At 74.7% G+C, this 46,228-nt stretch carries 23 protein-coding genes; 8 read left to right on the top strand and 15 right to left on the bottom strand.

Features of this window, described 5'->3' with window-relative positions:
- Positions 1 to 121: 121 nt before the first annotated feature.
- The 3 genes from ACZ6TV_RS25820 to ACZ6TV_RS25830 all read right to left on the bottom strand — a co-directional run bounded on the left by ACZ6TV_RS25820 (position 122) and on the right by ACZ6TV_RS25830 (position 6,514).
- Positions 122 to 3,856, bottom strand: a complete 3,735-nt coding sequence (locus ACZ6TV_RS25820; RefSeq protein WP_465299821.1) for a nidogen-like domain-containing protein — start codon at positions 3,854 to 3,856, stop codon at positions 122 to 124.
- Positions 3,857 to 4,028: 172 nt separating this feature from the next.
- Positions 4,029 to 6,008, bottom strand: a complete 1,980-nt coding sequence (locus tag ACZ6TV_RS25825) for a hypothetical protein (protein ID WP_465299822.1) — start codon at positions 6,006 to 6,008, stop codon at positions 4,029 to 4,031.
- Positions 6,005 to 6,514 carry an SUKH-4 family immunity protein gene (locus ACZ6TV_RS25830; protein WP_465299823.1) on the bottom strand — a complete coding sequence of 170 codons (510 nt, stop codon included), beginning with the start codon at positions 6,512 to 6,514 and terminating at the stop codon, positions 6,005 to 6,007. Before ACZ6TV_RS25830 ends, ACZ6TV_RS25825 begins: the two co-directional genes overlap by 4 nt.
- Before the next feature lie 238 nt (positions 6,515 to 6,752).
- On the opposite strand from ACZ6TV_RS25830, the gene ACZ6TV_RS25835 reads away from it, so the two are divergent.
- From ACZ6TV_RS25835 to ACZ6TV_RS25850, 4 genes are all read left to right on the top strand, one after another.
- Positions 6,753 to 11,405, top strand: coding sequence for an amino acid adenylation domain-containing protein (locus ACZ6TV_RS25835; RefSeq protein ID WP_465299824.1), 4,653 nt, complete (start codon positions 6,753 to 6,755; stop codon positions 11,403 to 11,405).
- The gene (locus ACZ6TV_RS25840) at positions 11,398 to 14,724 is read left to right on the top strand and encodes a non-ribosomal peptide synthetase (RefSeq protein WP_465299825.1); all 3,327 of its coding nucleotides are present in this window, start codon (positions 11,398 to 11,400) and stop codon (positions 14,722 to 14,724) included. Before ACZ6TV_RS25835 ends, ACZ6TV_RS25840 begins: the two co-directional genes overlap by 8 nt.
- Complete coding sequence (locus ACZ6TV_RS25845) at positions 14,721 to 19,997, top strand: non-ribosomal peptide synthetase/MFS transporter (RefSeq protein WP_465299826.1); 5,277 nt, start codon at positions 14,721 to 14,723, stop codon at positions 19,995 to 19,997. The genes ACZ6TV_RS25840 and ACZ6TV_RS25845 overlap by 4 nt, the downstream gene beginning before the upstream one ends.
- Positions 19,998 to 20,253: 256 nt before the next feature.
- Positions 20,254 to 20,709: an RICIN domain-containing protein gene (locus ACZ6TV_RS25850; protein ID WP_465299827.1), complete on the top strand. Its 456-nt coding sequence runs from the start codon at positions 20,254 to 20,256 to the stop codon at positions 20,707 to 20,709.
- 288 nt (positions 20,710 to 20,997) lie between these two features.
- On the opposite strand, the gene ACZ6TV_RS25855 is transcribed toward ACZ6TV_RS25850, so the two are convergent.
- Entirely contained in the window at positions 20,998 to 24,720 is a 3,723-nt protein-coding gene (locus ACZ6TV_RS25855; protein WP_465299828.1) for an nSTAND1 domain-containing NTPase, read from the bottom strand.
- A gap of 339 nt (positions 24,721 to 25,059) precedes the next feature.
- Positions 25,060 to 25,782, bottom strand: coding sequence for a hypothetical protein (locus ACZ6TV_RS25860; RefSeq protein ID WP_465299829.1), 723 nt, complete (start codon positions 25,780 to 25,782; stop codon positions 25,060 to 25,062).
- 131 nt (positions 25,783 to 25,913) lie between these two features.
- Here ACZ6TV_RS25860 and ACZ6TV_RS25865 point away from each other — a divergent pair, with 131 nt between their 5' ends.
- Entirely contained in the window at positions 25,914 to 26,717 is an 804-nt protein-coding gene (locus tag ACZ6TV_RS25865; protein WP_465299830.1) for an SDR family NAD(P)-dependent oxidoreductase, read from the top strand.
- Positions 26,718 to 26,735: 18 nt separating this feature from the next.
- Here ACZ6TV_RS25865 and ACZ6TV_RS25870 read toward each other — a convergent pair whose 3' ends face one another.
- Entirely contained in the window at positions 26,736 to 28,466 is a 1,731-nt protein-coding gene (locus ACZ6TV_RS25870; protein ID WP_465299831.1) for a CocE/NonD family hydrolase, read from the bottom strand.
- 155 nt (positions 28,467 to 28,621) lie between these two features.
- Here ACZ6TV_RS25870 and ACZ6TV_RS25875 point away from each other — a divergent pair, with 155 nt between their 5' ends.
- Complete coding sequence (locus ACZ6TV_RS25875; protein WP_465299832.1) at positions 28,622 to 30,592, top strand: AbfB domain-containing protein; 1,971 nt, start codon at positions 28,622 to 28,624, stop codon at positions 30,590 to 30,592.
- A 30-nt stretch (positions 30,593 to 30,622) separates the two neighbouring features.
- Here ACZ6TV_RS25875 and ACZ6TV_RS25880 read toward each other — a convergent pair whose 3' ends face one another.
- Positions 30,623 to 32,119, bottom strand: a complete 1,497-nt coding sequence (locus ACZ6TV_RS25880) for an FG-GAP-like repeat-containing protein (protein ID WP_465299833.1) — start codon at positions 32,117 to 32,119, stop codon at positions 30,623 to 30,625.
- A 159-nt stretch (positions 32,120 to 32,278) separates the two neighbouring features.
- Between ACZ6TV_RS25880 and ACZ6TV_RS25885 the strand changes: the two genes are divergently transcribed.
- The gene (locus tag ACZ6TV_RS25885) at positions 32,279 to 34,003 is read left to right on the top strand and encodes an FG-GAP-like repeat-containing protein (RefSeq protein ID WP_465299834.1); all 1,725 of its coding nucleotides are present in this window, start codon (positions 32,279 to 32,281) and stop codon (positions 34,001 to 34,003) included.
- A gap of 15 nt (positions 34,004 to 34,018) precedes the next feature.
- Here the strand turns inward: ACZ6TV_RS25885 and ACZ6TV_RS25890 are convergent, their stop codons facing one another.
- From ACZ6TV_RS25890 to ACZ6TV_RS25905, 4 genes are all read right to left on the bottom strand, one after another.
- Entirely contained in the window at positions 34,019 to 34,777 is a 759-nt protein-coding gene (locus ACZ6TV_RS25890; protein WP_465299835.1) for a GntR family transcriptional regulator, read from the bottom strand.
- Complete coding sequence (locus tag ACZ6TV_RS25895) at positions 34,774 to 35,559, bottom strand: TetR/AcrR family transcriptional regulator C-terminal domain-containing protein (RefSeq protein WP_465299836.1); 786 nt, start codon at positions 35,557 to 35,559, stop codon at positions 34,774 to 34,776. Before ACZ6TV_RS25895 ends, ACZ6TV_RS25890 begins: the two co-directional genes overlap by 4 nt.
- Positions 35,560 to 35,619: 60 nt before the next feature.
- Complete coding sequence (locus tag ACZ6TV_RS25900) at positions 35,620 to 36,174, bottom strand: NUDIX hydrolase (RefSeq protein ID WP_465299837.1); 555 nt, start codon at positions 36,172 to 36,174, stop codon at positions 35,620 to 35,622.
- A 65-nt stretch (positions 36,175 to 36,239) separates the two neighbouring features.
- A complete protein-coding gene (locus ACZ6TV_RS25905; protein WP_465299838.1) occupies positions 36,240 to 38,462 on the bottom strand; it encodes an esterase-like activity of phytase family protein in 2,223 nt (740 codons plus the stop codon).
- 137 nt (positions 38,463 to 38,599) lie between these two features.
- Between ACZ6TV_RS25905 and ACZ6TV_RS25910 the strand changes: the two genes are divergently transcribed.
- Entirely contained in the window at positions 38,600 to 40,558 is a 1,959-nt protein-coding gene (locus ACZ6TV_RS25910; protein ID WP_465299839.1) for a cell wall-binding repeat-containing protein, read from the top strand.
- A 23-nt stretch (positions 40,559 to 40,581) separates the two neighbouring features.
- Here the strand turns inward: ACZ6TV_RS25910 and ACZ6TV_RS25915 are convergent, their stop codons facing one another.
- The 4 genes from ACZ6TV_RS25915 to ACZ6TV_RS25930 all read right to left on the bottom strand — a co-directional run.
- A complete protein-coding gene (locus ACZ6TV_RS25915) occupies positions 40,582 to 42,477 on the bottom strand; it encodes an APC family permease (protein ID WP_465299851.1) in 1,896 nt (631 codons plus the stop codon).
- 192 nt (positions 42,478 to 42,669) lie between these two features.
- Positions 42,670 to 44,001, bottom strand: coding sequence for a diaminopimelate decarboxylase family protein (locus tag ACZ6TV_RS25920; RefSeq protein ID WP_465299840.1), 1,332 nt, complete (start codon positions 43,999 to 44,001; stop codon positions 42,670 to 42,672).
- 179 nt (positions 44,002 to 44,180) lie between these two features.
- The gene (locus tag ACZ6TV_RS25925; RefSeq protein WP_465299841.1) at positions 44,181 to 44,858 is read right to left on the bottom strand and encodes a response regulator; all 678 of its coding nucleotides are present in this window, start codon (positions 44,856 to 44,858) and stop codon (positions 44,181 to 44,183) included.
- Positions 44,855 to 46,228, bottom strand: a 1,374-nt coding sequence (locus ACZ6TV_RS25930) for a sensor histidine kinase (RefSeq protein ID WP_465299842.1), incomplete at its 5' end; no start/stop codon positions are given. The genes ACZ6TV_RS25925 and ACZ6TV_RS25930, both read right to left, overlap by 4 nt.

Below are 46,228 nucleotides of genomic sequence, written 5' to 3' on the forward strand. Positions count from 1 at the left end.
CCCCCACCCCCCCCCCCCCGCCCCCCCCTCCCCCCCCCCCCCCCCCCCCCCCCCCCCCCCCCCCCCCCTCCACCCCCCCCCCCCCCCCCCCCCCCCCCCCCCCCCCCCCCCGGCGCACCGGTTACGGCCGGATCGGCAGGATGTGCACGCCCGGCTGGGTGCTGTTCGTCGACGTGCGGGTCAGGCCCGTCGGTGCCGCGTCGAGCAGGGCGCCCGGCGTGCGGGACCCCGGCAGCTCGGCGAACGTCCCGGCGGCGCCCGTGCCGTTGGCGTAGCCGACGCCGGCGGTCACCGAGCTGAGGTCGCCCTTGTCCCATTCGAGGCGGGTGTACCGCAGCACGATGTCGAACGCGCCGGGTGCGACGTCGCCACGGTCGACGAGGTACAGCTGGAACGCGTTCAGCTTGTCGTCGTGGCGGTCGTAGTAGCCGACCCGGTCGTAGTCGACGCAGAACGCGCGCCGGCCGTCGACGGTGCCGGCGCCGTAGCGGACCGGCTGCGAACCGGCGGCGCGGGTGTCGACGTCGGCGAACCACGCGGCGACGATCGGGGTGCGCACGGTGTCCATCGGCACCGCCGTGAACGTCGACAGCGGCCCGTCGAAGGTGACGTTGCCGTTGTTGTTGACCCACAGCGACCCGAACGTCCGGCCGTGGAAGTTCAGGTCGAACGGCAGCTCGACCTCCGGTCCGGACTGGTCGTCGTTCGGGGCGACCTCGGTGGCGTTGCAGGTCAGGTCCAGCTGCCTGCCGTCGGCCCGCAGCTCGTACCGCCCCGTGAAGCCGCCGTCGTCGGTGACGCGCAGCTCGTACCGGCCGGTCTCGCGCAGCCGCGTGAAGCCCATCGTGCCGCAGCCCTCGCCCCTGGTCCGCCCGACGGCCCGGCCGCTCGGCGCGACCAGGGTGACGGCGAACGTCCCGTCGCCCGGGCACACGCCGGACGTCGACACCTGGATCGAGTCACCGGCCTGGAGGGTGACGGTGTAGACGTCGACGGCGAACGCCGCGTCCAGGGACCCGGTGACCCGCTGCCCGAGCGTGAGCGCCGTCGTGGTCTCCACGGTGCCGGCGAGGGCGGCGAGGTCCACTGTGGACCGCAGCCGGTTCGCGACGACGGCGGCGTCGGCGGCGAACGTGTCGTCGCCGGTGAGCCCCACGTCCAGGAGGCACTGCTCGAGCCCGGCGCCGGGGCGCAGGTCCCGGCAGACGGTTTCGGCGTGCGCGCGGGCCGCGGCCGGCAGCGCCGCCACCGACGCCTGGTCGACCGGGTCGGCGGGGGTGACCCGGTCCGCCGGCAGGACGCTGCGCAGCAGGGAGTCCTGGCCGGTGACCCGCCAGCTCGCGGCGAACGACCCGTACAGCTGCGCCCGGTCGCGGATGTCGCGCACCGGCGTGCCGTCGCGGGCGGTGAGGTCGTCGCGCGGGTCGCCGTCGGCGTCGCCGAGGACGCCGCGGACCTTGCCGTATCTCGCCTCGGCGAGCGTGACGAACATGTTGTCGCCGGTCCACCGGCCCGCGGCGAGCCTCGTGCCGTCGGGCCAGGCGACGACGGCGCCGCCGGCCGTGGTGAAGGTGAGCACCGCGCCGCCGGGCAGGTCCCGGCGCATGCCCGCGGTGAGCGGGACCGGCTGCCCGTCGAGCGTCGCGACGAGCGGGTCGAAACGCTCGCCGGTCGCGGTGTCGCCGAACGCGATCACCGACGGGCCGACCCGCGCCGCGATCGCCCGGTTGAGGCTGATCGCCGTGGTGCCGGGCCGGCGCACGAAGCGGCCGTGCACGGCGAAGGCGTCCACGGTGGACTCGGCGAGGACGTAGTCGCCGGCGGCGTGGAAGCCGAACGAGCCGCCGTCGAAGCTGACCAGGTGCGGGTCGCCGTAGAAGCCGCCGGTGCCGCGGCCGCCGCCCTCACCGCCGTCGTCCGTGGTGCCGCCGTCCCCGCCGGGCGGGGGACCGGTGCCGCCCGGCGGCAGCCCGCCGTCGTCCGGGTTGTCCGGGTCGTCGGGCTCGTCGCAGGCGTCCCCGGCGCCGTCGCCGTCGCTGTCGGCCTGGCCCGGGTTGGCGATCGCCGGGCAGTTGTCGAGGGCGAACGTGGCGCCGTTCCACGGCTGCGCGTCGGGGACGCCGTCGCCGTCCCTGTCGTTGGTGGGGTACAGCGCGGTGATGTCGCGCCGTTTCGGCTGCAGCACGTCGTCCTTGAGCGGGACGACGGCCTCGAACAGGACCGGCTTGGCGTAGGTGCCGGTGCCGCCGGGCAGTGCGGTGGCCTCCAGCCGGCTCAGCGGGATGGTCGCGTTGGTCTCCAGCCAGGCGCCGGGGTCGCCGTCGCACAGGTCGATCGAGTCGTGCACGGTCATGGTCAGGTCGGCGACGAGCTCGACCTTCGTGCGCACGCCCTTGGCGTCGGCGGCCGGCACGAACTGCAGGGGTCCGGTGAAGGTGCGGTCGTCGGGCACGTACCCGGACGGCAGCCGCACCCCGCCGACCGCGCCGGCGATGTTGCCCGGCACGTCGTAGGGCCAGGAGAAGTTGACGTCGGCGCCGCGGCCGATCGGCGGGTAGTCCGACACCTGCCGGGTGGTCGGGGTGGCGGGCGCGGCCAGCGGCGGCGGGGCGCCGAGCGCGGCGACGAGCTGGTCCACGACCTTGTCGCGGGCCTCGATGGTCGGGGCGTTCCAGCGGAACTGGCGGATCGCGGCGGCGTCCGTGACGCTCTCGCGGGCCGTGCTCGGGACGCCGCCGAGCAGGTACTTCGTCCACAGGTCGCGGGACGTCGCGCCGATGACGCCGCCGAGGAACGGCAGCAGCGTCGCGCGCAGGTAGGCGACGGCCCGGTCGGCGTCGGCGGAGGACGCGAACGGCGTGCAGTACGCCGACGGGCCGCCCCACTGGTTGAGGACGCCGGGCTCGGGCTCGGTGCGGATCTCCTCGCCGTCGAGCGCGGACAGCTGGAAGACCCGCTGCCGGCCCTCGACCCGGGACGGGATCACCGTGGCGGACGGGCCGTCCGGGTCGACGCCGACGATCCGGGCGGTGGCCGGGTCCAGGCCGGCGACGGACGGGTCGACGGTGACGGTGATCGGCCTGGCGAAGCGCAGCCCGTCCGGCGACAGGTCGATGATCGGCGACCCGAGGACGTCCTTGGCGCCGCTGTACAGCAGCGGCGTGATCCTCAGGTCGGTGGGGCGGCTGACCGCGCCGCGCGGGACCTCGACCCGCCAGCCGGGGCCGCTGAACGCGGCGCCGTCGGGCCCGATCCGCACGGGCGCGGCGAGCTGCTGCACGGCGAGGTCTGGGGCGGGCCCGCCGGCGCGGGCCACGCTGAGGGCGCTGAGCCTGCCCGCGGCCCCGCCGACGAGGGCGACGCCGCCCTCGGGCAGGCCGCGCAGGACGTAGCCGCCGTCGCCGCCGGTCGTCGCCGTCCGGGTGCCGTACCGCACGACCGCGCCGCTGACGGGCGCCTTGGTCACGGGGTCGACGACCCGGCCGGTGACCTGTCCGGCGGCGTTCGCGGCGATCCGCTGCCGGACCTGGGCGCGGGCCGTGCCGGTGCGCCCGGTGGCGTCCCAGGCCCGCACGTCGAGGCGGTTGCCGCGCTGCGGGTGCAGCAGCACCTCGACGGCGAACCTCCCGTCCGGTCCGGCGAAGGTGGTCGCGGGCAGGACACCGCCGTCGACGCGGACGGCGCCGCGGGCGAACGTCTCGCCGGTGACGACGACGCTGCCGCGGTCGGTGTCCTGCGGGACGGCGACCTTGACGGCGTCGCGGTGTCCGCCGGGGCCGCCTTCCGGGGTGCAGGCGCCCATGAGCGCCAGGACGGCGCACAGCACGAGCGGGTGGATGCTCCGTTTTCGGTCCATGGCCGCAGCCAAGCAGTACATTGCAAACGGTCGATATGTGCAAAAGCGGCATGTCGCTCCGCGCAACGCTTTTCACGGGGCGATTCATGAATTGGCCGTGAACGCGACGTCAAATCGAGGATCGTCTGTCGCATTGCCGATACGCCACCCGATGCGACGTTCAGGCGGCCGGTCAGTTCACGGGCGGCCAGTTCATCGGCGGCCAGGGCGGGATCGCCGCCTTCGCCCGCCGCCGCCGGGCCCGGCCGTTCAGCACGACCGCCAGGATCACCAGGCCGGCGACGACCGCGATGCCGGTGGCGACGAGCGCCGCCGCCACGATCGTCGACGCCCGCAGGCCCGTGCCGTCGTCGTCGGGCGGCTCGTACGGCCGGGGCTGTGCGGCGGCACCGAACCAGAGCCGGCCGCCGCTGTCCGCCGTCGGCTGCCGAAGCGACCGGCTCACCTGGTCCGGCAGCCCCTGGTACTTCGCGCCGAACGCGGCCGTGTCCAGGCCCGAGTAGGCGACGGTACCGAAGTCGACGCCACCGTAGACGTAGGTGTTGGTGTACTCGTAGCCGCCCTTGCGGGTCTTGTGCGTGACGTTGAACTCGCCCTTGGTGTAGGACTCCACGTACGCGTCGAACACCTGCCGTGGCTGCCACTGCCGGCGGGCCGGCCAGGCGGTCACGTCGCCGCTGCCGATCAGGCTCGCGTAGGCGTTGTCCTGGTTGGCGTTGCGCCGGCGGAACCATTCCGCGGCGACCCGGCTCAGGTAGACCCGGCGCAGCTCGGCGTACTCCGGCGCGGTGTTCACCGCCTGCTGCACCTGCGGCAGGATCGTCGTGCGGTAGACGTCCTCGTTGTGCCTGGTGTCGGCGGCGGACTGGGCGCCGCAGCCGCCGATCCCGCCGACCCCTTTCGCCTTCGTGACGTCCGACTCCATCTTCACCTCGAGCGGCGTGTCGAGGATGTACAGCTGCTGCTGGTCCTCCCGGACCGTCACCGGACCGGGCACGATCCACTGCCGCATGCTGACGCACTTGGTGTCGCCCTGCAGCGAGTCCCAGTAGCGGGCCCCGGCGGGCGTGTCGGGGTGGATGAACTTCGCCACCGACTGCTTCATCCGCAGGTCGGCCTCGAGCATGATCCGGCCGACGTCGGTGGCGCCGAGCTTCGGGTCGATGATCCGGTCCGGCTCGTCGGGGTTGAGGTTGACCCAGAACTGGGAGCGGTTGAGGCCCAGCCACACGAAGAACGCGTCGGACGCCTGGAGCGTGACCTCCTGCCCGACGTCGACCTTCGGCGGCCCGGTCGACGGGTTGCCGCTGAACGAGAATCGGATGCCCTGCTCGCCGCCCGGTGGCGCCTCGGCGAGATACCGCAGCTCGAGCGAGCTGAAGTCGATGCCGCCGTTCTCCTGGGCGCCGGTCAGCGCGCCGATGACCCCGGACTGCGCCGCCGCCGGGCTGCCGGGCGTGGTGAAGGCCTCGTTGACGTACCGCCGCCCGCTCTTCGGCCGGCCGTCCTTCACCCACTGCTTGTAGCGCTCGTTCTTCTCCTCGACCCCGGCCTTGTTGTTGGTGCTCGGCTTCCACTTGCCTTCCGCCGCCTCGTACGAGCCGACGACGTCGTAGTAGTCGTAGGTGTAGTTCATGTCGTCGAGCGCGGCGAACCACTCCTCGCGCAGCCGCGCCCGGCAGTTGTTCGACGGCTGCTGGCACGGTTTGAGCTCCGACTCGCCACGCCGCACCAGCCTGGCGTCGGCGTCGCTGAGGTGGGCGCGGACGACCTGCTCGGAGTGCTTGTTGCCCATCGCCGCGACGGTGGCGCTGCCGGCGAACACCGGTTTGCCGTCCTGCACGACCCACTTGTCGACGACACCGACGGCGAGCTCCTTCTTCACCTGCCCGACGCTGGCCGCCGCGTAGTACTCGACGGTCCCGTCGGCCCTGCGCAGCTCGAACACCGCGACGTTGGTCAGGCCGGTGACCTCCGGGTGCCGGATCCGGTAGTCGAGGATCAGCTCACCGAGGTCGGTGACGCCCCAGTACACCTGGTGCAGGTTGTAACCGTTGACGACCTCGGCGAGCGCCGGGGCGGCCCCGGTCGCCCCGCCCGTCACCAGGACGAGCGCGGCCAGGAGCGTCGTGAGCCTGCGCCACCAGCTCATCCGGACTCCTCCTCGTAGGTCCGCAGCAGCGCGTCCCACCAGCTGAGCCGGCCGTCGGGGTCGAGGGCCGCCGGATCGCGGGCGGCGATCAGGTCACGGACCTCCCCGACGAGCGGCCCGCGCTCCTCGAACGGCAGGTCGAGGATGTCGTCGACGCGCCGCGCGAGCACGCCGTAGCAGTAGACGAAGTCGGCGATGGAGGAGTTGACGAACATGAACGGCCCGTCCGGCTGGACGTTGACCACCGCGTCGTGGCCCGCCTCGGTCGCGAGCAGCACCACCCCGCCGTCCTCGCCGAACGCGAAGAACGTGGTGCCGCCGCGGACGGCTCCGGCGCTGAGCCGGGCGTCGCGGTAGAAGACCAGGTCCAGGGGATGCTCGACCGGCAGCCCCGCCTGGGTGAGAAACGCCCGCGACCGCTGCGACGCGAGCGCCGGCACCGCGTCCCCCGGCACCGGCAGCAACGCCCCGTCCCACAGCTCCCGGACGTCGTTCCACTGATCCATATCGCCCCCCGCGACCCTGACCGACACATTGTCGCCGGTCATTGTCGCAGGCGAATGAGATCAATGCCCGCCCGCCCGCGGCGCGGCTCGGGCCGCGCGGAGCTCCGGACCCATGCGGCGTTTCCGGGGTGAGCCGGCACACGCCGGACAAAAACCGATGATCGTCACTGCGGTTTCGCCCCGGAGATAGATGCGGCATGATTTCCTGAACGAACGTTTACCGGGGGAGGGCCTGCGCGTGTCCGATCGTGTGCATGTCGCGTTCGAGGAGCAGGCACGACGGACCCCGGACCGGGTGGCGGTGATCGCCGGGCGGGTCAGGATGCGGTACGCGGACCTCGACGCCCGCGCGAACCGGGTCGCCCGGTGGCTGCGCGGGCGCGGCGCCGGCCGCGGCGACCTCGTCGGGGTGTGCGTCGGCCGGGACGAGCACCTGCTGCCCACGCTGCTCGGCGTGCTGAAGTCCGGCGCCGCGTACGTGCCGATGGACCCGGCGTACCCGGCGGAGCGCCTCGAGTACATCGCCGCCGACGCCGGGACGAAGCTCGTCGTCAGCCCCCGGGACCTCCCCGCGCACGGCGACACCGGACCCCTCGACGTGGACGGCGACGGCAGCGACCCGGCGTACGTCATCTACACGTCGGGCTCGACCGGCAAGCCGAAGGGTGTCGTCGTCGAGCACCGCAACACGATGAACCTGCTGCGCTGGGAGGCGGCCGCGTACCCGGCCGAGGAGCTCGGCGGGATGCTCGCCACCGCGTCGATCTGCTTCGACCCGTCGATCAGCCAGCTGTTCCTGCCGGTCGTCACCGGCGGCACCGTGATCCTCGCCGAGAACCTCCTCGCCCTGCCGGAACTGCCGGCGCGCGACGAGGTGACGACGGTGTACGGGGTCCCGTCCGCCCTCGCCGCCCTGCTCCGCGACCCGCTGCCGCCGGGCGTGCGGGCGGTGTTCGCCGGTGGTGAGCCGCTGACCCGGGCGCTCGTCGACCGCATCTACGCGAACCCGGGCGTCCGCCGGGTGCTCAACCTGTACGGCCCGACCGAGTGCACCACCACCTGCGCGGCCGCCGAGGTCGGCCGCGACGACGCGGGCGAGCCGCCGATCGGCCGCCCGGTCGCCGGCGCGGTGCTGGAGGTCCGCGACGCCGCCGGCGCCCGGGTGCCCGACGGTGACCTCGGCGAGCTGTGGATCGGCGGCCCGGTCGTCGCCCGCGGCTACCTGAACGGGGAGCGCGGCGGTTTCGAAGCGGGCTGGTACCGCTCCGGCGACCTCGTCCGCGCCGACGCCGGCGTGCTGCGCTTCGCCGGCCGCGCCGACGACCAGGTGAAGATCCGCGGCTACCGGGTCGAGCCCGGCGAGGTCGAGGCGGTCCTGGCCCGCCACCCGTCCGTCCGCCGCGCGTGCGTGCTCGCGGCGCGCGACCCCGACGGCGGGTCGTACCTGGTCGGGCACGTCGAGGCGACCGGCGTGGACGAGCGGTCCCTGCGCGCCTGGCTCCGCGACCGGGTGCCGGAGCACCTGGTCCCGACCCGGTTCGGCATCACCGGCGGCCTGCCGCTCGGCCCGAACGGCAAGGTCGACCGCGCGGCGCTGCCCCCGCTGCCGGCCCGTCGCACGGCGGACTCCGGCTACGCGGCGCCGCGTACCCCGGTGGAGGCCAGGCTCGCCGCGATCGTCGGCGACGTCCTGGACATCGCGGCGGTCGGCGTCGACGACCACTTCGGCGACCTGGGCGGGCACTCCCTCGCCGCCGCCCGCGTCTGCGCCCTCGCCGGCCGCGAGTTCGGCACCACCGTCGCCCTCGCCGGGTTCCTGGCCGAGCCGACCGTCGCCGCGCTCGCCGCCCTCGTCGGAAAGGGGGCGGCACCCGCCGGCCGCGCACCGGTGCGGCACGAGGGGGCGACCGGCTACCCGCTGACCCCGACCCAGCGGGAGCTCTGGACGTTGCGGCAGGTCAGCCCCGTGCCGGCGGTGACGACGGTGGCGTTCCGGGTCCGTCTCACCGGCCCCGTCGGGACCGCCGCGCTGCGGGCCGCGCTGACCGCCATGGTCGAGCGGCACGAGGTGCTGCGGAGCCGGATCGTGGAGCGCGACGGCGTCCCGGTGTCGGTCGTCCGCCCCGGCACCGCGGTGACCGTCGCCGAGCACGCCCCCGCCGGGCGGCACGCGTTCGACCTGACGGGCGGCGGGCCGCTGCTGCGCGCCGGGCTGGTCCGCCGCGCGCCGGACGTGTCGGAGCTGACCGTCGTCACCGACCACCTGGCATTCGACGGCTGGTCCACCGGTGTCTTCCTCACCGAGCTCGCCGCGGAGCTCGCCGCGCCCGGTTCGGTGCCTCCTGCGCCGGTACAGGTCGGCGACCTCGCCCTCATGAGCGGCGCCGACGCCGGCGACGCGTGGGCGGCGGAACTGGCCGGCGCGGCACCGCCGAGCGAGCTGTTCACCGGCACCGCCGGGTTCCGCGGCGGGCGCCTCACCCGCCGGGTGCCGCCGGACCTCGCCGGCGTGCCGTTCGCGGGCTGGCTGACCGCGCTGGGCCTGCTCCTCGCCGGGTACACGGCCCGCGCGGACGTCCTCGTCGGCGCGGTCGTCGCCCGCCGCGGCGCACCCGAGCTCGACCGGGTCATCGGCCCGCTCGTCGACGTCCTGCCGATCCGGCTGCGCCTCGACCCCGGGGCCACCGTCCGCGCCACGGTCGCCGCCGCCGCGGCCGCCACGGCGAGGGCGCAGGACCTGCCCCGCCCGTCCACGGAGGACCTGTTCCGGGCGGTCGGCACGCAGCCGCGCGGCGCGATGCTCACGCCGGTGGTGCTGTCCGCGCAGCCCGCCGGCATGCCGGTGCGGGTCGAGCGCGGCGGGGTGCGCCTGGAGCTGCTCGGCGAGCTCGGCTGCGGCGGCGCCCAGAACCCGCTCACCGTCTTCGTCAACGAGACCGCCGCCGGCGTCGAGCTGCAGGTGGAGCACGACCTGGACCTCGTCGACCCGGCGTGGGCGGCCGGGTTCGCCGACCGGCTCCTGCGGGTCCTCGCCGAGGTGACCGCCGACCCGGACCGGCCCCTGTCGCGGGTGCCCCTGGCCACCGCTGCCGAGACGGCGGACCTGCTGCGGCTCGCCGCCGGCCCGCCCCTGCCGGCGGCCGCCCCCGCCACCGTCGTCGACGCCGTCCTGCGGCAGCGCCCCGACGACGTCGCCGTGCTCGGCGACGGCGGGCGGATGACGTACCGGCAGCTGTGGGACGCCTCGGCCGCCGTCGCCGCGGTGCTGGTCGCGCACGGCACGCGCCGCGGCGACGTGGTCGGCGTGTGCCTGCCCCGCGACCACCGGCTCCCCGCGGCCCTGCTCGGCGTGTGGCGGGCCGGCGCCGCCTACCTGCCCCTGGAGCCGGACCTGCCGGCGGAACGCCGCGCGTGGCTCGCCGCCGACGGCGGGGTCACGACCGTCCTGTGCCGCACCGCGACGGCCGCCGCGGGCGGGCTCAATCTCGACCTCGCCGCCGTGCAGCCGGCCGAGCTGCCGGCGGTCGGCCCTGACGACCTCGCGTACCTGCTGTACACGTCCGGCTCGACGGGCACCCCCAAGGGGGTCGCGGTCGCCCAGGGCGGGCTGGCGGCGCTCACCGAGGCGCTGCGCCTGGAGCCCGGCGTCGGGCCGGGGGACCGGATGCTGGCGGTCGCCACCCTGAGCTTCGACACCTCCTGCGCCGAGATCTGGGCCGCCCTCGCCGCCGGCGCCTGCTGCGTGGTCGTGGACCGGGACGCCGCCGTCGACGGGCACCGCCTCGGTGAGCGGCTCGCCGCACACGACGTCACCGTGATGAACGTGCCGCCGACCATGCTGCGGACCCTCCTCGCGTCCGGCTGGACGGGCAGCCGCGACCTGCGCGTGTGGGCCGGTGGCGAGGCCCTCGACGCGGCCCTCGCCCGTGACCTGCTGCCCCGGGTCGCGCAGCTGTGGAACGTGTACGGCCCGACCGAGGCCACCGTCCTGTCCACCGCCCACCGGGTCCCCGAAGTGTCCGACGTGGACGGTGGTGTGCCGATCGGGCATCCGCTGCCGGGGGAGCGGGCCTACGTGATGGACCCCCTGCACCGCCTCACCCCGCCCGGCGTCACCGGTGAGCTGTGGATCGGCGGCGCCGGACCCGCGCTCGGCTACCACCGCCGGCCGGAGCTGACCGCGGCCGCGTTCGTCGCCGACCCGTTCGTGCCCGGCGGCCGCTGCTACCGCACCGGCGACCTCGTCCACCGGCTGCCCGGCGGGGACCTCGTGTTCCGCGGCAGACGCGACCAGCAGCTGAAGATCCGCGGGTACCGCGTCGAGCTCGGCGAGATCGAGGCCGCGCTGCGCGGTCACCCGGCCGTCGGGCACGCCGTCGTCACCGTGCGCGGCGCCGGCGCGGAGGCGCACCTGGTCGGGTACGTCACCGGGCCGGTCACCGGGGACGACGCCGCCGCGTACCTGCGGGACCGGCTCCCCGGGCACCTGGTGCCGCACCGCTGGGTGGTCCTCGACGCGCTGCCTGCCCTGCCCAGCGGCAAGGTCGACCTGGCCGCGCTCGCCGCCCTGCCCGACCCCGGCGCGGACCGGCCGCACCGGCCGGTCGGGTCGGTGATGGAGGAGCTCGTCGCCGACGTGTGGGCGCAGATCCTCACCACCGGCCGGATCGGCGCCGGCGACAGCTTCTTCGGCCTCGGCGGGCACTCCCTCGCCGCGACCCGGGTCGCCGGCCGGCTCCGCGACACGCTCGGCTGCGCCGTGCCGGTGCGGCTGCTGTTCGACCACCCGGTCCTCGCCGACTTCGCCGAACACCTGGAACGCCTTGTCATGGACGACATCGTGGCCGCACCCGGCCACAACCATCCGGGGAATGACTATGACCTTGTCTGACCGAGACACCACTGCCCGGGACACCACTGCCCGGGACACCACTGCCCGGGACACCACTGCCCGGGACACCAACACCCGGGACGCCCTCCGGGAGCTCATGGAGCGGCGGGTCGCCGCCGCCCGCGCCGCCAACCGGGAAGGGGCCGACGCGGAGATCCCGCGCCGGGCCGACCCGTCCGCACCGCAGCCGCTGTCGCCGGCGCAGCGCCGGCTGTGGTTCAACGCCCAGTTCGAGACCAACACGTCGATCTACCACGTGCCCGCCGTCCTGCGCCTCACCGGCCCGCTCGACGCGGACGCGCTCCTCGCCGCGCTCCGCGACGTCTGCGCCGCCCACGAGGTCCTGCGCAGCGTCATCGTGCCGCCCGGCGCGAACGCGGAACCGGTCGCGGTCGCCGTTCCCGCCGACCGCGTCCAGCTGTCCGTCGTCGACCTCGCCGGGACGGACCCCACCGGGGCGGACCCCATCGGGACGGCCCCGGCGGAGCGGCGCCTGGCCGAGGCGTTACGGGCCGAGGTGCACCGGCCGTTCGACCTGGAGACCGAGCCGCCGGCGCGGGCCGTGCTGTTCCGCGTCGCGCCCGACGTGCACGTGCTCGCGCTGACCGTGCACCACATCGCCACCGACGCGTGGTCGCAGGACCTGATGCTCGACGAGCTCGGCCGCCGGTACGCCGCCCGGCTCGGCCTGGCCGCACCGCCCGCGCCGCCGCGGCTGCAGTACGCCGACGTCACCGAATGGCAGGCCGGCCGGCCCGCCGGCGACCACGTCGGCTGGTGGGTGCGGCGGCTCGCCGGGCTCGCCCCGGCCCTCGCGCTGCCCGTCGACCGGCCCTACCCAGCGGTCGCCGACTGGACCGGCGGCTACGAGCCCGTCACCGTCCCGCCGGCCCTGGCGGCACGGATCCGCGACACCGCCCGCGCCGCGAACGCCACCCCGTTCATGGTGCTGTCGGCGGCCTGGCAGGCGCTGCTCGGGCGGCTGTGCGGCAGCGACGACGTCGCCGTCGGCGTCCCCGAGTCCGGCCGCCACCACCGCGCGACCGAGGGCGTCGTCGGCTGCTGCATCAACACCCTCGTCATGCGCACCGACCTGTCCGGCGACCCCACCGGCCGGCAGCTGCTCGACCGGGTCCGCGACAGCACCCTCGAGGCGTTCGCGCACGCCGCCGCGCCCTTCGAAGCGGTCGTCGAGGCCCTCGCACCGCAACGGTCCACGGCGACGACCCCGGTCTTCCAGTCGATGCTGTTCCTGCTCGAGACACCGCAGCGCGACCCGGTCCTGCCCGGCGTCCACGCCGAACGCCTCGACTCGCCGCTGGACTCGAACAAGTTCGACGTCAGCCTGTCCCTGACCGGCCGCGCCGGCGGGTACGACGGCTGCATCAGCTACCGCAGGGACCTCTTCGACGCCTCGACGGTGCGGCGGTGGGCGCGCTGGCTGCTCGCCCTCCTCGACGGCATCCTCACCGGACCGGACCTGCCCCTGTCCCGGCTCGACCTCCTCGACGCCGGCGAGCGGGCCGAGCTGGTCGCCCTGGGCACCGGCCCGGACCTGCCCGCCGGTGCCCCCGCCACGGTCCTCGACGCGGTCCTCGCCCGGGCCGCCGCCCGCCCCGACGCGGTCGCCGTCGACGCCCGCGACGGCACCCTCACCTACGCCGGGCTGACCTCCGCCGCCGCCCGGATCGCGACCGCGCTGCGCGACCTCGGCGCAGGGCCCGGCGCGCCGGTCGGGATCTGCCTGCCCCGCGACCGGCACCTGCCCGCCGCGCTGCTCGGCGTGTGGCGGGCCGGGTCCGCGTACGTGCCGCTCGAGGCCGACCATCCCGTGCCGCGGCTGCGGGACCAGCTCGGTGACTGCGGCGCCCGCGTCGTCCTCGCCGCCGCCGGCACCCTCGACGTGGCGCGACGCGTCGCCGACGGCACCGGCGCCACCGTCGTCGACCTGGACGACGCGCTGTCCACGACGGCGGGGGAGCTGCCGGCGGTCGGGGCCGGCGACCTCGCGTACGTCATCTACACGTCGGGCTCGACCGGCCGTCCCAAGGGCGTCGAGCTCACCCACGGCAGCCTCGCCGCGTTCACCGCCGCCCACTGCGCGCTGATGCCGGTCACCCCGGCCGACGTGATGCTCGGCCTCACCGCCCTGTCCTTCGACGTCGCCGGCCTGGAGCTGTGGACCGGTCTCGGGCAGGGGCTGCGGCTCGCGCTGCTGGACCGGGACGTCGCCGTCGACGGGCACCTCGTCGCGCAGCGGATCGCCGACGCCGGGGTGACCGTGATGACCGCGACGCCGACCACGTTCCGGATGCTGGTCGCCGCCGGCTGGCGGGCGCCGCACGTGCGGGCCGTCGCGATCGGCGAGGCCGTCGACCCGCCCCTCGCCCGGGAGCTCACGGCCAGGCTGGCCGAGTTCTGGAACGGCTACGGCCCCACCGAGACCGCGGTCACGTCCACCATGCACCACGTGACCCCGCCGGTCGGTGACACCGTCCCGATCGGCACCCCGATGGCCGGCGAATGGGTGTACGTGATGGACGGCGACGGCCGGCTCGCACTGCCCGGCACCGTCGGCGAGCTGTGGATCGGCGGTGCCGGCGTGGCCCGCGGCTACCACGGCCGGCCCGACCTGACGCACGCCGCGTTCGTCCCGGATCCGGTGCGGCCCGGGCGGCGCTGCTACCGCACCGGTGACCTGGTCCGCTGGCGTACCGGCGGAACCCTCGAATTCCTGGGCCGCCGCGACCACCAGGTGAAGGTGCGCGGCCACCGCATCGAGCTCGGCGAGATCGAGTCCCGGCTGCGGACCGTGCCGGGCGTCGCCGAGGCCGTGGTCGCCGTCTTCGGCGGGCACGGCGGCGACGCGCACCTCGTCGGCTACGTGGTGCCACGGCCGGGGACGGTCCTGGAGCCGCCGGACCTGGAGACCCGGCTGCGGGCCGTGCTGCCCGGGCACATGGTGCCGCGCCGGTGGATGACGCTGCCCGCGTTGCCCGTCAACGGATCCGGCAAGGTCGACCGCACCGCGCTGCCCGAGCCCGGCGACGGCGAGCGGGAGCGGGTCGCGCCGCGCAGCGAGGCGGAGCAGCTCGTCGCCGAGGTGTGGGGCGCCGTCCTGCACCGCGACGACCTGTCCGTGCACGACAACTTCTTCGCCCTCGGCGGGCACTCGCTGTCCGCGACCCTCGTCGTCGGCAGGCTCCGCGACGCCCTCGACCTGCCGGTGCCGGTGCGGCTGCAGTTCGAGCAGCCGGTCCTCGCCGGCTTCGCCGTCGCCATCGAGGCGCTGCTGCTGGCCGAGGTGACGCAGGCGTGACGGTCACCGACAGCCAGCGGTCGCTGATCCAGCAGCGCCTCGCCGGGGCCCGCCGCGCCGCCGCGCGCGCCACCGCCGGCATCCCCACCGGCGACCCGGACGCGCCGGCGCCGCTGTCACCGGCGCAGGCGCGCCTGTGGTTCATGCACCACCTCGAACCGGACAGCGTCGCCTACCACGTGACCGCCGCCGTCCGGCTCACCGGCGACCTCGACACCGCCGCGCTCACCGCCGCGGTCCGTGACCTGGCCACCCGCCACCACGTGCTGCGCAGCCGGTTCACCGACCACGACGGCGTCCCGGTGGCCGTGGTCGGCGCCGCCGGGGACGTGCCCGTCGAGACCGCGGGTTCCCTCGACGCGTTCCGGGACCGGCCGTTCCGGCTCGCCGAGGAGCCGCCGATGCGGGCGCTCATCCACCGCACCGGCCTCGGCGAGCACCTGCTGCTGCTCGTCGTGCACCACATCGCGTTCGACGCCTGGTCCGTCGGCCTCGCCCTGCGCGACCTCGCCGACCTGTACGCCGCCCGGGCCGGGGGACGGCCATCGCCCGCGGCGCCCGCGGTGCAGTACGCCGACTACGCCCGCTGGCAGACCGGCCGCAAACCGTCCACAGTGGACGTCGACCGGTGGGTGGAGGGGCTGCGCGGCCTCGCGCCGGTCCTGGACCTGCCGACCGACCGGCCCCGCCCCGCGATCGCCGGCGCGGCGGCCGGGCAGGTCCCGGTGACCGTGCCCGCCGGCCTCACCGCCCGGATCGCGGACCTCGCCGCCGGGTGCGGCGCCACCCCGTTCATGGTGCTGCTCACCGCCTGGCAGGCGCTGCTGGCCAGGATCTGCGGCACCGGCGACGTCCCGGTCGGGGTGCCCGCGGCGGGCCGGCAGCATCCCGACGCCGAACGGATGGTCGGCTGCTTCATCGGAACGCTCGTCCTGCGCACCGACTGCTCCGGCGACCCCACCGGCCGGGAGCTGCTCGGCAGGGCCCGGGAGACGGCGATCGACGCCCTCGCGCACGCCGAGGTGCCGTTCGAGCGGATCGTGGAGCGGCTCCAGCCGGAGCGCAACCTCGCGACCACCCCGGTCTTCCAGGTGCTGCTCAACGTCCTGGAGCAGGAGGACCCGCCGGCGGCGTGGCTGCCGCACCTCACCGCCGAGGTGGTGGACCTGCCGATCCGCACCACCAAGTACGACCTCAACCTCGGGCTGTCCCGGCACGGCGACGGCTACCGCGGCTCGCTCGTGTACCGCACGGAGCTGTTCGACGACGACACCGCCCGGCGGCTGGCCGGGTGGTTCGTGGCGCTGCTGACCGGGCTCGTCGCCGAACCCGACCGGCCCGTCGGCGAGCTGCCCCTCGAAACCGGCACCGAACCCGCCGCCGGGCCCGGACCCGGCGGCCCGCGGGTGTCGTACCTCCTGGACCTTCCGCTGCACGAGCTGATCTCCCGGCACGCGGCGCTGACCCCGGACGCGCCGGCCGTGGTCGCCGCCGACGGCCGGCTGACCTACGCGGACCTGGACCGGCGCGCCGCGGTCGTCGCCGCGCGGCTCCTGGCGGCCGGGGTGCGCCCCGAGGAGCCCGTCGCCGTCCTCACCGAACGCGGGACCGCCCTGCCGGTCGCGGTGCTCGGCGTGCTGAAGGCCGGCGGCGCCTACCTGCCGGTCGACCCCGGCTACCCCGACGGCCGGGTCGCGGACATCCTCGACGCCGCCGGGGCCCGGGTCGTGCTCACCGAGGCCGCGTTCGCGCACCGGGTCCCGGGGCGGGAGGCGGTCGTCGTCGCGGACGTCACCGGTGCGCCCGCCGCGCCGGTCCGCGTGCCGATGACCCACCTCGCGTACGTGATCTTCACGTCAGGCTCGACCGGCCGGCCGAAGGGCGTCGCCGTCGAGCACCGGCACATCGCGCACTACCTGCGCGCCGTCGCCGACCGGACCGGGCGGCACGCCTCCTACGCGCTGGTGTCCACGCACGCCGCCGACCTCGGCATGACGAACCTGTTCGGGGCGCTGACCACGGGCGGCACCGTGCACCTCGTCGACCGGGAGACCGCCACCGACCCGGACGCGTTCGCCGCCTACCTGGCCGCGCACCCGGTCGACGCGATGAAGCTCGTGCCGAGTCACCTGGAGCTCCTCGCCGCCCACGGGGACCTCGCCGCGCTCCTGCCGCGCAAGCTGCTCGTCCTGGCCGGGGAGCCGTGCCCGTGGGAGCTCATCGACCGGGTCGAACGGGTCCGGCCCGCGCTGGAGGTCCAGGTCCACTACGGGCCGACGGAGACCACGGTGTCCGTCTTCGGCTGCGACGTCCGCGAGATCCCCGCCGGCCGCCGTCACGGCAACGCCCCCATCGGGCGGCCGTTCGCGAACGTCGACTGCGTGGTCACCGACCAGGCCGGCCGCCCGGTGCCGCCGGGCGTGCCGGGCGAGCTGCGCATCGGCGGGCCGAGCGTCGCCCGCGGCTACCTGCACGGCCGCGACGACCGGTTCACCGGCGGCTGGTACCGGTCCGGCGACCGGGTCCGCGTCGACGCGCACGGGCTCGTCCACGTCCTCGGCCGCGTCGACGACCAGGTGAAGATCCGCGGTTTCCGGGTCGAGCTCAACGAGGTCGCCACCGCCGTCCGGGCCGCCGCGGGTGTCGCCGAGGCCGTCGTCCTGCCCGTCGGGGAGGCGCACACCCGGCGGCTCGCCGCCTGGATCACCCCCGCCACCGCCGACCCCGCCCAGGTCCGGGCGGCGCTGCGGGAGCGGCTGCCCGACTACATGGTCCCGTCCGCGTTCGTCGTCCTGGACCGGCTGCCGCTGACCGCCAACGGCAAGGTCGACCGGGCCGCCCTTCCCGCGCCCGCCCCGCCGGGCGCCGCCACCCGCGCCGCGCCGGAGACGCCGGCGCAGGAGCGGGTCGCCGCCGCCTGGGCCGAGGTCCTCGACGGGGTGGAGGTCGGGCTCGACGACGACTTCTTCGCCCTCGGCGGCGACTCGTTCAAGGCCGTCCGAGCGGTCCGCGCCATCGACCCCGGGTTGCGGGTCATCGACCTGTTCACCCGCCCCACGGTCCGGGAGCTCGCCGCGTTCCTCGACGGCGGCACCGGGGCGGCGGGGCTCCTGCACCGGCTCGCCGGTCCCGCCACCGCCACGATGCAGGTCGTCTGCATCCCGTACGGCGGAGGGTCAGCCGCCGCGTACGGCCCCCTCGCGACCGAGCTCGCGCGGCTGCTGCCGGGCGCCGCGGTCCTCGCCGTGGAGCTGCCCGGGCACGACCCGGCCAGGCCCGGCGAGCCGGCGCTGCCCCTGGCGGACCTCGCCGAGCGGGTCGTCGCGGACCTGCCCGCCGGGCCGGTCCTGGTCTACGGGCACTGCGTCGGCTCCGCCGCCGCCACCGAGGTCGCGCTGCGCCTGGAGGCGGAGGGCCGCGACGTCGCCGGGCTCGTCGTCGGCGGCAGCTTCCCCGCCGCCCGCCTCCCCGGCCGGGTCACCGCCTGGCTGCACCGGCGGGTCCCGGCGACCTGGTGGACGTCCGACCGGGCGTACCGCGACTTCCTGCGGACCCTCGGCGGCCTCGACGACGAGACCGGCGTCGACACGGACGTGATCCTGCGCGGCCTGCGGCACGACGTCGACGAGGCGCAGACCTGGTTCACCCGCGAGCTCACCGCCCCCGACCGGCGGCGGCTCCGCGCGCCCGTGCTGTGCCTCATCGGCGCCCGGGACCGGTCCACGGAGCTGTACGAGGAGCGGTACACGGAATGGGGCGCGTTCGCCGACCGTGTCGCCCTCGCCGTCCTCCCGCGCGCCGGGCACTACTTCCTCAAACATCAGGCCGCGGCCGCCGCCGGGCACATCGCCGGCGCGGTCGAGGCCTGGCGGGCGGGGCGGCCGCCGGCGCCGGTGAGCACCGCCGTCACCGGCGGGCGGGCCCGCCGCGACCTGCGCGACTTCGGTCTCATGGCGGCCGGGCAGACCGCGTCGCTGATCGGTGCGGCGCTCAGCTCGTTCGCCCTCGGGGTGTGGGCCTACCAGCAGCACGGCCGGGTCGCCGACTACGCGCTCGTCACCATGCTGGCGCTGCTGCCCGCGATCGTCGTCCTGCCGCTCGGCGGTGCCGTCGCCGACCGCTTCGACCGGCGCCGCGTCATGCTCGCCTGCAACGGCGCCGGCGCCGCCGTCATGACCGTCGTCGTCACCCTCCTGACCCTCGGCAGGCTCGAGATCTGGAGCGTCGGGCTGCTCGCGGGTCTGCTGTCCACCATCACCGCGTTCCACCGGCCCGCGTACCTCGCCGCCGTCGCCCAGCTGGTGCCGAAGCCGTACCTGGGCCAGGCGAACGCGATCGCCGGCCTGGGCCCCGGCATCGGCATGCTCATCGCCCCGCTCGCCGGCGGCGCCCTGATCACCGCGCTCGGCATGCCGTGGGTCGTCGCCGTCGACGTCGTGTCGCTGCTCGCCGGCGTCGGCACGCTCCTCGCCGTGCGCCTGCCCGACCGGCTGTTCCGCCGCCGCGAGGAGACGTTCACCCGCGCGATCGCCGGCGGCTGGCGGTTCCTGACCCGGCGCCGCCCCCTCATGATCATGATCGGCTTCTTCGTCGTGGAGAACTTCCTGGCGATGCTCGCCCTCGCGGTCACCGTCCCCACCGTGTACGGCTTCGGCGGCACCACCGCGGTCAGCGTCGTCACCACGTGCAGCGGCGTCGGCGCGGGCCTCGGCGCCCTCGCCATGGTCCTGTGGGGCGGCGCCGAACGCCGCGCCACCGGCATGGTCGGCTTCGTCATCGGCGTCGGCGCCGGCGCGGTCCTCGTCGGGCTGCGCCCGTCGACCGTGGTCGCCGCCGCCGGCAGTCTCGTCTGGTACGCGTCGCTGACCGTCCTCAACGCGCACTGGCTCGCCATCATCCAGGTCAAGGTCGGCCTGGACCTGCAGGGCCGGGTCCTCGCCACCAACCAGATGCTCGCGGTCGCGATGACCCCGCTCGCGTTCCTGGCCGCCCCGCCGCTCACCGGCGCCGTCACCCGCCTCGCGCCGTCCCTGCGCTGGGCGGTGGGCGGCGGCGGGGGGAGGGGCACCGCGCTGATCCTCGTCGCGTGCGGGCTGCTGCTCGTGGTGTGGGGCGCGCTCGGCCTCGCCTACCGCCCCCTGCGCCGGATGGAGGACGACCTGCCGGACGCCGCGGCCGGCGCCGAGATCCCGGACACCCTCGACGAGATCCAGGCCCTGGCCCTCGGAAAGGACCTTTCGGATGATCGCCCCAGGGTCCGGACGGATCAATGAATTCGCCTTTTTCAGTCCGCATCGGCGCTGAACGGTCAGACGGGTGGTCCACACGCATCTGGGATACTCGATGCGATCCGCGGGCAGCCGCCGCGGACGGAGACGCCCTCGGCGCGCGGGGCGCCGAGGCACCCCCGAGGAGTGCTGTGCCGAAGTTCCACACGTTGTTCCGGGCGGCCGTGGTGGCGTTGACCGCCGCCGGGCCCTGCTGGTCACCCCCACCGCCGCGTCGGCCGAGGTCGTGGACGGTCCCTGGGTGATCACGCCCCTGAGCGTGGCGAGCAAGTGCGTCGAGGTGAACGGCGCCAACCCGAACAACAACACCCAGATCGACATCTGGACCTGCCCCACCGGCGTCACACCGCTGCACCTGCGCTGGGAGTGGGTGCACCTGTCCAACGGCTTCTTCCGGCTGCGCAACAAGCTGTCCAACAAGTGCGCCAACATCAAGGGCAACGTGCTGGAGAACAACACCAAGATCGTCGAGTACACGTGCGGCGCCAGCAACAGCGTCAAGAACGACCAGTGGAAGCCGTTCCTGATGCTGCAGGGCAGCGTCGACTACTACCAGATCGTGAGCATCGCGGACGTGCGGATGCGCCTCAACGTCCAGGGCAACTCCACCGCCAACGGCGCCGACCTGGTCCTGTACCGGTGCCAGAACCCTGGCGTGCCGAACGACCTGTTCACCTGGAAGCCCGCGACGGTCTGACCCGCCCGCCGGCCCCGGGCACCCGCCGTCAGCGGCCCCGGGGCCACCGGTTCCAGGCGTTCCTTCCTGGCGTCGCGGCGTGGACCGGCAAGCTCGCCACCGTCTATCGGCTCGCCGGGCACGCGATGAAGCACGACGGGCACGTGGTGTTCCCCGGCGACCAGCTGTATCGCCTGTCCATGGACCTCGGCACCGGACCGCCGGGGTCCTCCTCGCCCTCTGCGGCGATGTCTTCCGCGCCGGGGTCGGCACGAGCTTCCGCTGACCCCGGAACCGGCCGCACGGCGCCTACCGGCGCGCGGTGCAGGCCGGGCGGTAGGGGCGGTCGCCGAGGTTCGCGGACCACTCCGCCCGGGTGAGGACCCGGCCGGCCGCGCAGATGCGCTGCTGCGCCGCCCGCGCGTCGAGGGTCCAGGCGATCAGGCGGCCGTCGTCGCCGCCGGAGATCAGCCCGCCGGTGGTGAAGCCGAGGCCGCGGATCCGGGCGGCGTGGCCGCTGAGCCGGGCCACCGGCCGGTGCCCGGCGACGTCCCAGACGATGACGGTCCGGTCGTCGCCGGCGGACGCGAGGAGCCGCCCGTCCCGGCTGAACGCGACCACCTGCACGGGTGCGGTGTGCCCGGCGAGCTCGGCGACCTGCTGCCCGGTGGACGCGTCCCACAGCTTCACGGTCCGGCTGTCGCCGGCGGTGGCGTAGCGCGACCCGTCGGGGGTGACGGCGATCGACTGCACCGCCCGCTGGCCGGTGTTGACCCGGGCGAGCTGCTCGCCGGTGGCCGCGTCCCACGTGTTGACGTAGCCGCCGACGCTCGCGCCGAGCAGCCGCCGCCCGTCGGGGGTGAAGGCGAGGGAGGTGACGATGCGGCTCGGGAACTTCGCCGTCACGTCCACCGGCCGGTCCGGCTGCCGCACGTCCCACACGACCGGCGCGAACGTGGCGGTGGCGAGCAGCCCGCCGCCGGGGTCGAACGCGACGTCCGTCGTCGGGCCGCCGGACCGGGCCGCGAACGGTGGTGCGGCGTGCCCGCCGCCGGCGACGTCCCAGACGGTGACGACGCTGGTCCGGGTCACCGCGGCGAGCCGCCGGCCGGTCGGGTCGAAGGCGACGGCGGCGACCTCGTCGGGGTGCCCGGCGAGGGTGGCGAGGGGGCGGCCGTCGGCCTGCCAGAGCCGGACCACGCCGTCGCCGCCGGCCGCCGCGACGGTCCCGCCGTCGGGGCTGACGGCGAGGTCCCGCACCGGTGCGGTGGCGCCGCCGAACGCGGCGGCGGTCAGGTCCCGCACGACGATGACACCGTTGAACCCGGCGGACGCGAGCATCGTCCCGTCGGCGCTCAACGCCACCGACACGGTTTCGGTGCGGCCCCGGTCCTGGTACGTGCGCAGCGGCAGGCGGGTGCCGAGGTCCCAGACGGTGACGGCGCCGTTCTCGTCGGCGACGGCGAGCCGCCCGTCCGACGGGGCGGAGATCGTCCAGGAGGTGCGGCCGTCGGCGGGCAGCGGCGGCAGCGGCTTCGGGGTGCCGCCGGCGACGTCCCAGAGGCGCACGCCGTCGGTCTCGGCGGAGCCGGCGAGGACGGTGCCGGTCGTGGCGAAGACGAGCTGGGCGACCGGGCCGCCCGGCAGGTCGACCGCGCTGGGGGTGCCGGCGAGGTCCCAGAGCCGGCCGGTGCCGTCGGTCGCGGCGAGCCACCGGCCGTCGGCGCTGAAGCTGAGCGACGCCACGCCCGCCGACCGTCCACCGAGGACGGTGCGTTGTGCGGTGCGCAGGTCGTGGACGGCGATGCCGCCGGGCACGCCGACCGCCACCTTGCCGCCGTCGGGGCTGAACGCGAGCGCGGAGGTCATGCCCTCCTCGGCGAACCTGGCCAGCTCCTGCCGGGTCGTGGTGTCCCAGACGGCGACGGATCCATTGGTGCCGTCGAAGCCCGCCGTCGCGAGCCTGGACCCGTCGGCGTTGAAGGCGACCCCGGCGGCCCGGACCGGATGCCCGGCCAGGGTCGCGACGCGTTGCCCGGTGACGGGATCCCAGAGCCCGACGGTGCCGTCGTTGGCGGACGCGGCGAGCAGCGGCCGGGTCGGGGCGAACGCGACGGCGGCGATGGGCGGGCCGCCGGTGTTGAGCTCGGTCCGGCGGGGTGCGGCGGCGGCGCTGAGCACGCTGCCCAGGGTCTCCACGTCCGGGTGCAGCCGCGCCGCCTCGACGGCGAGGAGCCCGGCGAGCCCGGGGTCGGTGTCCAGCAGCGACCGGGCCCGCAGCGCCAGCTCCCCGGCCAGCGCCGCCGCCTCCTGCCGCCGGGCGTCCTGCCGCTGCCGCACGGCGATGCCACCGCCGAGCAGCGCGAGGACCAGCAGCGCCGCGACCCCGGCGACGAGCCGCCGCAGCAGCCGGGCCCGTTTCCGGGCGGTGCGCTGCTCGGTCTCGGCCCACGCGTTGCTGGCGCGCAGGAACTGCCGCTCGAGCCGGTTCAGCTCGCCGGCCCGGTCCTCGGCGAGCCCGCGGGCGGCGACGAGCTGCGCGCCCCGGTAGAGGGCGCCGGTGTCGCCCTCCAATGCCGCCCAGGTCTGCGCCGCTTCCGTCAGCCGCCGGTGTCCGGCCAGGTCGGCGCGGTCGTCGGTGAGCCAGCGGTGCAGCCTGGGCCAGCCCCGGATGAGCGCCTCGTGGGCGACCTCGACAGTACCGTCGCCGAGGACGACCAGCCGGGCGTCGGCGAGATCCTGCAGGACCCGGCCGGTGACCGCCTCGTCGGCGACCCCTTCCAGCTCGTCCCGGCCGATCCGCCGGCGGGTGTCCTCGGTGCCGTCGCCGAGCGCGGTCAGCCGCACGAAGATCCGCCGGGCGGCCCGCCGCTCGGTGTCGTCGAAGGCGGCGTGGACCCGCTCGGCGGTCTGCGCGATCGCGCCGTGGACGCCGCCGATCGCCTGGTACTCCCGCAGCGTCAACGCGGATCCGGTGCGCCGCTGCCAGGTGGCCAGCAGCGCGTGCGACACCAGCGGCAGCGTGCCCGGCTCGTCGCCGACGTCGGCGAGGATCGTCGCGAGGAGGTCCGGGTCGACGGTCAGCCCGGCCCGCGCCGCCGGCCGGGTCACGATCTCGCGCAGGTCCGCGCCGCCGACGGGCCCGACGAGGACGGTGCCGTCGTCGCCGAGCGCGGCGAGGAGGTCGGCGTGCTGGGCGAGCCGGCCGAGGAAGTCGGCGCGCAGACCGAGCACGACCGTGGTCCGCCGGTCCGGCCCCTGGCTCACGTCGAGGAGCGCGCCGACGAACGCCCGCCGGGCGTCGCGGTCGGTGCAGGTGGTGTACAGCTCCTCGAACTGGTCGACGACGAGCAGCGCCCGCGCGCCGGGCGGCCCGCCGGCGAGCGCGCCGCGGATGGCGGTGTCGGCGGCGGCCGGGTCCCGCTCGAGGTCGTCGCGGAGCCGGTGCCGGTCGGCGCCGGACAGCTTCGCGATCTCGCCGGACAACGCGTCCAGCGGCTGCGCGCCGGGGGTGAGCAGCATCGTGCGCCACCCCGGGTCGTCGGTGAGTGCCCCGATCAGCCCGGCGCCGAGCAGCGAGGACTTGCCGCTGCCGGACGCCCCGAGGACCGCGACGAGCGGCGCCCGCCGCACCTTGGCGAGGAGGCGGTCGGCGAGCGCGTCCCGGCCGAAGAACCAGCCGGCCTCCTCCGCCCGGTACGCGGTGAGCCCGAGATACGGCACCGGCTCCAGGGGCGCCTCGGCGGGCCCTTCGGTCCGGGCCAGGGCCTCCTCGGCCGCGGCCCAGCGGGCCGCCCACTCGACGGCGTCCCCGCCGCACGCGACGGCGTAGGCGACGGTGACCTCCCGCGACGGCAGCCGGTCGCCCTTCGCCGCCTCGGCGAGGGTGCTCGCGGAGAAGTGCGCCCGCCGCGCCAGGACCCGGTAGCCGGGCCCGCCGGCCTGCTCCCGCAGCTGCCGCAGCTGCCACGCGAGCCGCTGCACCGGCCCCGCCTGCGGATCGACGGGCTTCTCGGGCCGCCCCACGGTCACCCCACCACTGCTCGTCTATTGTCCGGCGTTGTTTGTCCGGCGCCGCACAACCTACCGGTCAACCCGCCGAGGGCCCAGCGTGATCTTTCACGGAAGGGAGGAAACCCGACCGGACGCACGGCACCGCGGCACATCGCGCATACGGCCTTGGGGGAGGCTGCGATGGTGGCCCCGGCGGTCCCGGCCGGGCGACGCCACCGCACTCGCGGTCCCGGCGTTTCGCGGTGCCGGCGTCCGGCCGGCCGTCCGGCCACCGGGCTGAACGGGGGGAGCCGCCCGCCGGCGGCTCCGGCAGCCCGGTGGCCGCCCTGGTGGCCGCACAGGTGGCCGCCCGGTGCCTCAGTGCCCGAAGCCGCCGGTGCCGAGCCCGGCGAAGCGGTCGTCGTGGTCCCGCAGCTGGCTGTACGCGTGCAGCTCGCTCCAGAACGGGATCTGCCCGATGGGCCACTGACCGGTCGGCACGGTCCCCTGCCCCCGCTCGTCGGGAAGGTCGGCCAGTGTCACGGCGACGACCTGGCAGTCGGCCTGGACGAGGCGGAACACGGGCGAGGCGTCGGTGGCGGCGATGTACAGGTAGCCGAAGAGCGGGATCAGCGGCGGCACGCGCGCCAGTGCACGCCGCGCGACGGCGATCCGATCCGTGGCCTCCCGTGGCGGCGCACCCCACGCGTGCCACCAGAAGCCGTTCTCCTCCACGTCGAACACCAGCCCGTCGACCGGGGCGCCGATCAGGAGCCGGGTCTGTGTCTCGTCCCGCAGCCGCCAGTCCGAGAAGTGCGACACGGGCCGCCGCCACGGCTGCGGCGCGACGAACACCGGGATCGGGTGCGCCCGGCCGAGCACCGTGCGCCACAACGGCGGGAAGCGCACACCGAAGGTCTCCTCGGCCCGCCGGAGCTCCTCCTCGGACAGCCCGGCCTCCACGGCGCAGAACGGCCGCGCCGAGATCCACTCCACGATCCGGTCCGCCGTGTCCACCGGTCCGGGCGCCGCCCGCACGTCCGGCGGGCCGCCGCCGGCGCCACGATGACCCGGCGCCCCCGCGCTCCACGACCCGTCCATCGGCTCCCTGTCAGCTGCTCGCGCCCGCCCGGCACCGGGCGGGCATCGGATGTCCAGCCGTGACGGTACCGCCCCCCGCCCTCAGCAACCCGCGATCAGCCGGAGGGCGGGTGCGGTGGGATACTGCATCGATGGGTCGCACTGTGGTGGTCACCGGGGCGAGTTCCGGGGTGGGGTTGGCGGCGGCGGTGCAGTTCGCCGCGCAAGGCGACCAGGTGGTGCTCGTCGGGCGGACCGAGGAGCGCCTCGACGCGGCGGTGGAGGCGGTGCGGGCCGCCGGCGGCGGCCGTGAGCCGGGCCGCTTCCGGGCCGACTTCGAGCGGCTCGCCGAGGTGCGGGACCTCGCCGGGTATCTCGCGGACACGTGTCCGGTGATCGACGTGCTGGCCAGCAACGCCGGCGGCATGATCGGCGGCTACCGGCGGACGGTGGACGGCTTCGAGGCGACGATCCAGGGTAACCATCTCGCCCCGTTCCTGCTCACCGGGCTGTTGCGGGGCCGGCTCAGGCGGGTGGTGTCCACCGCGTCGCGGGTGCACACGCAGGGCCGGCCGGACCCGGACGACTTCACCGGCGACCCGGGCACCTACCGGTGGGGCAGGGCGTACGGGGCGGCGAAGTCCGCCAACATCCTGTTCGCCGCGGAGGCCGCCCGCCGCTGGCCGGACGTCACCAGCGTGTCGTTCCACCCGGGTGTCGTGCGGACGAACTTCGGGGAGGGCCCGGTGCGGCTCGTCTACCGGTTCGCGCCGTTCCTGACCACCCCGCAGAAGGCCGGCGCGCTGCTGGTCTGGCTCGGCACGGTGCCGGCGGCGGAGCTGACCGACGGCGGCTACTACGTCGGTCACAAGCTGACCAGGCCCGCGCCGCACGCCGCCGACCCGGCGGCGGCGGCCAGGCTCTGGGAGGCGAGCGCCGCCGCCGTCGGTCTGTGAGACGCACCCGCGGCGCGACTACCGCGCCTGGAGCGGCAGCCGCAGGTAGGAGGCGTGCCCGCCGCCGGTGTGGATGACGTGCTGCCCGCTGTTGGCGGGGGTGTATTCGACCAGCCGCGGCATCATCGGCCCGAGCGGGTTCCGGCCGCTGATCACGACGCGGAGCTGCTCGCCCGGGTGGAAGAGCAGGCCGATCGGCAGCAGGTCGATCTCGACCTCGACGATCTCGCCGGGGGCGAGCTTCTCCACCCGGTCGAAGCTGTGCACCGGGACGTCGGCTGAGGACTGCGTCTCGTCGAGGTGCCGCAGGGAGATCCGCAGGCGGCCGTCGGATCCCTTGTACCGCAGGATCGTGGCGCCCCGCTCGGTGAGGTCCTGCATCATCGCGCCCTGGTTGGGGGTGGTGAACGCCTGCAGCGGCGTGCCGTACGCGTCGAGCTTCTGCACGAGCACGAACAGGTCCATGTCGTCGGCGCCGCGGGCCTCGACCCACAGGTGCGCCTTCGGGTAGCCGACGAGGACGGTCTCCTCCTCGAAGCGGGTCACGAACGAGACCACGTCGGGGTTCGCGCCGATGGTGTACGCCGCCGGTACGTCATCCGCCGGCGCGGACGTGACGAGGCCGCGGGTGCGGCCGTCCAGGTAGAACCTCGCCGGTGTGACGCCGGCCGGCGGGAACGCGTCCGCGGCCACGTTCACCCGGTCGCCGCCGCGCAGGTCGAGCAGCGAGTACCGCACGCGCGGCGTCTCCTGCCAGCCGTTGTCGACGCCCTTGAGGTAGTGGTCGAAGAACCGGCGCAGGTCCTCGACGTTCGCGTCGTCGTAGTAGTCCGGCCACTCCTGCGTGTTGTGCACGCGCAGCCACTTGTCGGCCGAGGCCATGCGCCGCCACGCGCGGAACGTGCCCGCGGTGTGCAGCGTGTTGGAGTAGCTGGCCACGACGTACGCCGGGACGGTGATCCGGTCGAAGTCGGGGATCTTGTCCGCCCACAGCGCGTCCATGAGCGGGTGCCCCTCGGCCTCCGCGAGGATGTCCTCCTTCTGGCCGAGCCCCCAGAAGCTGAAGTCGCGCAACTGGCGGGCGAACCCGGTGTCGGGCATGCCGCCGCGCAGCACCAGGTCGCGGTACACGTCGCTGACGCCCTCCCACGGGTTGATCGCGACGAGGTGCGGCGGCTGCTCGGCGGCGGTGAACCACTGGGACGCGGCGAGGTAGGAGGTGCCGCTCATCGCGACCTTGCCGGTGCACCACTCCTGCCCGGCGAGCCATTCGATGAGGTCGTAGCAGTCGCGGCCCTCCTGCCGATCCCACAGGACGCTGTCGCCCTCGCTGTTCGCGACGCCGCGGACGTCGGGGTTGCAGATCGCGTAGCCCCGCGCGCACCAGTACGCCGGGTCCGGTGCCTCGAACTTCGCCAGCCCCGACATGATCCCGTTGTCGAGGCCGACCAGCCCGAACACGCCCATGACGCTGGCCGAGGTGCCCTGGCCCTTGCCGTACGGGCTCCACGCCACGATCACGGGCACCGGCTCGGTCCCGGCGGGCCGCAGCACGTCCACGTAGATCGTGACGCCGTCCCGCAGCGTCACCGCGACGTCCTTGTCCAGGACGATGTCGACCGGGATCGGCCGGAACGGCGGCGCGATCCGGAAACCCGCCGCCAGGGTGCGGGTGCCCGGCTCGAACCCGCTCAGGATCCCGTACCGGTCGCCCGGCTGCAGCGGCTGCGACGGCATGTACATCTTCATGGTCGGCTCCATCTCTCTGCGTTCCACAAAAATATAAACACGCGTTGAGATTCGGCGGCAAGGGTTCCGGCCGGGCGATCTCAACGCGTGTTCATAAACCTGGTATTTCGAAAACGATGGATATCCGGAGGGTTGCGGCCGCAGCCTGGGTCACCATGAGACGAGTTCGTGATGCGGTGGTCCTCGCGGTCGTGGCCTTCGTGGTGGCACCCGTGGTGGCGCTCGTCGCGCCGGCCCCCGCCGCGGACGCGGGCACCGGCCGGCCCGTCGACGGCGGGGGAGCGATGTACCCCCGCGCGGTCCGGCTCGGCGACGGCCGGGTGCTGCTCACGATGACCCAGTTCCCGCCCGGCGGCCCGGTCGGCGCGATCTACGAGAGCGTCCGCGACGGCGGCGGCTTCCAGCGGGTCGGCACGGTCGCCGACCCCGACGCCCGGCAGGGCCTGTGCTGCACGACCCTGTTCGAGCTGCCCCGGGCCGTCGGCGGCCTGCCCGCCGGGACCCTGCTGTGGGCCGGCGCCGCAGGCCAGGACGGCGGCACCGAGCGGCGGATGGCGATCCGGCTCTGGGCCAGCAACGACACCGGGCGTAGCTGGCGGCTCCTGTCGACGATCGCCCGCTCAGGCAACGGCGGCGGGCTGTGGGAGCCGGAGCTGTTCCTCGACGCGACCGGCCGGCTCGTCGCGCACTTCGCCGACGAGAGCCAGCCCGGCCGCAGCCAGGTCATCGTCCAGGCGACCTCCGGCGACGGCGTGAACTGGACGCCGCGCGTCCCGGTCGTCACCGGCCCGCAGCCCGGGCACCGGCCCGGCATGCCCGCGGTGCGGCGGCTGCCCGACGGCCGCTGGCTCCTCGCGTACGAGGTGTGCGGCTTCGGCGGGCAGTACGACTGCGCGGTCCGCTCCCGTACCTCCGCCGACGGGACCACCTGGGGCGACCCGGCGCGGCTCGACCCGGTCGTCACCGCCGCCGACGGCCGCTACCTGACCGCCACCCCGACCCTCGCCACGACCGCCACCGGCCGGGTGCTGCTCATCGCGCAGCGGGTCCGCAACGCCGACGGCACCGACGCGGCGGTCAACGGCCGCGCCATGTTCACCAGCCTCGACAACGCCCGCGGCTGGTACGTCACCGCCGTGCCCGTCGCGGTCCCCGGCGCCCGCACCGCCGTCTGCCCGAACTACAGCCCCGTCGTCGTGCCGACCGTCGACGGCACCGGCGTGCTGCAGGTGACCACCGACGACACCGGCTCCGGCTGCCTGGCGAGCTACGGCGAGGCGCTCCTGCCGCCGTCCTCGGCCCGTGCCGGCCGGCTCACCACCGGCGGCGGCGCCTGCGCCGACGTCGCCGCGGGCGGCACCGCCAACGGCAACGCGGTGCAGACGTGGCAGTGCAACGACGCGCCCGTGCAACGCTGGACGCTGCGCCCCGACGGCTCCCTGGAGGCCCGCGGCCGCTGCCTGGACGTGCCCGGCGCCGCGACCGCCGCCGGCACCCCGCTGCAGATCTGGGACTGCAACGGCTCACCCGCCCAGCAGTGGCTGCGCCGCGCCGACGGCAGCCTCCTCAACCCCAACTCCGGCCGCTGCCTCGACGCCCCCGGCGGCAACACGGCCAACGGCACCCGCCTGCAGCTGTGGGACTGCAACGGCGCGGCGGCGCAACGCTTCCCGTTCACGCCCGTCGTGGACCGGCCCGCCGCGCTGGCGGCGGGCCGGACCGTGGCGCTGCGGGCGACCACGCCGGGCTTCACCGACCGGTACCTGCGGCACACCGGCGACGCCGTGGTCACCGCCACCGGCCCGGCCACGTTCACCGTCCGCGCGGGCCTCGCCGACCCGGCGTGCGTGTCGTTCGCCGCGACCGACGCGCCCGGCGCCTACCTGCGCCACCGCAACCTCGAGCTGCACCTCGACCCGTCCGCCGACACCGCCCTCTACCGCGCCGACGCCACCTTCTGCCCCGAGACGGTCGCCGCGGGCGTCAGGCTCCGCTCGTGGAACTTCCCCGACCGGTACGTGCGGCACTACAACTCGGCCGGCTTCATCGCGGCGCCGGGGGGCGGCAGCCCCTCCGACGCCGTCGCCGGCTTCGACGCCGACGTGACCTGGCAGCTCATCGGCTGACGCCGCCCGGCCACCGCCCGCGCCCGGTCGTCACAGGGTGGTCTCGCCGTTGAGGCCGAAGAAGTCGTGCCATTTGGCGCCGCCGAGGAAGGCGGTGCCGGTGGAGAGGCCGACGTACACGTCGTTGGTGGTGCCCTTGGTGAAGACGATGATGTCGTCCTTGCCGTCGCCGTTGACGTCACCCAGGTAGGGGAACTCGCCGGTGAGGCAGAAGAAGTCGTTCCATTTGACGGTGGTGCCGGCGAAGCCGGTGCCGGTGGAGACGGCGGCGTAGACGTCGGCGTCGGCGTTGCAGGTGAAGGTGACGATGTCGGCCTTGCCGTCGCCGTTGACGTCGCCGACGCGGGGTTGTTCGGCGCCGACGGCGAAGAGGTCGTGCCACTTCTGTGCGGCCCCGAACGAGGAGCCGTTGGACAGGGCGACGATCACGTCGGCGGCGGATGCCGGGCCCTGGGTGAAGGTGATGATGTCGGCCTTGCCGTCGCCGTCGACGTCGCCGACCGCCGGGTACTCGCCGGGGATCGAGAAGAACTCGTGCCACTTCACGCCGGGGCCGAAGCTCGTCCCGGTGGACAGGGCGACGTAGACGTCGGCGGCGGCGTCGTGGGTGAAGGTGATGATGTCGTCCTTGCCGTCACCGTTCACGTCACCCACGGCCGGGACCTCTGTGCCGGGGGCGAACCAGTCGTGCCATTTCGCGCCCGGCCCGAAGCTGGAACCGTTGGACAGTCCCACGTACACGTCGCCGAGGGTGCCGCCGGTGAAGGCGATGATGTCGTCCTTGCCGTCACCGTTGAAGTCGCCGGTCAGCAGCGCCTCGCCGTTCAGGCCGAAGAAGTCGTTCCACTTCACCGACGTACCGGCGAACGCGCCGCCGGTCGACGCAGCCACGTACACGTCGTTCAGGGTGCCCCGGTTGAAGGCCACCACGTCGTCCTTGCCGTCGCCGGTGAAGTCGGTCGGCGACCCGGCCAGGTAGCGGTCGCCCGACCCCTGCCCGCAGTTGTCGCTGACCAGGAACTTCTGGTTGTACTGCCCCGGATACGGCGCGAGCGAGACACCGTTGATCGAGATGACCTGCCCCACGCCGTTGAACAGCTGCTCGTAGTGCAGGTGCGGGCCCGAGGAGTTGCCGGTACTGCCGGTGATCCCGATCTGCTGGCCCTGTTGCACGTACGCGCCGTCGGGCACCGAGTAGGCGCTCAGGTGGAAGTGGTACGTCGTCCAGCCGCCGCCGTGGTCGATGGAGACGTAGTTGCCGGCGCCGCCGGGCTGCGACAGGCGATGCACGACCCCGGCCGCCGTGGCGACCTGCGGCGTGCCGTTGGTGGTGCCGTCGGTGCGGACGAAGTCGAGGGCCTGGCGCACCTCGGCGCTGTGATGGTCGTAGGTCCAGCGCTGCCCGCAGGGGAACGGCGCCTTGAACAGCGGCGCGGCCGCCGCGGGGGAGGCCGTGACCAGCACGGCGGTGATCGTGGACGCGGCAAAGGTGAGGAGGGCGACGAGCAGTCGCTGGACACGGGACATGCGCGGGCTCCTGTCGACCGTGGACGGTGGCGCCAGTGAACCGCCGGAAATCGCCAACTGTCAATAGCTTGCCGAGTGTCAGTGATTGACGGAAAGAAGTTACGGAGAACCCTCGCGGGAAATCGATTTCTCGCGTACGCTCGGCCTCTCGTCATGTCGATGGACGTCACTGGAGTCGCCATGCGCCCGTTGCTTCGCCCCCTGCTGGTGGCCGCCCTGCTGGCCGCGGCCGGCACGACCCTGGTGGCCGGTCCGGCCGCCGCGGCGCCCGAGCCGGGCATGAACGTCGTCTGGTCGACCGACTTCGGCAACGGCTGGGCCGGCTGGCTGAGCACGCCGTGGAACGACCAGCCGCAGGGCGTCGTGCAGCGCCCGACGATCCAGAACTCGCCCGACGGGCAGGGCAGGGCCGCCCGTTTCGCCCTCGGCGGCGGCCAGCAGCGCAACGAGTCGCAGCCCACCGCGGCGCAGAACATCACCGAGGGGCAGACCTACATCGTCCGGTTCACCGACTACCTGCAGGCCGGCTTCCCGACCGCCACCGGCGACTGGCAGGTCGTCATGCAGTTCAAGAACGCGTCCACCGGCTCACCGCCGGTCGAGATCAAGATCGGCCGCGGGAAGTACATCCTCGGCGGCAACAACGGCGCCTGGCACTACGACATCGGCGACGCCGTCACGGGCCGGCCGATCACGATCACGGTCCGGATCACGTTCTCCGCGAACGCGAACGCGGGTGTGATGGACGCCTGGTACAACGGCACGCAGACGGTGTCCGGCGCACACCCCACCGGCGCCGGGACGCTCTACTCAGGACAGTCGAGCTACCTGAAGACCGGCCTGTACCGCAGCACCGCCATCACCCAGCCCGGCGTCCGCTACATGAAGAGCCTCGTCATCGGCACCCCGGGCAGCACGCCGCCCCCGCCGGTCGGCGGCGAGTATCACGCGGGTTCACCGACCGACTTCACCGGCGACGGCAGGGCGGACATCGTCACGTTCACGAAGGGCACCCTCAACGACGTGTACGTGGCGGCGTCGACCGGCGGTGCGTTCGCCGGTACCTCGGTGAAGTGGAACGACTTCTTCGGCCTCACCGGTGAGACCCCGCTGACCGGCGACTTCAACGGTGACGGCAAGGACGACATCGTCGTGTTCACCGGTGGCACTCTCGGCGACGTGTACGTCGGGCTGTCCAACGGCACGTCGTTCGGGGCGGGCGTGAAGTGGCACGACTGGTTCGCCCCCGGCGCGGAGGTCCCGGCCGTGGGTGACGTGAACGGTGACGGCAAGGACGACATCATCACCTTCACCCACGACGCCGCCGCCGACGTCTACGTCGCCCTGTCCACCGGTACGTCGTTCGCGCCGGCCGCCAAATGGCACGAGTTCTTCGCCCCGGCCGGGGAGTACCCGGCGGTCGGGGACGCCGACGGCGACGGCAGGGCCGACATCATCACGTTCACCCAGGGCAGCTCCGCCGACGTCCACGTGGCGAGGTCGACCGGGACGTCGTTCGGACCGGCCGCCCTGTGGCACGACCTGTTCGCCGTGGGCAGCGAGCAGCCGCGGGTCGGCGACGTCAACGGCGACGGCAAGGCCGACATCGTCACCTTCACCTGCAACGCCGACGCCGACGTCTACGCCGCCGTCTCCACCGGCACCGGCTTCGCCGGCACCACCGTCAAATGGAACGACTTCTTCTGCCTCACCGGCGAGTTCCCCTACCTGGGTGACGTCAACGGCGACGGCAAGGACGACATCATCGTCTTCACCAAGGGCACCACCAACGACGTGTACGTCGGCCTCTCCACCGGCACCGCCTTCCTCGGCGGCGCCAAATGGCACGACTTCTTCGGCCTCAACGGCGAGACCACCCTGTAGGGGTCGCCGGCGGCGCTACGGGGCTGGCGGGGCGAAGCCGTCGAGGAGGAGCCGGAGGCCGAACTCGAACAGGTCGGTGTCCTCGGCCGCCAGCGCGGTGCCGCGGACGAAGCCGGCGGCGGTCGCGGCGACCAGGGCCGCGGTCTCCGGCGGCAGGCCGTGGCCGGTCATCGTGCGCGCCGCCCATGCCGTGTGGGCGGCCACGTGCGGGGTCAGCGGGGACGGCTCGAACGACACGGTCCCGGCGAGCCAGGGGTGCCGGCCGTACAGCTGCCACTGCGTGCGGCACAGCGACCCGAGGTCCGCCCGCCAGTCCCCGGAGGCCGCCGGCGGCGGGTGGTCGGCGAAGACCGCGTCGGCCATCATGGTCTCCAGGGCGGCGCGGCTGCCCACGCGCTTGTGGACCGTCATGACAGCGAGGCCGAGGCGCTCCCCGACCAGGCGCATCGAGACGCCCGCGAGGCCCTCGGCGTCGGCCAGGTCGATCGCGGCGCGGACCACCCGGGCGGTGTTCCCCGGGCCGGGCGGCGGCGCGGGCCGCCAGTCCAGCGCGACGTCGAGGGCGTCCGCGGTCACCACCATCCCGTGGAAGCCGCTCACCTTCTCGGCGAGGCCCTCGTCCCGCATCATCCGCAGCGCCCTGAAGGCGATGTGCATCGAGACGTCCCACTCGCGCATGATGTCCTTGAACGACAGGTCGTCGTCCGGCTCCAGCCCGCCGTCGATGATGCGTTGCCGCAGCATCGCGACGATGTCCGCCGCCACCAGGGTCACCGCCGCCTCCCACCGGCCGCCGCCGCGAACCCGTCGAGCAGGTGCCGCAGGCCGAACTCGAACAGCTCCTCGTGCGCCGGGCCGGTCGCGTGGCCGCGCACGAAGTTCGCGGCGGTCGTGGCGAGCCGCCGCGCGGTCTGCCGGTCCTCGCCGGCCAGCGCGCGCACCGCCCACTCCAGGTGCCCGGCCAGGTGCGGGCCGAGCCGCGGCTGCTTGAAGGACACGGCTTCGGCGAGCCACGGGTGCCGGCGGTACATGCGCAGCTGCACCCGGCACAGCGCCTCCAGCTGTGCCCGCCAGTCCCCGGCGGGCTCCGGCGGCGGGTGCTCCGCGAAGACCGCGTCGGCCATCAGGACCGCCAGCCGGTCCCGCTCGCCGACGTACCGGCGCAGCGTCACGACGTCCGTGTCGAGCTGGGCGCCGATGCGCCGCATGGACGTCGCGGCGAGCCCGTCGGCGTCGGCGAGCTCGATCGCCGCGCGCACGGCCCGCGCCCGGATCTCCGCGTCGGGCCGGGCAGGGCCGCGCCGCCTGGCGTCGGCCCGCCACCCGGACGCGATCGCGGGCGCCTGCCCGCTGACGACCAGTCCCGTCCCGCCGGGCGCGTCCTCGACGAGACCGTCCTGCCGCAGCATCGCCAGTGCCCGCTCGGCGGCACCCACGGCGACACCGAGCTCGCGCGCGACGTCCGCGCCGGACGGCACGGTCCCGCCGGGCCGCAGCCGTCCCGCGACGATGCGCTCGCACAGTGCGTCGGCAACGCCCGCCGCCGCTCGTGTCACGCAACCTCCCCGCCGGTGCCGAAGCGGCAAGTCTAGTCACCGGCGGACAGCACGGCGGGGTCAGGCCGAGCGAGCGCCGGACGGCAGGAGCCGTTCCAGCCGGTCGAGGGACTCGTGCATGTTGACCTCTGTCGTCAGGTCGTGCGCCGCGGGGATCGTCAGCCAGCGCAGCAGTGCCGCCGGGTTCTCCGGGCGGGCGTCGTCCGGGGTGGCGGTCGCCAGCACGTACCGGACGTCGGCGTGCTCGTGGGCGGGCTCGCGGTCGTTGGCGGTCACCGGCACCACGACGACGTGCAGGATCGAGGGGTCCGGCCACGGGGTCAGGTCGCGCAGGCCGGTCTCCTCGGCCGCCTCGCGCAGCGCGGTCACGAGCGGGTCGTCCTCGCCCGGGTCGACGTGGCCGCCGACGTGCAGCCACGCGGACTGCCGCACGTGCCAGCGCAGCAGGACCCGCCGGGACGGTGGGTGCACGACGAGGGCGGAGCCGGTGATGTGCAGCGGGGCCGTGCGGCCGAACGCGTCGGCGGCGGTGCGCAGCGCGCGGACCCGGGCGAGGTCGGACGCCTCCTCGGCGTCGCCGGGCCGGTACTGCTCGAGAGCGGTGAAGATGGACACGGAACAGCAATCTACGTCGGACGGGGGCCCGGCCGTGACGCCCGGGCCCCCGTCCGGCGGGCCGGTCAGAAGACCTTGCGGGCCGGGCCGAGGCGCAGCAGGACGGTCTCGCCGGTGGCGTCCTGGACGCCGTCGTTGTCGGTGATCGCGTAGACCTGGCCGTCGCCGCCGATGGTCAGGCCCTCCAGCTTCTCCTGGGTCCAGCCGTTGTCGGCGCGCAGCGCCGGCAGCACGTCGACCGCCAGGCGCTTGCGCAGCACCGGCAGCGTGCCCGCGGCCGGGTCCCGCCCGGGGACGGTGACCGTGTAGACCCGCTTGATCCGCGCGTTGGGGCCGTTGAGCTTGTCGCGCTCGATGACCGCGAGGGTGTGCTCGTCGACGGCGACGATCTCGGACAGGCCGATCCAGTCACCCGGCGTGGTCGTGGTCTCCAGCTGGTAGCCGAACCACACCCAGGCCTTGGTGGCGACGTCGTACCGGCCGATGCGGACCACGCCGCGGGGGTCGGTGCTCAGCTCCCGCTGCAGCGCCACCCAGACGTGCTCGCCGGCCCGGTCGGTGGTCGCGGAGACCCCCTCGATGCCCTGCTTGGCCAGGCCCGCGGCGACCGCCGCCGGCAGCGGCACCGTCTCCACGGTGCGGCCCGCGGCGTCCAGGCGGACGAGCTTGTTGCCGTCGCCGGTGGCGCCCTCCACACCGAGCCAGAAGCCGCCCTGCGGGCGGGCGGAGATGCCCTCGGCGTCGTAGCCGACGGGGGCGCCGGCCGCGTCGGTCACCGTCAGCTCGGCGGTGATCTCGGCCGGCGTGGCGCGGGTGTCGAGGGTGAGGATCCGGGTCGGCGTGTTGGCCGCGTCCGTCACCGTGTACAGCTTCGACGGCTTGCCGGGCACCGGCGACAGCGCGCCGAGCGCGCCCCAGCCGATGCCGGCCGGGCTGGTCACGGTCGGGAAGCCGGGCTTGTCGCGGCCCAGCTCGAACAGCGACACGCTGGAGCGGACGTTGACCGACGCGTCGTCCTCCTCGCTGGACACGGCGAGCAGGCCGCGCGACGGGATCGGCAGCAGCCCCTCGGGCCCGTTGGTCGTCGGCAGGATCTGCCGGAAGACCGGCCGGGCCGGGTTGCTCAGGTCGTAGACGGCGACGAAGTTGCTGCGCTCCGAGCCGACGAACGCGTAGCGGGTGCCGCGGAACGTCGCGATGGCGAGCCCCTCCGGCTCGGTGCCCTTCTTGCCCGCGCGGTCGTCGTTGTGCAGCCCGTACGTGACGGCGAGCCGCTCGAACGTGTTGCCGGCGTCCCAGACGACCCGGCCGGTCCACGTGTCGAAGACCGTCCAGCCGCGGGTGCCGCCCTTCCAGTCGCCCTCGTTGGCGGTGGCGACGTACCGGTCGTCGACCCAGCCGACGGCGTCGGGCTCGCGGGGCTTGCCGGTGATCTGGCCGCTCAGGTCGATCCTGCCGTCGTCGGCGACGTCGATGCCCGTGACCGTGGCGGTGCCGGCGCTGAACGCCTTCACCAGCCGGCCGGTGCGCAGGTCGACGACGACCAGGCCGTTGTTCTCCTGCAGCGTCACGACGAGCTGGTCGCGGGAGTTGATCGAGACGTACTCCGGCTCCGGGTCCCCGGGCGCGGTGATCCCGGCGGCGGCGAGCACGTCCTCGGGCAGCGCCACCCTGCGCACCGACCACCGGGCCGGGTCGTCCGACGGCAGGTCGACGATCTGCAGGTACCCGCCGGGCGCCTGCGGCAGGTCGCCGCCGTTCACGTCCTCGTCGCGTTCGTTCTCGATGGCGATCGCCGCGTACCGCCCGGTGCCGCTGAGCGCGATCGAGTCGGGCTGCCCGCCGAGGTCGATGGTGCGCACGACCGTGCGGTCGGCGATCCGGACCACCTGCAGCACCCCGGACGGGTCGGTGAAGCTCGCACTGGTGTCGACGACGACGAGGGCGTACCGGCCGCGGACGGTCACCGACGTCGGCTCCCCGGCCACCGCGAGGGTGCCGAGGCCCTTCGGGCGGCGCTCGTCGGAGATGTCGAGGAACCCGATCCGCCCGGCGAGCGCGTCGGTGTAGATCAGCGTCCGCCCGTCGCCGGTGACGGCGGAGATCTCGGCCGCGGTCGCGGCGGCGGCGTCCTCGCCGGCCGGCCGGTTCTGGAAGACGGGATACGTGGCCTGCCGGCTCCACGCGTCGGAACGATTCGAATGTGCGCCTGCCGTGGTGCCGGGGACCAGCCCGGCGGCGGTCACCGCCAGGGTCACGAGCGCGGCGGAAATCTTGCGTTGGGACATGCGCCATGACGCTCGCAGCCCCCGGCGACGCCCACCGGTCCTGCGGGTGAACGCCCGGTGAGCGCCGCCGTACCACCGGACCGGCGGCCCGGGAGACGGGACAGCGGGGATCGACGCGTTTCCTTACACTCCGGCGGGTGATTTCCCGCCGAGCGCTTCTGCGCACGTCCGCCGCCGCCGCGGTCGGGGTGGCCGTCCCGGTCCTGGCCGGTGCCGCACCCGCCCGCGCCACCTTCCCCGGCCCGCAGCGCGGCACGACCTACCACCGCAACGGGCTGATGTACCTGCACATCCTCGGCCGGAACCTGTACACCGTCCCGTCGGAGGCGTTCGCCGCGACCTGGTCGCCGGACGGCAGCCGTTTCGTGTGCGCCGCCGGCGACAAGCTGTGGTCGATGCGGACCGACTCCCGGCCGGCGGTCGAGGTGGGCAGCGACCCGCGCCGGTTCCTGCAGCCGGCGTTCACCGAGGACGGCCGGTTCGTCATCTACCAGTCCGAAGGGCGGCTGCGCATCATCGCCTCCGAGGGCGGCTCGATCCTCGGCGACGTGTTCCTGTCCGAGCCGCATCCCGGCACCGACGAGTACCCGGCGGTGTCGGTCACCGGGCAGGTCGTGTTCGACCGCGGTGTCCCCGGCGCCCAGCGCGACCTGCGCCAATGGGTCAGCGAGCGGGAGTCGAGGCTGCTGATCGCCAACGCCCGGCAGGCGTGCTTCTCACCCGACGGCACCGAGCTGCTGTTCGTGCGGGCCGGCGCCGACCAGACCGACCTGCAGATCTGGCGGGCCGCCGCCGACGGCACCGGCCAGACGCAGCTGACCAACGCCGCCGAGCACGGTCAGGTCAACCAGGAGCCGGCGTGGTCGCCGGACGGCAGGTCGCTGATGTGCCGGTCCAACGCCGCTCCGGGAGCGCTGGACGAGGTCAACCAGATCCTCATCTCCGGTTGGCCGGCCGGCAGAATGACCCTCGGGTCCGCGCCGAGCTGGCAGCCGGGCCGCCGCAACACCGTCCGGCGGGTGTGGGGCGCGAACCACATCGAGACCGCGGTCGCCGCGTCGCGGTACTCCTTCGCCGACGGTGCCGCCGGTGCGGTCGTGCTGTCGCGCAGCGACCAGTACTACGACGCGCTCGGCGGCTCGGCCCTCGCGATCAGCCGCGACGCCCCGCTGCTGATCACCGAACCGGCCGGGCTCAACCCGGCGGTCCTCGCCGAGATCAGGCGGGTGCTGCCGACCAGCCCGTCGGCCCGCGGCCGGGTGTACGTCCTCGGCGGCCCGCTGGCCCTGCCGCAGCACATCGTCACCGCGCTCGTCGCCGCCGGGTACGACGCGGTCCGCCTCGACGGCGCGAACGAGTTCGCCACCGCGGTGCGCATCGCCGACGAGAAGGAACCCGACCCGGTCCTGGTGACCGTCGCGACCGCCCACATGTACCCCGACGCGCTCGCCGCGGGCACCGGCGTCGGCGCGCTCGACGGCTCGACGCTCGTGTTCTGCGACGGCGACCGGCTGCCCGCCGAGACCCTCGGGTACCTGCGCCGGTTCGACCCGGAGGCGGGGATCCTCGTGCTCGTCGGCGGCTGGGCGTCCCGGGCGGTGGAGGCCGCCGTCCGCGCGGGGCAGCTGCCGGGCTGGCCGGCGTGGGAGCGCCTGCGGGCCATCAGCCTGGTCGGCACCGACGCCGAGCACACCGCCGCGCTCGTGGCGAAGTCGTTCTTCACCTCCCCGGCGGTCGCGGCGGTCGCCACGAACGCGAACTGGTACGACGCCCTCACCGGCGGCGCGATGGTCGGCCGGGCCGGCGGGCCGCTGCTGATCAGCTCGCCGAACGCGTTGCACGCGCGGCCCGCGCAGTACCTCGCGGACTGCTCGGCGAGCATCGAGGAGGGCATCGTCCTGGGCGGCCCGCTGGCGATGCCCGCGACGCTGATCCATGTCGTGGGCGACAACGTCACCGACGCCGGGAACTGGGACCCCACCGAGACCACGGCGTCCAGCCCGCACCCGGCCGGGACCCGGACGGTCACGGCGGCCGGCCGGTACGCCGCGTTCGCCCGTCCCACCTTCGAACCGTCCCGGGTCGCCGGCCGATAGCGGGGACATCCTCCTCGCGGGCGTCAGCCGACGTGGACCAGCGGGCGGCGCTCCGGGTCGGGTTCGGCCTCGCGCAGGACCTCCCGGGTGACCGGGGCGATCTCGCCGTCGCCGAGGAACAGGAAGCGCAGCAGGTACACGACCGGGTTGCCCTCGGTCCAGTTGAAGTAGATGTGGGGCAGGTCGCCGGTCTCGTCGCGCAGGTGCAGCAGCAGGGCGGCGATCGCGTTGGCGATGGTCGGACCGCTCACTCTCAGGATGCGGTACCCGAAGCGTTCCTCGCCGGTGACGTGCAGCGCCGCTTCGAAGTCGGACGGGTCGGCGACGGTCACCTCGAGGAACAGCGGCCAGGACCGGGCCGGGATGTGGTTGTGCTTGCGCTGCTCGAACTCCTTGTCCCGGTACTCGGCCTCGTCGCGGGCGTCGGGCTCGTTGGCGATGATGCGGATCTCGCCCTCCTCGGCCGCCTCCTCGACGAAGCGCCGCGCGAGCGGGTCGAGCCGGACCTCGGTGACCCGCAGCTCGGTGACGCGCAGGATGCGCGACAGCAGCGACGTGGCCACGATCGCGAGGATGAACAGCGAGGCGATCTTGACGCCGTCAGGGCGTTCGATGACGTTGTCGACGGTGGTGTACGCGAAGACGGCCGTGACGACGGCGAAGGCGACCGCCGTCCTGCGGTGCCCGCGCCGGCGGGCCGACATGGTGACCGCGACCGCGGCCGAGGTGATCAGGACGAGGACGCCGGTGGCGTAGGCGCCGCCCTGGGCGTTCACGTCGGCGGCGAAGACGACGGTGATGAGGAACGCGATCAGGGTGAACACGATGACGAGGGGGCGCACCGCCCGGGTCCACCTGGGCGCCATGCCGTAGCGCGGCAGGTACTGCGGCACCAGGTTCAGCAGGCCGGCCATCGCCGACGCGCCGGCGAACCACAGGATGAGCACGGTGCTGATGTCGTACACGGTGCCGAAGCCGTTGCCGAGGTACGAGTGGGCCAGGTACGCCAGGGCCCGCCCGTAGGCCCTGCCGCCCTCCTCGAACTCGGACTGCGGGATGAGCAGCGTGGTGACGAAGCTGCTGGCCACCAGGAACACGCTCATGATCACGGCGGCGGTGGTCAGGAGCCGGTGCGCGCCGCGGATCCGGGCGCGGGGCTCCTCCGGGTCGTCGCCGGGGTCCCCCTTGACCAGCGGCATGACCGCGACGCCGGTCTCGAACCCGGACAGGCCGAGCGCGAGCTTCGGGAAGACGAGCAGCGCCACCAGCACGATGCCGAAGACGTCCGGATGTTCGGTGCTCAGCAGCGCCCGCCAGTCGGCGACCACGTGCGGGTGCGCGGCGACGTGCTGCAGGGCGACCGCGACGACCACCGCGTTCAGCGTCAGGTACACCACGACGATCCCGACCGCGATCCCGATCGCCTCCTTGAAACCGCGCAGGAACACGGCACCGAGCAGGGCGATCAGGACCAGCGTCACGACCACCTGCTCGCCGTGCAGGCTCCGCGGAAGGTACGGGTTCTCCAGCACGTGGGCGGTCGCGTCGGCGGCGGACAGCGTGATGGTAATGATGAAGTCGGTGGCGGCGAAACCCAGCAGCGCCAGGACGAACAGCTTGCCGGTCCACCGGGGCAGGATCCGCTCCAGCATGGCGATGGAGCCCTGCCCGTGCGGGCTCTCCCGGGCGACCCGCCGGTAGACGGGCAGCGCGCCGAGCAGCGTCAGCAGCACCAGGATCAGGGTGGCCAGGGGCGAGACCGCGCCCGCGGCGAGCGCGGCGATGCCCGGCTGGTAGCCCAGCGTGGAGAAGTAGTCCAGGCCGGTCAGGCACATCACCTGCCACCACGGCCGCTGGTGCGCGGGGTGCGGCCTGGCGTGCGGGCCGCCACCGGACTGCTCGGCGTTGAGGTCCTCCAGCAACCACCCACGGAGCCCGCGCCGGGACGTCTGCTGTCGCGCGGGCCGCCGCACCGAGGTTCCCTCCGCCTGCACCACCGAGGTTCCCTCCGCCGTCGACGCCTGCCGGATCCATCGTCACCCGGTGCCGATCGGTTGGCGCGCCCGGCGGCGTTAAGAACGCGACAAGATCCGCGATGCCGCCGCGCCGCGTCAGTCCCCGCCGTGGTCGGCGTCGCGGGACAGCAGGTCGGCGATCGACTCGCGGCGCACCAGGGTGCGGGCGTGCCCGCCGGCGACGGCGATCAGCGGCGGCCGGCCGACGAGGTGGTAGTTGCAGGCCCGGGAGTGGTGGTAGGCGCCGGTGCCGGCGACCGCGAGGAGGTCGCCCGGGCGCACGTCGGCGGGCAGCCGCAGGGCGGGCACGACCACGTCGTCGACGTCGTTGTGCCGCCCGACGACGGTCGCCGGCGCCAGACCGGCCCGGCCGGCCCGGCCGATGAGCGCGGCGGTGTGGGCGCCCCCGCACAACGCCGCGGACGGGCAGTCGGACATGCCGCCGTCGACGGCGACGACCCGGCGGCCGTCCTGGCCGCGGACCACCGACATGACGCGGTACAGGGTGAGCCCGGCGCGGGCCACGACGGCCCGTCCCGGCGACACGGTCAGCGCGGGCTCGGCGAGCCGGTGCCGGCCGAGCTCGAGGCGCAGGACCGCGCGGATGCGGGAGGCGAACGCGTCGAGGGCGAAGCCGAGGTCGGCGCCGCGGTAGGCGACCGCGTGCCCGCCGCCGAGGTTGACCTGTGCCACGCCCACGCCGTGGCGGGCGTGCGTCGCGGCGCAGAACTCGACGACGCGGCGCACCTCCCGCTCGTACACGCTGAACCGGCCGACCTGATGCCCGACCGAACAGTCGAACCCGGCGAGCCGCAGGCCCCGCTGCCCGGCGATGCGGGCGACCGCGGTCTCGGCCTCACCGGTGCCGATCCGGAGACCGAACCGGTGGTCGGAGCCGCCGGCCGGCTCCGGTCCGGCGAGCACCCGCAGCAGCACCCGCTGCCCGGCCGGTGCGGACGCGGCGAGCCGGGTGATCTCCGACAGGGACTCCACGACGATCGTGCCGACCCCGGCGGCGTAGGCGGCGTCGAGGTCCTCCGGGGTCTTGGCGCTGCCGTACAGCACGACCCGGTCCATCGGGAAGCCCGCCGCCCGCGCGACCCGCAGCTCACCGGCGGAGCCGGCGTACAGGCCCAGGCCTTCCTCGGCGATCCACCGGGCGACGCCGACACTGAGCAGGGCCTTGGCGGTGTAGGCGACCCGTGCGGTGCCGAAGGCGGCGAGGTACTGCCGGCAGCGCAGCCGCACGTCGGCCTCGTCGACGACGTAGGCCGGCGCGCCGTGGGCGGCGGCGAGCCCGGTCAGGCCGACGCCGCCGACGACGAGGTCGCCGTCGCCGGCCCAGCGCGCGCCGGCCGGCCAGACGCCGCCGTCGAGCGACGCCCGCAACGACGCCCGCAACGACGGGATGATCTCGGCGAGGGTCATCGTCCTGCCCTCCGCGGCGGGCGGTGGCGGCGGGCCGCGTGCGGCACAGGGGTCAGGTCCGCCCGGCGGACGACGAGGTGGGTGGTCATGGCTCCACGCTGGCACCGCGGGCCGGGCGGGCCAAGGGGTCCATACGCGATCCCTACGCGCCTTGACGGTTCCGATACGCGCGGCGCCCGTCAGGGCTGGAAGCGGTAGCCCATGCCGGGTTCGGTGAGCAGGTGCCGCGGCCGGGCGGGGTCGTCCTCGAGCTTGCGGCGCAGCTGCGCGACGAACTGGCGCAGGTAGTGGACCTCGTTGACGTACGTGGGGCCCCACACGTGCCGGAGCAGCTCCCGGTGGCCGATGAGCCGGCCCGGGTGGTGCGCGAGGAGGTCCAGGAGCCGCCATTCGGTGCGGGTCAGGTGCCGGCGTTCCCCGTCGTCGCGGCGGGCGTCGAGGGTGGTCAGGTCGACGGTGTACCGGCCGATGCGGACCTGGGCCACGTCGTCGGCGGTGCCGTGGCGGCGGGTGACCGCGCGGAGCCGGGCGAGGAACTCGCCGATGTCGAAGGGTTTGGTGACGTGGTCGTCGGCGCCGGCGTCGAGGGCGTCGATCTTGTCGGTGCTGCCGCGCCGGCCGGACAGCACGATGACCGGCACCGGCGTCCACGCGCGCAGCGCCCGGATGACCTCGACACCGTCGATGTCGGGCAGGCCGAGGTCGAGCACGACGACGTCGGGATGTTCGGTCTCCACGGCGGTGATCGCGTGGGTACCGTCGGCGGCGGTGACGACGTCGTAGTGGCGGGCCTGCAGGTTGATCCGCAGGGCACGCACGATCTGGGGCTCGTCGTCGACGATGAGGACGCGGGTCATGTGCTGCCTTCCGCCGGGCCGCGCGCGTGAGGGAACTCGTCGATGTGCCGGAGCAGCGCGGCATCGGCCTGCTCGTCGAGGTCCGCGGTGCGCAGGGTGAGGGTCATGGTGAGTCCGCCGCCGGGGGTGTGTTCGGGTTCGAGGTGGCCGTGCATGGCTTCGGCGAGGCCGCGGGAGAGGGCGAGGCCGAGTCCGACGCCGGTGGTGTTGTCGTGGTCGCCGAGGCGTTGGAAGGGTTGGAAGATGCGGTCGTGGTCGGTGGTGGGGATGCCGGGTCCGTGGTCGATGACGCGGATTTGGACGTGGCCGGCGTGTGTGCTGGCGGTGATGAGGGGTGGTTGTCCGGTGGGGCTGTGGCGCAGGGCGTTGGCGAGGAGGTTGACGATGATGCGTTCCAGCAGGGCCGGGTCGGCGTGCGCGTCGGGCAGGTCGTCGGGGATGTTGACGCGGACGCCGTCGGCGGGGTCGCCGAGGTCGGCGATGCTGTTGGTGACGGCGTCGGCGACGTTGAGCTGCTGCGGGTGCATGCCGAGGGCGCCGGCTTGCAGGCGGCTCATGTCGAGGAGGTTGTCGACGAGGCGGTTGAGCCGGTCGAGGGATTCTTCGGCGGTGGCGAGGAGTTCGTCGCGGTCGTCGGTGGTGAATTCGACGTCGTGGCTGCGGAGGCTGCCGACGGCGGCTTTGGCGGAGGCGAGTGGGGTGCGTAGGTCGTGGCTGACGGCGGACAGCAGGGCGGTGCGGACTTTGTCGATTTCGGTGAGGTTGCGGGCTTCGGCGGCTTGTTCGGTGAGTTGTTGCTGGCGTAGTGCGATGGCGGCGTGTGCGGCGAACGCTTCGATGAGGCGCCGGTCGGCGGCGGCCAGGGTCGGGCCGCGCAGCACCAGGGACAGTTCCTCGTCGATCGGGACCTCGCTCTCCCCGTCGGCGGGCGACGCGCACGGCCGGCCGCCGGCGTTCGCGGCGACCCGCCACGCGCCGGTGTCACGGTCCTCGTCGGTGTCCCGCTGCAGCAGGGTCACGCTGGTCAGGCCGAACGACTCACGGACCCGTTCGAGAAGGGCCGGCAACGGCCGGTCGCCGTGCAGGACACTCCCGGCCAGGGTCGACAGGGTCTGCGCCTCCGTGCGCGCCGCGGCCGCCTCCCTGGTACGCCTGGCCGCGAGGTCGACGACCGTGGACACCGCGACGGCCACCAGGACGAACGCCAGCAACGCGAACAGGTTCTCCCGCTCGGCGACGGTGAAGCGGTGCAGCGGCGGGGTGAAGAAGTAGTTCAGCAGCAGGAAGCTGCCGACGGCGGCGAGCAGCGCGGGCCACAGCCCGCCGGTGAGCGCGACGGCGACGGTCAGGATGAGGAACGCGAGGATGTC

Source organism: Dactylosporangium sp. NPDC051087 (genome assembly GCF_055586325.1).

Coding starts and splice junctions, on each gene's coding strand:
- ACZ6TV_RS25865 (WP_465299830.1), top strand. CDS start 25,914: ATGGGTCGCACTGTGGTGGTCACCGGGGCGAGTTCCGGGGTGGGGTTG.
- ACZ6TV_RS25825 (WP_465299822.1), bottom strand. CDS start 6,008: ATGAGCTGGTGGCGCAGGCTCACGACGCTCCTGGCCGCGCTCGTCCTG.
- ACZ6TV_RS25885 (WP_465299834.1), top strand. CDS start 32,279: ATGGACGTCACTGGAGTCGCCATGCGCCCGTTGCTTCGCCCCCTGCTG.
- ACZ6TV_RS25875 (WP_465299832.1), top strand. CDS start 28,622: ATGAGACGAGTTCGTGATGCGGTGGTCCTCGCGGTCGTGGCCTTCGTG.
- ACZ6TV_RS25880 (WP_465299833.1), bottom strand. CDS start 32,119: ATGTCCCGTGTCCAGCGACTGCTCGTCGCCCTCCTCACCTTTGCCGCG.
- ACZ6TV_RS25925 (WP_465299841.1), bottom strand. CDS start 44,858: ATGACCCGCGTCCTCATCGTCGACGACGAGCCCCAGATCGTGCGTGCC.
- ACZ6TV_RS25870 (WP_465299831.1), bottom strand. CDS start 28,466: ATGAAGATGTACATGCCGTCGCAGCCGCTGCAGCCGGGCGACCGGTAC.
- ACZ6TV_RS25920 (WP_465299840.1), bottom strand. CDS start 44,001: ATGACCCTCGCCGAGATCATCCCGTCGTTGCGGGCGTCGTTGCGGGCG.
- ACZ6TV_RS25860 (WP_465299829.1), bottom strand. CDS start 25,782: ATGGACGGGTCGTGGAGCGCGGGGGCGCCGGGTCATCGTGGCGCCGGC.
- ACZ6TV_RS25820 (WP_465299821.1), bottom strand. CDS start 3,856: ATGGACCGAAAACGGAGCATCCACCCGCTCGTGCTGTGCGCCGTCCTG.
- ACZ6TV_RS25905 (WP_465299838.1), bottom strand. CDS start 38,462: ATGTCCCAACGCAAGATTTCCGCCGCGCTCGTGACCCTGGCGGTGACC.
- ACZ6TV_RS25830 (WP_465299823.1), bottom strand. CDS start 6,514: ATGGATCAGTGGAACGACGTCCGGGAGCTGTGGGACGGGGCGTTGCTG.